Here is a 56,989-nt window from a genome sequence, read left to right on the forward strand (position 1 = left end):
CGACGCCAAGGCCGGGCTCCTGGAGCCCCCGCAGGCGCCGTACGGGGCCTACGGGCCCTACGGGGACGCTCAGGGCGGTTACGGGGCCGCGCCCGGCGCGCCCGGCCACGGACAGCCCCAGCCGGCGGAGGCGCCGCAGCAGAGCTGGTACGCCCCGCCGCCGCCCGGGCAGAACCCGTACGCCACCCCCGGCCACGCGGCCGCACCGCACCCGGCCGCCCCCGAACCCTCCCCCGCCGACGCGGCCGGGACGAAGACCAGCGAGGACCCCCGATGACGACGCCGGCCGCCCCGCGCGCCCACGAGCAGCAGCCTCAGCCGCAGCCGCCGCACGGCCTGCTGGGTTACTACGAGTCGCCCATCCCGATCCGCCGCGCCACCCTCGGCGACGCGATCGCCTCGGAGTGGACGAAGATCCGCTCCGTCCGCTCCACGCTGTGGACCCTGGGCGTGATGATCGTGCTGATGGTGGCGATCGGGCTGATGTCCGCGCTGCTTATCGCCGCCGCCGACACCGACCTGGCCGGCGAGCCGGTCGTGGCCCTCGGCTTCTTCGGGGTGCTGCTGGGCTCGATCTGTGTGATCACCCTCGGCGTGCTGACCATCGGCTCCGAGTACAGCACCGGCATGATCCGTACGACGCTGACGGCCTGCCCGAGCCGGGCCCGGGTGCTGACGGCGAAGGCGATCGTCTTCTTCCTGCTCGCCTTCGTCATCACCACGGTGACCGCCACGGTCGTCGCGGGGTTCCAGACGGCGATCCTGGGCGCAGGTCTCGACTCCGGCTCGGTGTGGCTGCGCGCCACCGTCGGGGTCGGGCTCTACATCGCGGCCCTCGGCCTGGTGTCGCTGGCCGTCGGCGCGATCATCCGGCACTCGGCGGGCGCCATCACGGTCATGATCGCCGTGGTGCTGCTGCCGCTGGTCCTCGCGCTGTTCATGTTCTCCGACAGCCTGCGCGGACTGCAGCGCTTCCTCTTCGAGTACTCGATCCCCAACCAGCTCGGCGCGCTCTACGGCTCGACGGTCACCGAGTCCGGCCCGTCCGGCTGGGAGCCGCTGCTGCTGATGCTGGGCATCGCGGCCGTGGCCCTGGGCGGCGCCTACCTGGCGCTGGACCGGCGCGACGTCTGAGCTGGCACTGCACCGGCGCGACGTCTGAGAGAACGTACGGCGCTCAGTAGCGCGGCGCGTTACGGGACCGCTGCACCCGCGTGGTGCGGCGGTCCTTCGCGTTCCAGCAGGCCTTGTGCCAGTGCCTGCGGTCCTCGATGCCGCCGAACTCGGGCCAGGCGACGAGGTGCGGGACGCCGGAGGGGATCTCCTGGTCGCAGCCGGGGCAGCGGTACCGCTTGCCCTGGGCGCTCGCGCCGCTCACCGGGCGCACCGACCACTCCTCGCCCTGCCAGCTCTCGGTGGCCCCTCCCCCGCCGTACCTCCCCAGCGCCGTACCGGGATGCTCGTCGGGACTCTCGCCGCCACGGGGGCGGTTGCGGCGCGGGGACACAGGACACCTCACGGGGGCTGCTCGGGCACGGTTCGCTTCAAGCCTAGAGGCTGGCACCGGGGGCAGGTGCCGGGTGGGGCGGACGGCACGATCCCGTACGGGATCCGGCGCGATCGGGCACGGGAGTGAGTTAGCGGAAAATCGCAACAACTTCGCCCCGGACCGTGCCTTTGGCACGTGTCAGACGTTGTTGCCAGTGGGGGAGACACGCGTCGGCCGCAAGGAGGCAACACGCGATGCGCATCGGAACGTTCGTTCTGGCAGCTCAGTTCCCGGGCCAGGGGCCGGGCGAGGCCCTGCACCGGGCCGTCCGGTCCGCCGAGGCTGCGGAGGAGTCCGGGCTCGACTCGGTGTGGCTCGCCGAGCACCACTTCGTGCCGTACGGGGTCTGCCCGTCCGCCACCACGCTGGCCGCGCTGCTGCTCGGCCGGACCCGGCGGATCCGGGTGGGCACCGCCGTCAGCGTGCTGCCCAACCACCACCCGGTCGCCCTCGGCGAGCAGGCCGCGCTGCTGCATCTGACCAGCGGCGGACGGTTCTCGCTCGGGGTGGGCCGGGGCGGGCCGTGGGTGGACCTGGAGGTCTTCGGCGGCGGTCTCGACGCGTACGAGAACGGCTTCCCCGAGGCGCTGGAGCTGCTGCTCGACTGGCTGCGGGAGCCACGGGTCGCCGGGCGCGGGGGGCGGTTCGGCTTCCGCGAGGTGGCGGTGGTGCCGCGCGCGGACGACTTGCTGGACGACGGCTCTGCCCCTGGGCCCGAGGTGATCGTGGCGTGCACCTCGCCGAAGACCGTGCGGCTGGCGGCGAGCAGGGCACTGCCGATGCTGCTGGGCATGCACTGCGGGGACGAGGAGAAGGCGGAGATGGTCGCCCTGTGGCGTACGGCGGCCCGGGAGGCCGGTCATCCGCCGGAGGTGGTCGAGGGGGCCGCACATGTGTCCGCGGGGGTGGCCCAGATCGCGGACGGGCCCGGGGACGCCACGGAGACGCTGGTGAAGACGATGCCCGGGTGGCTGCGCCAGGGGCTGGACGCCCATGTCACGGTCGACGACCGGCACCGCGTGATGCGGGACCCCGTCGCGTACACGGAACTGCTGTGCGGGCTGCACCCGGTGGGCCCGCCCCAGCTGGCCGCCGACCGGCTCGCGGCCACGGCCGAGCGGACCGGCATCACCCGCTTCGCCCTCCTGGTAGAGGGGTCGGGCGACCTCGCGGCGACCGAGGAGAACGTACGGCGCCTCGGCGCGGACGTGCTGCCGCTGCTCACCTGACCTGCGCCTGTGCATGGAGGAGACGACCTCGCGGTTGAGCGTGATGCGTGATGCGTTAAGCGGTGGAACGTGGAGCGTGGTGCGGTGGTACGGGAGCTGCCGCCCCGGAGCCAGTTGCACCTCCCGCGGCCCGAAGCGGCAGCAGAAGCGTTCAGCAGTCCCGTAGTTCGGGCGACTGGTTGAGCAACTGGCCCCTCACCGAAGTGAACTTGGCCAGCCGGTCGTCGACCGAGGCGTCCAGCGGGAACACCGCGACGCGGTGGCAGTTCTGGAAAGCGATACGCACTCCGAAGTGCCGCTGGAGCGCGCCGCGTATCGCATCACTCGCGAGCGCACGCAGCAGCTGACCACGTGCCTGCTCGTCCGGCGGCGGCGTCTGGTTGTCGGCGAACTGGCCGCCGTCCACCTTCAGCTGAGCCACCAGAGAGCTGATCATCTCCCACGCGAAAGGCAGGGAGGTCCGGACGCAGTCGACGAAGTCGGCTTCGTCGACCTCGCCTCGCTCGGCCTGTTCCAACAGCGCCGGTGAGACGTCGAGCGACATGGGTTCTCCTCTCGCGACCCCGGACGGTGACCGGGGCCTTACGGGCAGGGAAGAAGGGCGACGACGCAGCGTGCACGGGCGGCGACCTCCTGCATCCACGGTAAGTGTGCGGGAGGAGCCGCACCAGGAGATTGGGAACACAACCGGCCACGATCGAAGGGGCGCAAAGAGGGGCAAGCCCGCTGGGCCGACCGGCGGTGAGGAGCGAGTGACAGGGGTCGACGGATGGGGAAATCGCGCCGGGCCCCCGTCGTCGAGTAGCGTTGCCGACCATGCGTCTCGTCATCGCCCGTTGCTCCGTCGACTACGCGGGCCGGCTCACAGCCCACCTGCCCTCCGCCCCCCGTCTGATCCTGGTGAAGGCGGACGGCAGCGTCTCGATCCACGCCGACGACCGGGCGTACAAACCGCTCAACTGGATGTCCCCGCCGTGCACCCTGAAGGAGGGCACCGGCGAGGAGGCCGGTGTCTGGACCGTGGTGAACAAGGCGGGCGAAAAACTGATCATCACGATGGAGGAAATCCTCCACGACTCCTCGTACGAGCTGGGCGTCGACCCGGGGCTCATCAAGGACGGCGTGGAGGCGCACCTCCAGGAGCTGCTCGCCGACCGGATCGAGATCCTCGGCGAGGGCCACACCCTGATCCGCCGTGAGTACCCCACCGCCATCGGCCCGGTGGACATCCTCTGCCGCGACGCGAACGGCGGGACGGTCGCCGTGGAGCTGAAGCGGCGCGGCGACATCGACGGTGTGGAGCAGCTGACCCGCTATCTGGAGCTGCTCAACCGCGACCCGCATCTCGCGCCGGTCCGGGGCGTCTTCGCGGCCCAGGAGATCAAGCCGCAGGCGCGCGTGCTCGCGACCGACCGGGGCATCGGCTGCCTGGTCCTCGACTACGACGCGATGCGCGGCATCGAGGACGACAAGCTGCGCCTGTTCTGACCGACCGTCCACGGCCGGGTGTCCCCCACAGGGGCACCCGGCTTCCGTGTGTCAGGCCGCCGCCTCGGTGGGGTCGTCGCTCTCGGCCGGGGCTTCGGTGGTGGCCGTGGCGGTGGCGGTGGCCGACTCGGCGGGGCCGCTGGCGGAGGAGGAGGTGTCCGGCGGGGGCGGGGCCGGGGGCTCTTCGGTCGGCGTCTCGGTCGGCGGGGTCGGCTCCGGCTCCGACTCGGTGGGCGTCACGCTCGGGCTGGTGCTCGTGGACGGCGAGGGCGCGGGAGGGGAGCTCTTGGTCGGGGTGGGCGCACCCGACGTGCTGCGGCTCGGCGTGCTCGACGGCTCCCCCGTACCCGGTGAGCTGCCGTCCGGCGACGAGGGGGCCGGGGAGGGCGAGCCGGAGGTGCTGGGCGTGGCGGATCCCGAGGTGCCCGGGGTGGCGGGTACCTCCTCGCCGGGCGCCCCGTCGTCGGGCGCGGGGCCGTCGTCCGGCTCGTCGGCGGGGGACGCGTCGTCGGGGGTGGACTCGGGGGACGACTGCTCGGTGGTGACGTTACGGCTGCCGCCCGGCTCCTCGGGGTCGCCCGCGGTGAGGCCGAGGGTGACGACGGTGCCGAGCACGGCGATCAGCAGCGCTCCCGCCCCGGCGGCGGCCAGGTTGCGCCGGGCGCCGCCCAGGATCGCGCGCCCGCCGCCCGGCTTCGGTGCGGCGGCCGGGAACGGGGCCACCACGGTCGGGTCCTCGTCCACCGTCTGCCGGGCGAAGAGCGGCGCGGCCGGGAGGCCGGTCGGCGGCGTACCGGCGAGGAGGTCGTGGCGTACGGCGGGCACCTCGTCGCCCGTCCGGGGCCGGACCGGGGGCGCGAAGCCGCCGGAGCGGTCCGCGACCAGGGCGAGGGCGCGGCGGCCGGCCACCGCACCGGACTTGTCGGCGAGCGCGCCGCGCATGGAGATCGAGGTCTCCAGCTCCGTACGGGCCCGGTCGAGGTTGCCGGAGCAGAGCGCGAGGACGCCCAACTCGTGGTGGAAGTACGCCTCTTCGGCGACCTCACCGGCGATCCTGGCGGCCTCCTGGCCCGCCCTGAGCGCCTTCTCCCAGGCGCCCCAGCTCAACCCCGCCGCGAGCGCCGGAGCGGCGCTGCGGGCCAGCAGGACGGCCGCGCTGGCCTGGCCCGCCTCGGCGTCGGGGACGAGGCGGCCCATCGCGGCGACGATCGCGTCGGCCTCGGCGACGGCCCGCTGCGGGGTGACCGAGGGGTGGGAGACCCACCAGGCGTAGTGCTGGGCGGCCGTACGGGCGTGGGCGGCGGCCTCCTCCGCGTACCCGCCGGCCTCCAGCTGGGCGAGGACACCGGCGGCGAGCCGGTAGCGGGGGCCGGCCGGGGAGAGCAGTCCGCAGCCCGCGAGTTCGCCGAGGGCGGCGTCCGCGTGGGTGTCGCCCACGAGGGCCGGCAGATGGGCCTGGTGGGGCACCTCGCCGCCGAGCGCGACGGTGAAGCGCAGGGTCTCGCGGGCCGCCTCGCTGAGCCGGGAGGCGAGCAGGACGGCGGGCGCCGCCCCTTCGCCGAGGCTCGGCAGCGGCACGTCCAGGGTCTCGGGGGTGGGCGCTTCGGGGACCGGCGGCGCGTCGTCCGGGCGTGGCTCGAAGTAGTCGTACTCGTCGAAGGCCGCGGGGTCCGTGTTGAGCAGGTCGCGCTGGCGCAGCAGCGATCCGGCCTGGACGAAGCGGAGCGGCAGCCCCTCGGACTCGAACCAGAGGTCGCCCGCCCAGTTCCGCTCGTCCTCGGTGAGGGGGCGCTCGACGACCTTGGCCAGCAGCTCCAGCGAGGCGGCGCGGCCGAGGCCGGCGAGGAGGACCTCCTCCAGGTGGGCGTCGACGCCGGGCGGGGCGAGGTCGGGTGTGGTGCCGAAGAGGAAGGCGCACTCGGGGGTGGCTTCCAGGAGTCCGTCGAGGGCGGCCCCGCCGATCTCCAGGTCGTCGACGATCACGACGGCGCCGATGGAGCGGACGAGGGCGAGCAGTCCCTCGGGTCCCGGGCGGTGGAGCGGGGCGTGGTGGATGGCGTCGAAGAGGCCGTACAGCAGGTCGGCGGCGGTGCGCCGGTGGCCGCTGAGCCGGACGACACCGTCGGGGGCCAGGTCCGTGCAGTCGGCGGCGACGGCGTCGAGGAGCGCGGTGCGGCCGGAGCCGGCCTGGCCGGTGAGGCGGACGCTGCGGCCGCGGGCCAGCAGGCTCACCAGCCTCTCGCGCTCCTCCTGGCGTTCCAGCAGGGGGAGCTGCGGGGCGGGCGGGCCCGCCGGGACGGGCGGTGCGCCGGCGCGCTCGTGGTCGGCGCGTTCGGCGGGGGTGCGGCGGACGGGCGCTTCGGGCTCCGAGCCGGGCGGGCAGGCCTCGACCTCGCTGCCGTCGACGGGGTTGACCGTGAGCAGGAGGTCCCCGACCGTGACCTGGACGACGCGGACCTGCTGCGGCGTCGGCTGGCCGAAATCGGCGGCGTTGGACTCCCGGGACGGCCGGCGACGGCCGTCGGAGCGGTCGGAGTCGTCCGGGCCGTCGGAGCCGCCGGGGGTCCGCCCGTACTTTCCCGGCCCCTGGTGTGTCGGGTCCATCAACAAGTCCCCCAGACGCGTCGCGCTCGGTCAGTCCCTCCGGCCTCGCACGCCCCGCTGTCGCTTCCGGTCCGGTGTCTGCCTCGGGTGGGTGTCATGGGGCAGACGGCCGAACCCTAGACCTTCGCACAGTATCCACGCACGGGCGGGGTGCCATGCCGTCCGGGACGTCACATTCCGGTGAGGATTGCGCGCCTTCTGCCCCGACGGTCCGGGTACGTACTCAGACGCGCGGCAGTGAATCGGCGGCGATCCCGCCCTCGATCGCCAGGATGCGGTGCAGCCGGGTGGCCACCAGGAGGCGCTGCATCTGCGGCGGGACGCCGCGCAGCACGAGACGGCGCCCGGCCCGGCCGGCTCTGCGGTGGGCGCCCATGATGACGCCGAGTCCGGTGGCGTCCCAGGAATTCAGCTCGGTCAGGTCCAGCACCAGATCGCCGGCTCCGTCGTCGACGGCCGAGTGCAGGACCGTACGGGCGTCCGCCGCGCTTCGGACGTCGAGGCGGCCCCCGACGACCAGCTCGGCGTGGTCGCCCCTGATATGCATATGCGCTCCCCTGCTCGCTCGGTGGCGAGGTCGTCTGTCTGCTCTCTGTCTGTTCTTCTCTTCCACAACTGACTGCCGCAACGACAGGGAAGTTGCCGTCTGTAAGCGAACCGATACCGAATTCACTCGGTGGAGTGACGTTGGTTCGCCGGAGGCCGGACACCGCCGGGTACACTCCCCGCCCCGTCGGCGGCAGGCCGAGGGGGCAGGGGTGCGGCTGCGGTCAGTACGTGTAGAAGCCCTGCCCGCTCTTGCGCCCGATGTCACCTGCGTCGACCATCCGGCGCATCAGCTCGGGAGCCGCGAACTTCTCGTCCTGCGACTCGGTGTAGATGTTGCCGGTGGCGTGGAGCAGGATGTCGACGCCCGTCAGGTCGGCGGTGGCGAGCGGCCCCATGGCGTGGCCGAACCCCAGCTTGCAGGCGGTGTCGATGTCCTCGGCCGTGGCGACGCCCGACTCGTACAGCTTCGCGGCCTCGACGACGAGGGCCGAGATGAGCCGGGTGGTGACGAAGCCCGCCACATCTCGGTTGACGACGATGCAGGTCTTGCCGACCGACTCGGCGAACTCCCGGGCGGTGGCGAGGGTTTCGTCGCTGGTCTTGTAGCCGCGTACGAGTTCGCAGAGCTGCATCATCGGGACCGGCGAGAAGAAGTGCACGCCGACGACGCGCTCCGGACGCTCCGTCACGGCCGCGATCTTCGTGATCGGGATGGCGGAGGTGTTGGAGGCCAGCACGGTGTTCTCGCCGACGACCTTGTCCAGGGCGCGGAAGATCTCGTGCTTGACCTCCAGCTTCTCGAAGACGGCCTCCACGACGACGTCCACGTCCGCGACGGCGTCGAGGTCGGTGGTCGTGGTGATGCGGGCGAGGGCGGCCTCGGCGTCGGACGCCTCCAGCTTGCCCTTGGAGACGAACTTGTCGTACGAGGCCTTGATGCCGTCGAGGCCGCGGGTCAGCGCCGCGTCGGTGACATCACGCAGCACGACGTCCCAGCCCGCCTGGGCGGAGACCTGCGCGATCCCGGACCCCATGAGTCCGGCCCCGATGACGGCGAGCTTCCTGGCCACGTTCGCACCCCTTGTTCTCTGTCCGCCTCTGCGGCATCTGTTCACGGCGGTTCACATTGCTCTCCGGCGGAGATTAGTACCCGTCGGGGGCGCTGGGGCCGTGAAGAGATGCGCGTCACGTCTCGAATGACGGACATCACACCGCCCGGTATCACCCGGCGGCGCGCCGCGCGTAGTTGAGGACCTTCTCGCCGAGGAGGTCCTCCATGTCGTCGATCAGGACGAGCGCGTCGCGCGAGACCTCGCCCGTGGCGCGGCCCGCCACCATCTCGCCGCCGATGTACGCCATCAGCGTGCTGTGCACCCAGGCGAGCTGACCGGCCACCAGGACCGGTGCGTGGTCGCCGGGACCCGCCGCGGTCTCCTCCCGCAGGGTGCCCTCCAGGTGGAGCTGGGCCTCCTGCCCGATGTGCCAGAGCCGGGCCTTGAGCGTGTCGGCTCCCTCGATGACCCGCAGGAAGCTCGCGTAGCCGTCGATGAGGCCGACCGTCGGCGAGACGCCCTCCACCTGGATCCGCAGTTCGCGCAGGACGGCCTCCGCGGCGGACTCCCCCGTGTCGCGGCCCCTGACCCAGCGCGAGAGACGGTCGACGATGCCCTGGCCGCGGTCCAGGAAGAGGTCTTCCTTGGCCGGGAAGTAGTTGTAGACCGTGTTCACCGAGACGTCGGCGGCTTCGGCGATCTCCGCGATGGTGACCGCGTCGAAGCCCCTCTCGATGAAGAGCCCGGTGGCCACGTCCGAGAGGTGCTGCCTCGTCCGGCGCTTCTTCCGCTCCCTCAGTCCCTCAGCCATGGGCCCATCGTACGGATGCCGTGGTGCCGCTGAAATTTTGGAGGCATTGCAATTTTTAAGTCGCTCTGTTTTTGTGGTCACCATGCCTGTCATCAGCACGTCCGGCCTCGCCCGGACCTTCACGACCAAGGCGGGGCCGGTCCATGCCGTCCGCTCCGTCGACCTGTCCGTCATGCCCGGCGAGATCGTCGGCCTCCTCGGCCCCAACGGCGCGGGCAAGACCACCACCCTGCGGATGCTCACCACGCTGCTCGCCCCGACCGGCGGCACGGCCACCGTGGCCGGCCACGATCTGCTCACCGACCCCGCGGCCGTCCGCGCGGTCTGCGGGTACGTCGCCCAGTCCGGCGGCGCCGACCCGTATCTGACCGTCCGGGAGGAGCTCGTCACCCAGGGCCGGCTCTACCGGCTGGGCCGGGCGGAGGCGGCCGCCCGCGCCGGGGAGCTGGCCGCCGCGCTGGGGCTCGAAGACCTGCTGGACCGGAAGGCGGCGAGCCTCTCCGGGGGCCAGCGGCGGCGACTCGACATCGCCATGGGCCTCACTCACCGCCCGGCCGTCCTCTTCCTGGACGAGCCCACCACGGGCCTGGACCCCGGCAGCCGCGCCGACCTGTGGGACCTGGTGCGGAGCCTGCGCGACGGGGCGGGCACCACCGTCGTCCTGACCACCCACTACCTGGACGAGGCCGACGCGCTGGCCGACCGGCTGATCCTGATCGACGGCGGCACGGTGGTCGCCGAGGGGACGCCCGCCCAGCTCAGGACCCGGTACGCCGGCTCCCCCGACGCTTCCCTCCAGGACGCGTTCCTGGCCGCCACCGGCCGCCCCGCCAACCCTGCCGACGCCGCCCCCGTAGCCGTATAGGACCCCTCACGTGCTCTTCCACGACACCGCGATCGTCTTCGGGCGCTACGCCCGGCAGACCCTGCGCTCCCGTTTCCAGGTCCTCTTCGGCCTGCTGATGCCGCTCCTCCACCTCTTCTTCTTCGGCCCGCTGCTCCAGGGCCTCCCGCTCGGCTCGTCCGCCGACTCCTGGCAGGTCCTCGTGCCCGGGCTGCTCCTCCAACTCAGCCTGTTCGGAGCCTCGTTCGCCGGATTCGCGATTATCATCGAGAAGTCGACGGGCGTGGTGGAGCGCATGCGGGTGACCCCGGTCAGCCGCCTCGCCCTGCTGCTGGGGCGCGTCCTGCGCGACGCCCTGCTCTTCACGTTCCAGGCGGTCCTGCTGGTGCTCGCCGCACTGCTCATGGGGTTGCGCGCACCGCTGGCCGGCATCCTCATCGGCTTCGCGTTCACGGGTGTGCTGGCGCTCGCGCTGGCCTCGCTGTCGTACGCCCTGGCCATGCGGGTCGCCACCCCGCAGGAGTTCGGGCCGGTGATCAACGCGGTGACGATGCCCGCCATGCTGCTCTCCGGTCTGATGCTGCCCATCACCCTGGGCCCCGCCTGGCTGGACGTGGTCTCGCACTTCACCCCGTTCCGCTATCTGGTGGACGCGGTACGGGACGCCTACACGGGCTCGTACGCCACCGCGCACATGCTGTACGGGGTCCTGGTGGCCGTGGGCTTCGCCCTGCTGGCCGTGACAGTGGGCACACGGGTCTTCCAGCGGGCCGGAGCGTAACTACGCTGGGCCCATGGTCAATCTGACGCGCATCTACACCCGGACCGGCGACCAGGGCACCACCGCCCTCGGCGACATGAGCCGCACCGCCAAGACCGATCTGCGGATCGCGGCGTACGCGGACGCCAACGAGGCCAACGCGGTGATCGGGACCGCCGTCGCGCTGGGGCAGCTCTCCGAGGACGTGGTGAAGGTCCTCGTACGGGTCCAGAACGACCTCTTCGACGTGGGTGCCGACCTGTCCACGCCGGTGGTCGAGGACCCGGAGTACCCGCCGCTGCGGGTCGAGCAGTCCTACATCGACAAGCTGGAGGCGGACTGCGACCGTTTCCTGGAGGAGCTGGAGAAGCTGCGCAGCTTCATCCTTCCGGGGGGTACGCCGGGGGCCGCGCTGCTCCACCAGGCGTGCACGGTGGTCCGGCGCGCCGAGCGGTCGACCTGGGCGGCGCTGGAGGTGCACGGCGACGTGATGAACACGCTGACCGCCACCTACCTCAACCGCCTCTCCGACCTCCTGTTCATCCTGGCGCGCAGCGCCAACAAGGAGGTCGGGGACGTGCTGTGGGTGCCGGGCGGTGAGCGTTAGAACCGGTCGGCCGGCTCGCGTTCCGCCGCCGCGTCCGTGTTCTTGGGGGCCTGCTTCGGGAAGAGCGTGTAGCCGCCGGCGATGATCACGTTGATGCCGATCACCAGGAGCATCTTCTGTTGCCAGCCCTGGAGCGAGCTGACGGCGCCGTCCGGACCGACGTACCAGACCGCCGCCTGGAGCAGGCCCAGCGCGACCGCCGCCGCGAGGATCCAGCGGGCGGCGGTGCGCCACTCGTGGACGGCGCGGGCCGTGCCGTACTTCGGCGGCTTCACCGGCGGCGGGCCGCCGAACCAGCGGTGCGCGACCCAGGCGTCCACCTTCTTGATGGTGTGATGGCCGAGGCCCACGGTGAAGCCGATGTAGACGGCGGCCAGCCCGTGCTTCCAGTCGGGCTCGGCGCCGTTCCTCAGGTCGATCACCGTCACCACGAGCAGCACCACCTCCAGCAGCGGCTCGCAGAGCAGTACGGCCGCGCCGAGCTTCGGCTTCCTCACGACGTACCGCAGCGCGAGCCCGGCGGCCAGCAGCACCCAGAAGGCGACCTCGCAGGCCACCACCAGTAGAGCGATCACAGCTTCTCTCCTCCCGTTCCCCTCCAGCCTCCCGTCCGCCGGGCGGGGATACGTCGTCGGCGGTGACGAAACGGGACTGCATCCTTCGATGTACTCGCGCCTCGGTCTGCGAAGGGAGGCCCGGCGACGGTGGTGCGTGTTGGATGGAAGGGTGTTCACCTCGATCCGCCCCCACCGCGACGACGTGGCCCTCGCCGTCTCCGGGCTGCTCGGGGGGCTGCTCCTGTGGCTGCTCGGCCTGCACACCCAGGGCGGCCGTCCCTTCTCCGCGCCCTGGGTCACCCTCGTACCGCTGGCCGTGACGGCCGCGATGGAGCTGCTGCGCCGGAGCGCTCCGCGCACCGCGCTGACCGTAGCCGTGCTCGCGCTGATCGCCGACCAGTTCACCCGGGGCAGTCTGGCCACCGTCCTGATGTTCACGGACGTCATGTACGCGGCCGTCCTGTACGGGACCCCGGCCGCCGCCCGCCGTCTCCCGGTGGCCACGCTCCTGATCACCGTCGCGTCCACGATCGGGTTCCTGGCCTGGTTCCGCAGGCCCGAGGCGCTGCTGATCGGCGTCGTCATCGGGCTGGTCTCGTTCATCCCCGCCATCACCGGGGTCAGTGTCCGCAACCACCGCACCGCCGCCGAGGCCGCCCGGCTGGCCGCCGCGCAGACCGCGCGGCTGGCCGAGATGGACCGGGTGCAGGCGGTGATCGCCGAGCGGGCCCGGATGGCCCGGGAGCTGCACGACATGGTCGCCAACCACCTTTCCGCCGTGGCGATCCACTCCACGGCGGCCCTCTCCATCGACGACCCGGAGACCTCGCGGAACGCGCTGAAGGTGATCCGGGAGAACAGCGTGGAGGGGCTCGCGGAGATGCGCCGGCTGATCGGGCTGCTGCGCGAGGGCGGTGAGGACAGCGCCCCGGCCGCGGCGCCGACGCTGGCATCGCTGGACGCCCTGATCGCGCAGGCGAACACCAACGGCGCCCCGAGCGGGCTGGTCTGCGCGCTGGAGGACACCCGGGCGGCGGGGTCCGCGGCGCTGCCGACCCCCGTCGAGCTGGCCGCGTACCGGATCGTGCAGGAGTCCCTCACCAACGCCCTCAAGCACGCGGCGCCGGGGCCGGTGACCGTGCGGCTCGACCTCACCGGCGACGTACTGGCGGTCGAGGTGACCAGTGTGTCCGGCAGTCGGCCCGGGCCCACCGCGCCGGGGTCGGGGGCCGGTCTGGTGGGGATGCGGGAGCGGGTGGCGCTGCTGGGTGGGTCGTTCGAAGCGGGTTGCGTGGACGGGAAGTTGTGGCGGGTTCGGGCGGAACTGCCCGTTGGGGAAAGGGAGATGCGGGAATGACGATCCGGGTACTGGTGGCCGAGGACCAGGCAGCCGTACGGGCGGGGCTGGTGCTGATCCTCTCCAGCGCGCCGGACATCGAGGTCGTCGGGGAGGCGGAGGACGGCGAGGCGGCGGTGCGCCTGGCGCGTGAACTCCGGCCGGATCTCGTCCTGATGGATGTGCAGATGCCTCGGCTGGACGGGGTGGCGGCGACCCGGCAGGTGGTGGCGGAGGAGCTGGCGGACGTCCTGGTGCTGACCACGTTCGACCTGGACGAGTACGTCTTCGGGGCGCTGCGGGCGGGGGCCTCGGGTTTCCTGCTGAAGAACACCGACGCCCGCGATCTGCTGGAGGCGGTACGGACGGTGGCGCGCGGCGAGGGGCTGATCGCCCCGGCCGTGACCCGGCGGCTGATCGCGGAGTTCGCGGGGGTGCGGAGCGTACGGGCGGCGGGTGCGGCCGATCCGGCGGTACTGGAGGCGCTGACCCGGCGGGAGCGGGAGGTGCTGGGGTGCCTCGGCGAGGGGCTGCCGAACGCGGAGATCGCGCTGCGGCTCTCGATGGCGGAGGCGACGGTGAAGACGCACGTCAGCAGATTGCTGGCCAAGCTGGGGCTGCGCAGCCGGGTCCAGGCGGCCGTGTTGGCACAGGAGTTGGGGATCTGACGGCGGCGGGGGCCCGGGCGCGGCCCGAGACCGCGAAGGGCCGGATTCCGGTCCGATTCCGGGCCGGTTCCGGCCCTCGATCTTTGGTCCAGACCTCTTGACGATTGGTCCAGACCTTCCTAATGTCACCCATCACACACTGCGGTGAGTACGAGAGCACCCGTACTCAGGGCGGCGCAGGGTTTGCAGTCCACGAATCATCCCCGTTTGCTGGACCTCACCCGAGGAGCACCGTTGAGCACTGATACTCCCCCACGCCGTAGCCGGTTCAGATGGATCCCGCTGCGCAGCAGCCGGTCCAAGGTCATCGCCGGTCTCACCGCTCTGGCCGTGCCGTTCGCCGCGATGGTAGGTCTCGCGACTCCGGCCGCGGCGGCCACGTCGGCCACCGCCACGTACACGAAGAAGTCCGACTGGAGCAGCGGCTTCGAGGGCCAGTGGACGGTGAAGAACACCGGCACCACGGCGCTCTCCTCCTGGACCATCGAGTGGGACTACCCCGCCGGGACCCGGGTCAACTCCGCCTGGGACGCCACCGTCACCAACTCGGGCAACAGCTGGACCGCCAAGAACCTGGGCTGGAACGGCAGCATCGCCCCCGGCGCCAGCGTCAGCTTCGGCTTCAACGGCTCCGGCCCCGGCGCCCCCAGCGGCTGTAAGCTCAACGGCGCCTCCTGCGACGGCTCCACCGTCCCCGGCGACAACCCGCCCTCCGCCCCCGGCACCCCCACGACCAGCGACGTCACCAACACCTCGGTGAAGCTGAGCTGGAGCGCGGCCACCGACGACAAGGGCGTCAAGAACTACGACGTCCTGCGCAACGGCGCCAAGATCGCCACGGTCACCGACACCACGTACACCAACACCGGACTGACCGCCGGCACCGACTACACGTACGCCGTCCAGGCCCGGGACACCATCGACCAGCTCGGCCCGGTCTCCGGCTCCGTCTCGGTCCGCACCACCGGCGGTGGCGGCGGCGAGCAGCCCGGCGGCGACAAGATCAACCTGGGCTACTTCACCAACTGGGGCGTCTACGGGCGCAACTACCACGTCAAGAACCTGGTGACGTCCGGCTCCGCGGCGAAGATCACGCACATCAACTACGCCTTCGGCAACGTGCAGAACGGCAAGTGCACCATCGGTGACTCCTACGCCGACTACGACAAGGCGTACACCGCCGACCAGTCCGTCGACGGCAAGGCCGACACCTGGGACCAGCCCCTGCGCGGCAACTTCAACCAGCTGCGCAAGCTGAAGGCCCAGTACCCGCACATCAAGATCCTCTGGTCGTTCGGCGGCTGGACCTGGTCCGGCGGCTTCCCCCAGGCCGCGCAGAACCCCGCCGCCTTCGCCCAGTCCTGCTACGACCTGGTCGAGGACCCCCGCTGGGCCGATGTCTTCGACGGCATCGACCTCGACTGGGAGTACCCCAACGCCTGCGGTCTGACCTGTGACACCAGCGGTCCGGCCGCGCTCAAGAACCTCGCCTCGGCCGTGAAGACGAAGTTCGGCGCGGGCAACCTGGTCACCGCCGCCATCACCGCGGACGGCTCGGCCGGCGGCAAGATCGACGCCGCCGACTACGCGGGCGCCGCCCAGTCCTTCGACTGGTACAACGTGATGACGTACGACTTCTTCGGCGCCTGGGCGGCCAAGGGCCCGACGGCCCCGCACTCGCCGCTGACCCCGTACACGGGCATCCCGCAGGAGGGCTTCACCTCCGCCGACGCCATCGCCAAGCTGAAGGCCAAGGGCGTCCCGGCCAAGAAGCTGCTCCTCGGCATCGGCTTCTACGGCCGCGGCTGGACCGGCGTCACCCAGTCCGCCCCCGGCGGCACGGCGACCGGCGCGGCCCCGGGCACGTACGAGGCGGGCATCGAGGACTACAAGGTCCTCAAGAACACCTGCCCGGCCACCGGCACCATCGCCGGTACGGCCTACGCCCACTGCGGCACCAACTGGTGGAGCTACGACACCCCGGCCACCATCGGCTCCAAGATGACCTGGGCGAAGAACCAGGGCCTGGGTGGCGCGTTCTTCTGGGAGTTCTCCGGTGACACCACCAACGGCGAACTGGTGAGCGCGATCAACAGCGGCCTCAAGTAGCCCTCACGCCGTAACAACCACCAGCGCCACCCCCCGAAAAGCGCCGGGGAGACGGGTCCGCCCCCCGTCTCCCCGGCTTTTCGCTGTGTACGCAGGTGGCTCTAGGCCACGTTGACCCGCTGGCCGGGCGGCGCCGCCTCCAGCCAGGCGAGGAAGCCGGTCAGGGCGTCCTCGCTCATCGCCAGCTCCAGGCGGGTCCCCCGGTGGAGACAGCCGAGCACGACGGAGTCGGAGAGCAGCGCGAGCTCCTCCTCGCCCTCCGGAAGCCGGCGGGCGATCACCTCGATCGCAGAACGCTCCAGGCCCCGGCGGGGGCGAGGAGCGTAGGAGAAGACACGGAACCAGTCGACGCGGTCACCGCTGTAGCGGGCGACCCCGTAGACCCAGCCTTTGCCGGAGGGGTCCGGCTCCTCGGAGACGTCCCAGCGGAGGGAACAGTCGAAGGTGCCTCCGGACCGCTGGATCAGTCGTCGGCGCAGGCCGAAGACGAACAGTCCCACCAGGACCAGCACGATGACGGACACGCCCACCCACAACGCGAGGACCATCTCCACCGACCTCCTCGCATCGTCGAGTAACGGGTAACGCGTAGCGCGTAACGGATAACGAACCGATTCGAACTGAACTGCACCTGCATCGCCTCAGCCGCGACACGGCTGGATTTCTCCAGCTCGGGCCGCGGCTGAGTAAAAACATCGCTCCGTGGGGGTGCTAGTGCACCGCCACCGCGCGCAGACGGATCTCGGCGCGCCGCTCAGCGGCGGCGTCCGCGTCCGACTTCGCGCGCTCCAGCGCGCGCTCGGCGCGCTGGACATCGATCTCGTCCGCCAGCTCGACGATCTCGGCCAGCAGCGACAGCTTGTTGTCCGCGAACGAGATGAAACCACCGTGCACAGCGGCGATGACGGTACCGCCCTCGCTCGTGCGGATCGTCACCGGGCCCGATTCCAGCACACCGAGAAGCGGCTGGTGACCGGGCATGATGCCGATGTCGCCGGACGTGGTACGCGCGACGACCAGGGTGGCCTCGCCGGACCAGACACTGCGGTCCGCGGCGACCAGCTCCACATGCAGCTCAGCAGCCAAGGAGACTCCTCGGGTCACCACCCGGCCGCGCGGCCGGGTGTCGGTTCAATTCTACGGGGCGTGGTGAGGGGGGCGGGACCAGCCCCACCCCCCTCGGTGAGCCGGAGGCTCAGGAGACGCCGAGCTCCTTGGCCTTCGCCTTGAGGTCGTCCAGGCCACCGCACATGAAGAACGCCTGCTCGGGGAAGTGGTCGTAGTGCCCGTCGCAGATCGCGTTGAACGCGGCGATCGACTCGTCGAGCGGGACGTCCGAACCGTCCAGGCCGGTGAACTGCTTGGCGGCGTGGGTGTTCTGCGACAGGAAGCGCTCGACGCGACGGGCACGGTGGACGACGAGCTTGTCCTCCTCGCCCAGCTCGTCGATACCGAGGATCGCGATGATGTCCTGGAGGTCCTTGTACTTCTGCAGGATCCCCTTGACGCGGCTGGCCGCGGCGTAGTGGTCCTGGGAGATGTAACGCGGGTCCAGGATGCGGGACGTGGAGTCCAGCGGGTCCACGGCCGGGTAGATGCCCTTCTCGGAGATCGGACGGGAGAGAACCGTCGTCGCGTCGAGGTGGGCGAACGTGGTGGCCGGGGCCGGGTCGGTCAGGTCGTCCGCGGGGACGTAGATCGCCTGCATCGAGGTGATCGAGTGACCACGCGTCGAGGTGATGCGCTCCTGGAGCACACCCATCTCGTCGGCCAGGGTCGGCTGGTAACCCACCGCGGACGGCATGCGGCCGAGCAGCGTGGAGACCTCGGAACCGGCCTGCGTGAAGCGGAAGATGTTGTCGATGAAGAGCAGCACGTCCTGCTTCTGCACATCGCGGAAGTACTCCGCCATGGTCAGGGCGGACAGGGCCACGCGCAGACGCGTCCCCGGCGGCTCGTCCATCTGGCCGAAGACGAGCGCGGTCTTCTCCAGAACGCCCGACTCGGTCATCTCGTCGATGAGGTCGTTGCCCTCACGGGTGCGCTCACCGACACCGGCGAACACCGACACACCGTCGTGCAGCTTCGCCACACGCATGATCATTTCCTGGATGAGGACCGTCTTGCCGACGCCCGCACCACCGAACAGACCGATCTTGCCGCCCTTGACGTACGGGGTCAGCAGGTCGACGACCTTCAGGCCGGTCTCGAACATCTCGGTCTTGGACTCGAGCTGGTCGAAGGCCGGGGCCTTGCGGTGGATCGGCCAGCGCTCGGTGATCTGCGCCTCGGCCTCCGGCTCGTTCAGGATCTGACCGAGGGTGTTGAACACCTTGCCCTTGGTGATGTCGCCGACGGGGACGGTGATGCCCGTGCCCGTGTCGGTCACCGGGGCCTGGCGGACCAGGCCGTCGGTGGGCTGCATCGAGATCGCGCGGACCACGCCGTCACCCAGGTGCTGGGCGACCTCGAGGGTCAGCGTCTTGCGGGCGCCGGCCTCGGCCGGGTCGTCCACCTCGACGTGAAGGGCGTTGTAGATCTCCGGCATCGCGTCGACGGGGAACTCCACGTCGACGACCGGGCCGATGACCCGGGCGACGCGGCCCGTGGCAGCGGCCGTCTCAACAGTGGTCGTCATTACTTGTCACTCCCCGCGGTCGCGTCGGCCAGAGCACTGGCACCGCCGACGATCTCGCTGATTTCCTGGGTGATTTCGGCCTGGCGGGCCGCGTTGGCAAGCCGGGAGAGGCTCTTGATGAGGTCCCCGGCGTTGTCGGTGGCCGACTTCATCGCGCGGCGGCGGGCAGCGTGCTCGGAAGCGGCTGCCTGCAGCAGTGCGTTGTAGATACGGCTCTCGACGTAGCGCGGCAGAAGGGCGTCGAGGACGTCCTCGGCCGACGGCTCGAACTCGAACAGCGGAAGGATCTCGCCCTTGCGGGTGCTCTCCTCCGCGACCTCGTCGAGCGAAAGCGGCAGCATCCGGTCGTCGACCGCGTTCTGCGTCATCATCGACACGAATTCCGTGAAGACGATGTGCAGCTCGTCGACGCCGCCCTCGGCCGTCTCCTTCTGGATGGCCTCGATCAACGGGGCGGCGATGCGCTTGGCATCGGAGTACGCCGGGTTGTCGGTGAAGCCCGTCCAGAATTCCTCGACCTTGCGCTCGCGGAAGCCGTAGTACGCGACACCCTTGCGGCCGACGATGTACGTGTCGACCTCCTTGCCCTCACCGGCAAGGCGCTCCCGCAGCCGCTCCGCGGCCTTGATGGCGTTGGAGGAGTAGCCGCCGGCCAGACCGCGGTCGCTCGTGACGAGCAGGACCGCGGCGCGGGTCGGCGCTTCGGCTTCGGTGGTGAGCGGGTGCTTGGCGTTGGAGCCGGTCGCCACCGCGGTCACCGCACGGGTGAGCTCGGTCGCGTACGGCATCGACGCCGCCACCTTGCGCTGCGCCTTGACGATGCGCGAGGCGGCGATCATCTCCATCGCCTTGGTGATCTTCTTGGTCGCGGTGACGGCTTGGATGCGGCGCTTGTAAACGCGAAGCTGAGCGCCCATCGATCAGCCCTCGCCCAGGAGCTTGCCGTCCGAGGTCTCGAACTGCTGCTTGAAGGCGGCGATCGCGTCGGCGATCGACTGCAGCGTGTCGTCGGACATCTTGCCGCCCTCGGCGATGCTGGTCAGGAGGTCCTTGCGCTCGCGGCGCAGGTACTCCAGCAGCTCGGCCTCGAAGCGACGGATGTCCTCGACCGGGACGTCGTCCATCTTGCCCGTGGTACCGGCCCAGACGGAGACGACCTGCTCCTCCATCGGGAACGGGGCGTACTGGGGCTGCTTCAGCAGCTCGACCATGCGCTTACCGCGCTCCAGCGAGGCCTTCGAGGCCGCGTCCAGGTCGGAACCGAAGGCGGCGAACGCCTCCAGCTCGCGGTACTGGGCGAGGTCCACGCGGAGCCGGCCGGAGACCTGCTTCATGGCCTTGTGCTGGGCGGAGCCGCCGACTCGGGAGACCGAGATACCGACGTTGAGCGCCGGACGCTGACCCGCGTTGAACAGGTCGGACTCCAGGAAGCACTGGCCGTCGGTGATGGAGATGACGTTGGTCGGGATGAACGCCGACACGTCGTTCGCCTTGGTCTCGACGATCGGGAGGCCCGTCATCGAACCGGCACCCATCTCGTCGGAGAGCTTGGCGCAGCGCTCCAGCAGACGCGAGTGCAGGTAGAAGACGTCACCCGGGTAGGCCTCACGGCCCGGCGGGCGGCGCAGCAGCAGGGACACGGCGCGGTAGGCGTCGGCCTGCTTCGAGAGGTCGTCGAAGATGATCAGGACGTGCTTGCCCTGGTACATCCAGTGCTGGCCGATGGCCGAACCGGTGTACGGCGCCAGGTACTTGAAGCCGGCCGGGTCGGACGCCGGAGCGGCGACGATGGTCGTGTACTCCAGCGCGCCGGCCTCTTCGAGCGCACCACGCACGGAGGCGATGGTGGAGCCCTTCTGACCGATGGCGACGTAGATGCAGCGCACCTGCTTGTTCACGTCGCCGGAGCGCCAGTTGTCGCGCTGGTTGATGATCGTGTCGACGGCCAGAGCGGTCTTACCCGTCTGACGGTCGCCGATGATCAGCTGACGCTGGCCGCGGCCGATCGGCACCATGGCGTCGACGGCCTTGTAGCCGGTCTGCATCGGCTCGTGCACCGACTTGCGGACCATGACGCCAGGGGCCTGCAGCTCGAGGGCGCGGCGGCCGTCGGTCGCGATCTCGCCGAGACCGTCGATCGGCTGGCCGAGCGGGTCGACGACGCGGCCGAGGTAGCCCTCGCCGACGCCGACGGAGAGCACCTCACCGGTGCGCTGCACCGGCTGGCCCTCCTCGATACCGCTGAACTCGCCGAGAACGATCGCACCGATCTCGCGCTCCTCGAGGTTGAGGGCGAGACCGAGGGTTCCGTCCTCGAACTTCAGCAGCTCGTTCGCCATGGCGGAGGGCAGGCCCTCCACCTTCGCGATGCCGTCGCCGGCAACGCTGACCGTACCGACCTCCTCGCGCGAGGCCGCGTCCGGCTGGTACGACTGGACAAAGTTCTCCAGTGCGTCCCGGATCTCCTCCGGCCGGATCGTGAGCTCCGCCATCTGGGTTCCCTGCTCTCCTTGTTGGGCCCGAAGTTTCTTAAGGGGGTCTGGGGGCCGACCCCCAGGAATCTTCTGCAATTTCTGCACGGCCCAACCGGGCCGCTGGTCTTGCTTGTTCTGCTGCCTTGCTCTGCTGCGCTGTGTCAGCCGGCCATGCGACGGGTCGCCTCTTCGAGGCGCTCCGCGACGGTGCCGTTGATGATCTCGTCACCGACGCGCACCGAGATCCCGCCGAGGACCGCGGGGTCCACGTCCAGGTTCAGGTGCATCTCGCGGCCGTACAGCTTGGCGAGAGCGGCGCCGAGGCGCTGCTTCTGCCGGTCGCTGAGCGGCACCGCCGAGGTGACGACGGCGACCGCGCGGTCGCGGCGCTCCGCGGCGAGCTTGGACAGGGATTCGATCCCTGCCTCCAGGCTACGTCCCCGCGGCTGCGTCACCAGGCGGACGATGATCCGCTCGGTGACCGGCTGTGCCTTTCCGCCGAGCAGGCTGCGGAGCAGCTCGCTCTTGGCGGCGGCGGTGGCCGTACGGCTGGTGAGCGCGGCACGCAGCTCCTGGTCGGAGCCGACGATCCGGCCGAACCGGAACAGCTCGTCCTCGACGTCGTCGAGGCCGCCCGCGCGCTGAGCCGCGGTGAGGTCTGCGGTGTTCGCCAGCTCCTCGACCGAGTCCACCAGGTCACGCGACTGCGACCAGCGGGAGCGGACCAGCCCGGAGACCAGGTCGACGGCTTCGCCGCTGACCTGACCGCTGAGCAGGCGCGCGGCCAGCTCGGCCTTGCTCTCGCCGCTCTGGGCCGGGTCCGTGAGGACCCGGCGCAGCGAAACCTCGCGGTGGAGCAGCGCGGTGACCGAAGCCAGATCGTCGGCGAGGGCCGCCGCGTCGACCGACGTGTTGTCGGTCAGCGCGTCGAGCCGCTCACGTGCGGCGGCCAGTGCCTCGCGGCTCGCGCCGTTCATCGGGCGGCCTCGGCCTTCGCCTCGAGCTCGTCGAGGAAACGGTCGACGGTGCCGCTCTGCCGGGCGTGGTCCTGGAGGGACTCACCGACGAGCTTGCCGGCCAGGTCGGTGGCGAGCTTGCCCACGTCCTGGCGCAGCGCGGAGGACGCGGCCTTGCGGTCGGCCTCGATCTGGGCGTGGCCGGCGGCGATGATCTCTTCGCGCTGCCGCTGACCTTCCGCCTTCATCTCCTGGATGATGACGGCACCCTGCTCCTGCGCCTCCTGGCGCAGACGAGCGGCCTCGTGGCGGGCCTCGGCGAGCTGAGCCTTGTACTGCTCAAGAACGCTCTGAGCCTCGGTCTGAGCCGCTTCAGCCTTCTCGATGCCACCTTCGATCGCCTCGCGACGCTCGTCCAGGGCCTTGTTGATGGCCGGGAGGAGCTTCTTGTAGAAGACGAAGAAGACAATGCTGAAGCAGATGAGGCCGATAACGATCTCGGGCCAGACCGGAAACAGCGGTGACTGCGGCTCCTCAGCTGCCAGATGCAACATGGTGGACCTTTCGTCGAAAACGTATCGTCAGGTCGCCTGGACTACTTCGGGTAGATGAAGGGCGCGACGAAACCGATGAGCGCCAGGGCCTCGATGACCGCGAAGCCGAGCAGCATGTTCTGGCGGATGATGCCGGCCGCCTCGGGCTGGCGGGCGATGGCCTGCACACCGTTACCGAAGATGATGCCGATGCCGACGCCGGGGCCGATCGCCGCGAGGCCGTAACCGATGGTGCCGATGTTGCCCGTGACGGCTGCGAGAGTCTCAGACATGGATCTGTGATTCCTTCTCTTGAGTGGCCGGTGGAGATTGCATCCACCGGACGTCTAGGGGGTGTCCGGGTGGTGGCCCGGGTGTCCTCAGTGCGCTTCTTCGAGCGCCTGGGACAAGTACGTGGCGGTCAGCACGGTGAACACGTAGGCCTGCAGCGCCTGGATGAACATCTCGAAGACGGTCAGGGCCAGCGTGACGGCGAACGACGCGGTGGCGTACACGGTGCCGAGCACGGTGCCGAGCATGTACCAGGTCGCGATCGTGAAGACCAGAATGAGGATGTGACCCGCGAACATGTTCGCGAAGAGCCGGACCGCCAGCGTGAAGGGGCGCACGAAGATGTTCGAGACGAACTCGATCGGCGTCAAGATCACGTAGATCGGCTTGGGCAGGCCGCTCGGCACGCACAGGTTGCGGATACCGCCGACGAAGCCGTTGTTCCGGAAGGTCACGGACATGTAGACGACCCAAACCAGCAGGGCCAGTCCGACCGGGTAGGCGATGAGCGAGGTCACCGGGAACTGTGCGAGCGGGATGATCGCCCACAGGTTCATCACCCAGATGAAGAAGAAGAGCGACACCAGCAGCGGGACAAAGGGCTCGCCCTTCTTGCCGATGATCTCCTTGGCGATGCCTCGGTGCACGAAGTCGTAGAGGATCTCGGCGATCGACTGCAGCTTGCCGGGAACGACCTTGGGCTTGGAGAAGCCGGCCCAGAACAGGCTCACGATGACGATCGTTCCGATGATCGCCAGCAGCATCGGCTTGTTGAAGTCGACCGGACCGATACTGAAGATCGGGTCGAAGATGAACGACCACGCGCTCGGGGCTGGGAATCCGCACGAGCCCTGGAACAGGTGGCAGTCAACCTCGAAGGCGAGCGTCTGGGCGTCAGCAGTCACCAGGAGCTCCTTCTGCATGGCGCATGGATACGGCTACCTCGTTGTATCGGAGCGGCTGGCAGCCGCAGGTCGGCACCGGACTGGTTCTTACGGTGAGGAGGCGGCGGCCGGGCCCGAAGCCTCGCGATGAATCAGGCGACAGCCGTGTTGTCCGCGCCCGCAGTACCGCAACCGAGACCGGACGATAGCAGCATGTCGAACAGGGCTTTATCCCGGCCCTACTGGTCATGCTTCCCCTTGGTTCCACCCGGGGCGTTCCGGCTCTCCGCCTCCGGATCGACGTACAGGGTCTTGCTCCTGGCGTGCAGCACGGTCTGCGTGATGATCCAGGTGATCACCGAGGCGACCAGCGTGAGGGCGAAGACCTGGAGATCGAAGAGAGTGGTGTTCCTGATAGCCATGATCAGGCCGAGCAGGAGCACCAGTTGGACCGAGTAGACCAGCAGCCCCATGCCCTGGAAAAGGTGCGGCATCGACTTGGCGACCCACTGCAACGCCAACTGTCCGAGGGCCATGAAGAGAATGACCACCACGCAGCCCACGACAGCGCCGATCGCTCCCTTGCCGCCGGCGACGAGCCCGCCGACAAGCGTGGCGATGGCTCCCACCGCGGCGGTGGGGGTGGCGATGCGCAGTACTTCGCGCATGTCGGACTGCATGGCGGCAGCTCCACTGGTCTGAGGGAGGAATGGGGCGTCGTCATGGACGAGCTTAGGCCCGGTCCGCGAGGCGGTTTTACGGGTACGAGGACCGTCTCACCAGGATCCTTCGGCTCCGCCACCGGGTCTCGTGAACGGTATCACAAACTATTTGATGAGGTCTTTACCTGGAAAGTGTGCCAACTGTCACACGTGAGAGTTAGTCCGCGCGCCTGAGCGCGAAAGGGGGCGACTTGTCTGCTATTGGGATACTTCCAACCTGGCGCGAAGACCATCAGGACGAGTGAGCGGCTGCAGAGCACCGCCGACGCCGGACACGACGATCGGCGGCTGCCGAAGCAGCCGCCGATCAACCCGTTGCGTTCAGTCTCGGGTGAAGGTCAGGAGAACTTGACCTTCCCCTCGATCGTGGAGGCCCCTCCGGCCCAACTGCGGCCGGCCTGCACGCGGAAGCACGTCCCCTTCTTCACCGACTTGTCGAAGGTGTAGTACTCCCCTTTCTTCTTCTTGAAGTCCTTCCACCCCGTCAGCGACTTCCAGTCCTTGCCGCACGTGATCAGACGAACGCCGATCGCGTGGTTGAACGTCTTCTTGGTGATGGTGTACTTGACCTTTCCGGTCTTCTTCCCCTTCTTGAACTTCTCCGGGGATTCCTTCTTCTCCAGCGGACTGGTGGCAACGGTGAACTTCTTCGTCGCCTTGGCCTCGATCGACTGCGCAGCGGGAGACTCCGCAGCCTGGGCGACCCCCGCCCCGAGCAGACCGCTCACCATCACAGCCGATACGGCTATACCCATGAATTTACGCACTGCTTCCCCCTCAATAGCTTTGCTGATTGACAGCCCTGCCCTGGTCACGGGCACGACAGGAAGGGACGCTAGTTGGCACGGCCGGACAGCTGCAAACAAGATTCCGGGAAATCCTCCAGGCGCGCGCAGAGGAATGTCCTATTCCTCAATTGCGTCGAGCCTCTACCAAGAGGCCCGCGCAAACGAGATCGACATACGTGCTGATCAAGGACGTGATCACAGAGGTGCGAGGAGTTGCGGTACGCAAATCAGCCAATCCTCAGACGATCCGAATCGTCAGCGCGAGGAGTCGATCGAGCGGCGCTCAGGGAAACGCGAACGGGCGCCGATCGCGGTCGCCCCGTTGACGCCGGACACCCCGACCGCCACAGGAGCCCGTTCGGGGCTCTCCTCGCCCATCTGAGCGTCTTCCGGGGCCTGTTGGGCCCCGGAGGTCACGAGCTCCGGCTTCTCCTCGTACGCGGGGGAGGAAGCCTGCTCCGGGGCGGGGCGGCGGTAGCGCGGCGGGACGAAGCGGTTGGCCCAGTGCGGGGTGCGGGGGGTGAAGCGCGGCATCAGCAGGAGGACCAGGCCCACCGCGCTCGCCGCAATGATCACGAAGACGATCCACATCGAGGCCGAGTGCACCGAGTAGCCGACGGCGCCGAAGGCGATCAGGGCCGACCAGAAGTACATGATCAGCACGGCCCGGCTGTGCGAGTGGCCGATCTCCAGCAGGCGGTGGTGCAGGTGGCCCCGGTCGGCGGCGAACGGCGACTGGCCGTTCCAGGTGCGCCGGACGATGGCCAGGATCAGGTCCGCGGCCGGGATGGCGATGATCGTCAGCGGCAGCACCAGCGGGATGAAGACCGGGAGCATCGCGTGGGTGGCCCCGCGCTCGCTGCCCTGGAAGAAGATCTGCATGCTGTCCGGGTCGACCTGGCCGGTGATCGAGATCGCGCCCGCCGCCAGCACCAGGCCGATCAGCATCGAGCCCGAGTCCCCCATGAAGATCCGCGCCGGATGCATGTTGTGCGGCAGGAAGCCGATGCACATGCCCATCAGGATCGCCGCGAACAGCGTCGCGGGGGCCGCCGCCTCGATCCCGTACCCCATCCAGAGGCGGTAGGCGTAGAGGAAGAACGCCGTCGAGGCGATGCACACCATGCCCGCCGCGAGCCCGTCCAGGCCGTCGACGAAGTTGACCGCGTTGATCGTGATGACGACCAGCGCCACCGTGAGGAGCGTGCCCTGCCACTGGGTGAGGGCGACCGTGCCGATGCCGGGGATCGGCAGCCACAGGATCGTGAGGCCCTGGATGACCATCACGGCGGCGGCGATCATCTGGCCGCCGAGCTTGATCAGGGCGTCGATCTCGAACTTGTCGTCGAGCACGCCGATCAGCCAGATCAGGGCGGCGCCGGAGAGCAACGCCCTTGGCTCGTTGGAGAGTTCGAAGACACCCTTCAGGTTGAAGAGGTGGTCGGCGACGATCAGTCCCGCACACAGTCCACCGAACATGGCGATCCCACCGAGCCGGGGTGTCGGCTCCCGGTGGACGTCGCGCGCACGGATCGCGGGCATCGCCCCGACCGCGATGGCGAACTTACGCACCGGTCCGGTCAGCAGATAGGTCACCGCTGCCGTGACACAGAGCGTCAGCAGGTAATCACGCACGGGCTGCCCCACAGAATTCGCCGGCCATCCAAAACCCACACCCTAGTCTCAGGAACAAGGACTCCACGGTACGGGTGATGGTTGCACAGGGTTCGTCTGCCCCGGATACGCCGGAGCCCCACTCCGGAAACGGTCCGGGCGACTACACCGGGTACGGCGGATCGCAGCTACTGCGGGTACGGCGGATTGCGCGCGGCCAGTTCCCGGACCTCCGCCGCGACCGGGCTCACATCGCCCGGCTCCCGGACCGCCGCCCCGAACAGCGCCGCGATCCGCGCCATGTCCCCCTCGTCCATGCCCTGCGTGGTGACGGCGGCCGTCCCCAGCCGGATGCCCCGGGCCTCCCCGTACGGCAGCGCACAGGTGTCCAGGACCATGCCGGCCGCCGACAGCCGCTCGCGGGCGGTACGGCCGTCGACGCCCAGCGGGGCCGGGTCCGCCACGATGATGTGGGTGTCCGTGCCGCCCGTCGTCACCTCGAAGCCCTCGGCCTCAAGACCCGCCGCCAGCACCCGGGCGTGCGCGACCACCTGGTGCGCGTACAGCGTGTACGCCGGTGTCTCCGCCTCCCCGAACGCGACCGCCTTCGCCGCCACCGTGTGCATCTGCGCGCCGCCCTGGGTGAAGGGGAACACCGCGCGGTCGATCCGCTCGGCCAGCTCCGCGCCGCACAGGATCATCCCGCCGCGCGGTCCACGCAGCACCTTGTGCGTGGTGGCGCAGACCACGTCCGCGTACGGGACCGGGCTCGGCGCCGCTCCCCCGGCGATCAGCCCCATCGGGTGGGCGGCATCGGCGATCAGATACGCGCCCACCTCGTCGGCGATCTCCCGGAACAGCTCGTAGTCAGGGTGGCGGGGGTAGGAGATCGAGCCGCAGACGATCGCCTTGGGGCGGCGGGCGCGGGCCAGGGCGCGGAGCCGGGGGTAGTCGATGAGCCCGGTCGTCGGGTCCACCCCGTAGCCGACGAAGTCGAACCAGCGGCCGGAGAAGTTGCCGGGTGCCCCGTGGGTGAGGTGTCCCCCGTACGGGAGTCCCATCGCGAGCACAGTGTCCCCCGGGCGCAGCAGTGCGGCGTAGGCGGCGAGGACGGCCGATGAGCCGGAGTGCGGCTGGACGTTGGCGTGTTCGGCGCCGAAGAGGGCGGTGGCGCGGCGCACCGCGATGCGCTCGGCGGCGTCCGCGTGTTCGCAGCCGCCGTGGTGGCGGGCGCCCGGGTACCCCTCGGCGTACTTGTTGGCGAGCGGGGAGCCGAGGGCGGCCAGGACCGCGGGCGAGGTGAAGTTCTCGGCGGCGATCAGCTGGAGGGTTGAAGCCTGCCGGTTCCGCTCGGAGAGCAGGACCCCGGCGATCTCCGGGTCCTGGCGGAGCAGGGCACCGAAGTCCTGGGGCAGGGCCTCGGACGCGGCCGGCACGGCTGCGGGGACGGGTGCGGGAGCTGCGGGAGAGGTGACCGGCATGGGACGGCTCCGGGCCTGGAGGAGGGTGTGCCGGCGAGGGGGCCGGTGTCAGCTCCAATGTAGGCCGGGGCGGGGCGGTGTGCCCGCTGTCGCGGCGCCCCGTACGCCGGTCGGCGCACCGGGCGTACCGGTCGCACCGGCGCTCGGTACGGAGCGCGTACGGGCATCGGCGCACCGTACGGCGCGCGCGAGGCCGTCAGTGCGGCGCGCGTACGCCCGTGAGCGCCGTGACCACCGGGTCGAGCGCCTGGTTGATCTCGTCGCCGATGGAGCGGAAGAAGGTAATGGGCGCGCCGTACGGGTCGTAGACCTCGTCCGCCTCGGCGGTCGGGGCCAGCAGCCAGCCGCGCAGGGCGGCGGCGGCGCGGACCAGGGCGCGGGCGCGCTCGACGACGCCCTCGTCGAGCGGGTCGGGCAGGGTGGCGGGGTCTATCGCCCGCACCAGCCGGGTGAACTCCTTGAGCGTGAAGGTGCGCAGGCCCGCGGAGTGGCCCATGGAGATGACCTGGGCGCGGTGGTCGCGGGTGGCGGTGAGGACGAGGTCGGCGCGGATCACGTGCTCGTCGAGCAGCTCGCGGCCGACGAAGCCGGTGGCGTCCGCGCCGAAGTCGGCCAGGACGACCTCGGCGTTGGCCTCCATGGGGGCACCCTCATGGCCCCAGGTGCCCGCGCTCTCCACGATCAGGCCGCCGCTGAGCGGGTCGCCGAGGCGGCCCACCAGGGCATGGCGGGTCAGCCGCTCGGTGATCGGTGAGCGGCAGACGTTGCCGGTGCTGACGTGGAGGATGCGGAAGGTGTCGGTCCGCCCCGCTATGCCACGCCCCTCGGGCGCGGTCAATTGGCCACCTCGAGGTCGGGGACCACCTTGCGCAGCTCCTCGACGGAGAGCGCACCGGCCCGCAGGAGGACCGGGACTGCGCCGGTGACGTCGACGATGGAGGACGGCACGATGCCGGGGGTCGGGCCGCCGTCGAGGTAGACGGAGACGGAGTCGCCGAGCATGCCCTGGGCGGCGTCGCAGTCCTCGGGCGAGGGGTGTCCGGTGAGGTTGGCGCTGGAGACGGCCATCGGGCCGACCTCGGTCAGCAGCTCGATGGCGACGGGGTGCAGCGGCATCCGGATGGCGACGGTGCCCCGGGTGTCGCCGAGGTCCCACTGGAGCGAGGGCTGGTGCCTGGCGACCAGGGTGAGGGCGCCGGGCCAGAAGGCGTCGACCAGCTCCCAGGCCTGCTCGGAGAAGTCGGTGACCAGGCCGTGCAGGGTGTTCGGGGAGCCGATGAGGACGGGGGTGGGCATGTTGCGGCCGCGCCCCTTGGCGTCCAGCAGGTCGGCGACGCCCTCGGCGCTGAAGGCGTCCGCACCGATCCCGTACACGGTGTCGGTGGGCAGCACGACCAGTTCGCCTCGGCGGATCGCGGAGGCGGCCTCGCGCAGCCCCGTGGTCCGGTCGGTGGCGTCGTTGCAGTCGTATCGCCGTGCCATCAGCCGGCCTCCTCGAGCGTGTACGGGTACGGGGTGTGGCGTCGGGGGCCGGTCACGGCATGGCCTTACGGGCGGTGGCGAACCGGGGCCGCTTGTTCAGGTCGGGGTGGTCGGCCGCATCGGCCCAGCCCCGCTCCTCGGTGAAGATCCACGGCACCTGGCCGCCCTGGGTGTCGGCGTGCTCGATGACGACGAGGCCGCCGGGGCGGAGCAGACGGTGGGCGGTGCGTTCGATGCCGCGGATGGTGTCGAGGCCGTCCTCGCCGGAGAAGAGGGCCATCTCCGGGTCGTGGTCGCGGGCCTCGGGGGCGACGTACTCCCATTCGGTGAGCGGGATGTACGGCGGGTTGGAGATCACCAGGTCGACCTGGCCGTCGAGCTCGGGAAGGGCGCTCAGGGCGTCTCCCTTGTGGACGGTGACCCTGGACCCCTCGGCGTTCTTCCGGGTCCACCTGAGGGCGTCCTCGGAGAGCTCCACGGCGTGTACGCGGGAGCGCGGGACCTCCTGCGCCATGGCGAGCGCGATGGCGCCCGATCCGGTGCACAGGTCGACGACGACGGGCTCCACGACGTCCATCGCGCGGACGGCGTCTATGGCCCAGCCGACGACCGACTCGGTCTCCGGCCGGGGCACGAAGACGCCGGGCCCCACCTGGAGCTCCAGGTAGCGGAAGAAGGCGCGGCCGGTGATGTGCTGGAGCGGTTCGCGGGCCTCACGACGGGCGATGGTCTCCCAGTACCGGGCGTCGAAGTCGGTGTCGGGCACCTGGTGCAGCTCGCCCCGCTTCACGCCGTGCACGAAGGCCGCGAGTTCCTCGGCGTCGAATCGCGGTGAGGGGACACCGGCGTCGGCCAGCCGCTGGGTGGCCTGGGCCACCTCGGCGAGCAGCAGGTTCATCGCGGTTCTCCGTACGGTTCACGGGTGTGCGGGGCGGGCGGTGCGCTTACGCGTTGGCGAGCTTGGCGGCGGAGTCTGCGTCGACGCACGCCTGGATGACGGCGTCGAGCTCTCCGTCGAGCACCTGGTCCAAGTTGTACGCCTTGAAGCCGACGCGGTGGTCCGAGATGCGGTTTTCCGGGAAGTTGTACGTGCGGATCTTCTCGGAGCGGTCGACCGTACGGACCTGGCTGCGGCGCACGTCGGAGGCCTCCTGCTCGGCGGCCTCCTGGGCGGCGGCCAGCAGCCGGGAGCGCAGGATGCGCATGGCCTGCTCCTTGTTCTGGAGCTGGCTCTTCTCGTTCTGGCAGGAGGCGACGACGCCGGTCGGCAGGTGCGTGATGCGGACGGCGGAGTCGGTCGTGTTGACGGACTGGCCGCCGGGGCCGGAGGAGCGGTAGACGTCGATGCGCAGGTCGTTGGCGTGGATCTCGACCTCGACCTCCTCGGCCTCGGGGGTGACGAGCACGCCCGCGGCGGAGGTGTGGATACGGCCCTGGGACTCGGTGGAGGGCACGCGCTGCACCCGGTGCACCCCGCCCTCGTACTTCATCCGGGCCCAGACGCCCTGGCCGGGCTCGGTGGCGCCGTTGCCGCCCTTGGTCTTGACGGCGACCTGGACGTCCTTGTAGCCGCCGAGCTCGGACTCGGTGGAGTCGATGATCTCGGTCTTCCAGCCGATGCGCTCGGCGTACCGCAGGTACATGCGCAGCAGGTCACCGGCGAACAGGGCGGACTCGTCGCCGCCGGCGCCCGCCTTGATCTCCAGGAGGACATCCTTGTCATCGCTGGGGTCGCGCGGGACGAGGAGGAGGCGGAGCTTCTCGGTGAGCTCTTCGCGCTCCTTCTCCAGGTCCTTGACCTCGGCAGCGAAGTCGGGGTCGTCCGCGGCGTACTCGCGGGCGGTCTCGATGTCCTCGCCGGTCTGCTTCCAGGCCCGGTACGTGGAGACGATCGGGGTCAGCTCCGCGTAGCGCTTGTTCAGCTTGCGCGCGTTGGCCTGGTCGGCGTGGACCGACGGGTCGGCGAGCTTCTTCTCAAGACCGGCGTGTTCACCGATCAGTTCCTCGACCGCCTCGAACATTCGGGGGCTCCTGGTTGGTCTGAATTCTGCGGGCCTGCTGGAGGGCGTACTGCCCGGTGAGGTGTCCGGAGGGCTCCCCCGGACGACGGAGGGGCTCCCCCGGACACCTGACCGGAAAAAACGCCGGTTCCGACGCCCCCGGGAAGAGGGCGCCAGGAACCGGCGCAGTGGCTCGCTACTTGCTGGCGGAGCCGGCAGCCTTGCCGAAGCGGGCCTCGAAGCGGGCCACGCGGCCGCCGGTGTCGAGGATCTTCTGCTTGCCCGTGTAGAACGGGTGGCACTCGGAGCAGACGTCGGCACGGATGGTGCCGTTGTCGATGGTGCTCCGGGTGGTGAACGACGCACCGCAGGTGCAGCTGACCTGCGTCTCGACGTACTCGGGGTGGATGTCGCGCTTCAAGGTGTCTCCTAGTTTCGGGAGGGCGCCGGGTCGTCCGCGCGGATTGCGCGGCCGTGAACCGGGGCCGACGCACCAGTCTGCCAGGACCGGCCGTATCTCCCAAAACCGGGGGCGGGCCGCAGGTATTCCCGGGCCCCTTCCGCCCGGTGCGCCTCAGCGCACCACCTGTCCGGCGTCTCCCTTGTCCCCCGCGGACTTCTCGGTGGCGGAGGCGGGGATGGGCCGGTCCTGCTTCAGCGCGGCCCACACCTGCTTGCCGGCCTTCTCCTGCGGGAGGACCCGGTTCGGGTCGGCGGGGTCGTACTCCACCGGCAGGGTCACCATGTGCACGTTGTCCGCGCCGAGCCCCTTGAGGCCGTTCGCGAACCCGGTGAGCTTCTTGACCGAGCCGAGGCCGGAGTCGGTGGTGACGGCCTTGGTCGCGGCGTCCGCGAGGCCGAACAGCTTCTTCGGGCTGGAGAAGACGCCGACGCTCTTCGCCTGCTCCATCAGCGCCTTGATGAACGCCTGCTGGAGCTGGATACGGCCGAGGTCGCTGCCGTCCCCGACGCTCTTGCGGGTACGGACGAGGCCGAGGGACTCCTCCCCGTCCAGGGTGTGGGTGCCCGGCTCCAGGTCGAGATGGCTCTTGGAGTCGTTGATGGCGGTCTTCGTGGTGATCTCGACGCCGCCCAGCTCGTCGATGAGCTTCTCGAAGCCGGTGAAGTCGACCTCGACGTAGTGGTCCATGCGGATACCGGACATCGATTCGACGGTCTTCACCGCGCAGGCCGGGCCGCCGACCTCGTACGCCGTGTTGAACATGGCCCGGTGTTCGGCCGGGACCGTCTCGTCCGTCGTGTCACTCGCGCAGGAGGGGCGTTCGATGAGGGTGTCGCGCGGTATCGAGACGACGCTCGCCGACTTGTGGCCCTTGTCGACGTGCAGGACCATCGCCGTGTCGGAGCGGGCCGCGCCCTCGTCGGCGCCGTACTTGCCGTTGTCACCGGAGCGCGAGTCGGAGCCCAGCACCAGGATGTCCTGCGAGCCGTCGTCCACGTCGTCGGGGCGGTCGGTGCCGAGCTTGGCGTCGATGTCGATGCTGGAGAGGTTGCCGTCGAGCGTGACGTACGCGTATCCGAGCCCGGCCCCGCCGACGACCACCACGCCCGCCACCGTCCAGGCCGTGACGGCCTTGGCGCGCTGACGGCGGGTGGGCTTCCTCCGGCGGGCGCCGGTGCCGCGTATCCGCCCCGGGGTCTTCTTCTGCTCGCTCACGCGTCTCCCTCGTACGGCGTTCCGCTGCTCCTCGCCCCCGGCCGTGACGGTTCCGGGAGGGTTTGTCATCTCTTGATCAAACGGCGAAGCAGCAAGAAGGGTTGCACAGGGCCCTGTGAGTGCCGTGTGAGCGGCGACGGGTGCGAGCGGGTCGGCGGGCGGGCCGCGATTCCGCTTTCACCTGCGGTTTCGTGCCCCTGACACGTATCGGCGGAGGTGCCGTGCGGCGGGCCGGCGTGTGGCAAAGGTCTCGGGGCGGGGGCCGGGAACGCCGAGGGCCCCCGGCACCGTGGTGCTGGGGGCCCTCGGCGTCAACTGCCGTGGATACGTCAGTCGTTGCCGTTTCCGCTGCCCGGTGTCGTCTTCTGGATCTGGAGCAGGAACTCCGCGTTGGACTGGGTCTTCTTCATCCGGTCCAGGAGGAGCTCGATCGCCTGCTGCTGGTCGAGCGCGTGCAGCACCCGGCGCAGCTTCCAGACGACCGCCAGCTCGTCGGTGCCGAGCAGGATCTCTTCCTTACGGGTGGAGGACGCGTCGACGTCCACCGCCGGGAAGATGCGCTTGTCCGAGAGCTTCCGGTCGAGCTTGAGCTCCATGTTGCCGGTGCCCTTGAACTCCTCGAAGATCACCTCGTCCATGCGCGAGCCGGTCTCGACGAGCGCGGTGGCCAGGATGGTCAGCGAGCCGCCGTCCTCGATGTTGCGCGCGGCACCGAAGAAGCGCTTCGGCGGGTACAGCGCGGTCGAGTCGACACCACCGGAGAGGATGCGGCCGGAGGCGGGCGCCGCGAGGTTGTACGCGCGGCCCAGACGGGTGATCGAGTCGAGCAGGACGACCACGTCGTGACCCAGCTCCACGAGACGCTTGGCGCGCTCGATGGCCAGCTCGGCGACGGTGGTGTGGTCCTCGGCGGGGCGGTCGAAGGTCGAGGAGATGACCTCGCCCTTCACCGACCGCTGCATGTCGGTGACCTCTTCCGGACGCTCGTCGACCAGGACGACCATCAGGTGGCACTCGGGGCTGTTGACCGTGATCGCGTTGGCGATGGCCTGCAGGATCATGGTCTTACCGGTCTTCGGCGGGGCCACGATGAGGCCACGCTGACCCTTGCCGATCGGGGCCACCAGGTCGATGATCCGCGTCGTCAGGATGTTGGAGTCGGTCTCCAGACGGAGCCGGTCCTGCGGGTAGAGCGGGGTGAGCTTCTGGAACTCGGGGCGGCCCCGGCCGGACTCGGGGGCCATGCCGTTGACCGAGTCGAGGCGGACCAGCGCGTTGAACTTCTCGCGCCGCTCGCCGTCCTTGGGCTGGCGCACCGCACCGGTGACGTGGTCACCCTTGCGCAGGCCGTTCTTGCGGACCTGGGCGAGCGAGACGTACACGTCGTTCGGGCCCGGCAGGTAGCCGGAGGTCCGGATGAACGCGTAGTTGTCGAGGATGTCCAGGATGCCCGCGACGGGGATCAGGACGTCGTCGTCGGCCACCTGCACATCGCTGGCGAAGTCGTCGCGGCCACGACGGCCACGGCGGTCGCGGTAGCGGCCACGACGGCCGCGGCGGCCGCCCGCCTCGTCGTCGAAGTCGTCCTGCGGACCGTTGTCACGGTTCTGCTGGCCCTGACCGCCCTGGCCCTGGCTCTGACCCTGGCCCTGGCGCTGCGGGCGCTGCCCGCCGCCCTGCTGGCCCTGGTCGTCGCCCTTGCCCCGGCGGTCGCGCCGGCCCTCACGGCCCTCACGGCGCTCCCCGCGCTCGCCCCGGTCACCGCGCTCGCGGTCACCACGGCCCTGGCGGTCGCCGCGGCGGCCCTCGGCGGTGTCGGCGGCGGCCTCGGCCTTGGCGTCGCCCTTGGGCTCGCCGCGGTCCTCGGTCTTCTGCTCGGCCTGGGGCTCCGCCTTGACCTCGGTCTTCGCCTCGGTCTTGGTCTCGGGGCTGCCCGCCTGCGCGGTGGCGCGGCGGCGACGGCGCTCGCCCGTGGGCTGCTCGTCGCTGGCCGGCTGGCCGGGGATGTCGATCTGCTGCTGGGCCGCCTTCTCGGCGGCGGCCTCGTCCCCGGTGCGCGCCTTGGAGGTGGCACGCCGCTTGGGCTTGCTCTCCGCCTCGGCGGCGGGTGCCTCAGCGGCCTTGGAGGAGGCCTTGGGGGCGGCGGATCCGCCGCTGGCCTGCGCCTCCTTGATGACCTCGATCAGCTGGCTCTTGCGCATCCGCGCAGTACCCCTGATGCCGAGGCCGGACGCGACCTGCTGCAGCTCGGCCAGGACCATGCCCTCGAGGCCGGTGCCGGAGCGGCGGCGCCGTGCGGTGGTGCCAGTGGCAGCACCTTCGGCGGGCGCGGCGCTGTCGACGTTCTTGTCGGCAGTGACGCCCATCAGATCGGTGGTGTCGCTCACGAAGGGTCCTTCCCTGGAGCGGACGTCGGCCTTCTGGCTCGGCGACCGGTTGTGCTGTCCGACTGGTCTGTTGATCTTGCTGGATCGCGGACCTTGCCGGGGCGGTGGTCCGCCGGGTACGGCGGAGAGATGAACGTGCGGGGTCCGGCGCGAGATCCCCCTGCTCGGCCCACTCCTGGACGAGCGAGGGGTGTCGTGCCGGTTCCGGAGCGTGCTCGAAACTGCTCAGGCAGGCTGCTCAGGCAGTTGGGGAGGCTCCCGGAAGAATGGCGGTCCCGGAGGGGGACACGAAGCAACGCGCCTCAAAGACGTCGGTTGCAGACTTGAGGTTAACACTACCGGCTCCAACAAACATTCCCCCTCTCGGCCACCGGTAATCACATGCGGTTACGCGGCCAGCGGCAGCACGGTGGCGCCCGCGGCGTCGAGCGCGAGCCGGTTCGCGGCCCACCCCTCACCCGCCAGTCGGGCAACCTTGTCGGCGGATCCCTCCTCCGCCAGCGCGAGCACCGTGGGGCCCGCGCCGGAGATGACCGCGGGCACGCCGTCGGCGCGCAGGCGGTGCACCAGCTCGACGCTCTCGGGCATCGCGGGGCCCCGGTACTCCTGGTGGATCCGGTCCTCGGTGGCGGCGAGCAGCAGCTCGGGGCGCCTGGTCAGCGCCTCGACGAGCAGGGCCGCGCGACCGGCGTTGAGGGCGGCGTCGACGTGCGGGACGGTGCGCGGGAGCAGTCCGCGCGCCGTCTCGGTGAGCACGGGCCGGCCGGGCACGAAGACCACCGGAACGACGGACTCCGCAGGGTCCATCCGGATCGCCCGGGCCGCTCCGCCGTCCATCCACGCGAGGGTGAACCCGCCGAGCAGACAGGCCGCGACGTTGTCGGGGTGGCCCTCGATCTCGGTGGCGAGCTCCAGCAGGGCCTCGTCGTCGAGCCGGGCGTCGCCGCCGGTCGTCACGGCGCGGGCGGCGACGATTCCGGCGCAGATCGCGGCGGAGGAGGAGCCGAGGCCGCGGCCGTGCGGGATGCGGTTGGCGCAGACGATCTCCAGGCCGCGGGGCTGGCCGCCGAGCAGGTCGAAGGCGGTGCGCATCGAGCGGACGAGCAGGTGGCTCTCGTCGCGGGGCAGCGTCTCGCCGCCCTCACCCGCGATGTCGATGTGGAGCCCGGAGTCGGCGACCCGGACGACGACGTCGTCGTACAGCCCCAGCGAGAGGCCGAGGGCGTCGAAACCCGGGCCCAGATTGGCACTGGTGGCGGGGACGCGCACCCTGACGGCGGCGGCTCGGAACGCGGGACCGGCCATCGGCTGGATGACTCCTTGTAAGGCGGCGGGGATTGCGGTGCGGTGGCTCTGCGGCGGCGGGGGCCTGCGGTAGGGATGTGCGGTGGGTGTCTGCGTGGGGGTTCTGCGGGGCGGGGATGGGGCCGGTGGCCCGGCCCGTGGGCGCCGTCACGACGGCGATCGCACCGCGGCAGACCCGTCGGGCGGATGTCCGGGGGATGTCGGGCGGATGGGGTACAGCTTATCGAAGGAAGGTTCCCTCGCGACATAGGGCGCACAGGAGGCGCACGATGCGTGTCGCCCGCCTCCTATGCGCTCTCCGCCCCGAAAAGAGGGCGGTTGAGCTGGGTTGTCTCGTGTTGACCGGACGTGTCGCCGGACGGATCAGACGAGGCCGAGCTTCTGGGCCGCGGTGGCCGCGTCGACCGGGACGGTGACCGGCTGCGGGGCGCCCGCGACGGCCCAGTCGGGGTCCTTGAGGCCGTTGCCGGTGACCGTGCAGACGATGCGCTGGCCCGGGTCGACCTTGCCCTCCTCGGCGGCCTTGAGCAGACCGGCGACGGACGCGGCCGACGCGGGCTCCACGAAGACGCCCTCCTGGGAGGCCAACAGCCGGTAGGCGGACAGGATCTGCCGGTCCGTCACCTCGTCGATGAAACCGCCCGATTCGTCCCGGGCGGCCAGGGCGAAGTCCCAGGAGGCCGGGTTGCCGATGCGGATCGCGGTGGCGATGGTGGACGGGTCCTTGACGACCTCGCCGCGCACGATGGGCGCGGAGCCGGAGGCCTGGAAGCCCCACATGCGCGGGGCGTGGGTGGAGACGCCGTCACCGGCGTACTCGGTGTACCCCTTCCAGTACGCGGTGATGTTGCCCGCGTTGCCGACCGGCAGGACGTGGATGTCGGGGGCGTCGCCGAGCGCGTCGACGATCTCGAACGCGGCGGTCTTCTGGCCCTCGATACGGACCGGGTTGACCGAATTGACCAGCGCCACCGGGTAGTTGTCCGAGAGCGAGCGGGCCAGGGTGAGGCAGTCGTCGAAGTTGCCGTCGACCTGGAGGATCTTGGCGCCGTGCACGAGCGCCTGGCCCATCTTGCCGAGCGCGATCTTGCCCTGCGGTACGAGGACGGCGCAGACCATGCCCGCGCGCACGGCGTACGCGGCGGCGGAGGCCGAGGTGTTGCCGGTGGAGGCGCAGATGACGGCCTTCGCCCCCTCCTCCTTGGCCCGGGTGATGGCCATGGTCATGCCGCGGTCCTTGAACGAACCGGTGGGGTTGGCGCCCTCGACCTTGAGGTGCACCTCGCAGCCCGTGCGCTCGGAGAGGACCTGCGCCGGAACGAGCGGCGTACCGCCCTCACGAAGCGTGACGACCGGCGTCGTGGCCGTGACCGGAAGCCGGTCCCGGTACTCCTCGATGATGCCGCGCCACTGGTGGGTGCCCTTGCTGGTCATGGGTCCTTTACTCCCCTTCAACACGCATGATGCTGGCGACACCGCGCACGGTGTCGAGCTTGCGCAGCGCTTCGACGGTCCCGGAGAGGGCGGCGTCGGGCGCGCGGTGGGTGACGACGACGAGGGATGCCTCGCCGCCTCCGTCTGGACGTCCTTGCTGGCGGACGGTGTCGATCGATACGCCCTGCTCGGCGAAGACCGTTGCCACCTGGGCGAGTACACCCGGCTTGTCGGCCACGTCGAGGCTGATGTGGTAGCGCGTGACGACCTCGCCCATGGGGCTGACCGGCAGGCGCGTGTAGGCGGACTCACCGGGTCCGGTGGCCTCGCCCAGTTTGTTGCGGCAGACCGCGACGAGGTCGCCGAGGACGGCCGAGGCGGTCGGGGAGCCGCCGGCGCCGGGACCGTAGAACATGAGCTGTCCGGCGGCCTCGGCCTCCACGAACACCGCGTTGTACGCCTCGCGGACCGACGCCAGCGGGTGGCTGAGCGGGATCATCGCGGGGTGGACGCGGGCGGTGACGGAGGCCCCGTCGGCGGCGCGCTCGCAGATGGCGAGGAGCTTGACCGTGCAGCCCATGCGGCGGGCGGAGGCGATGTCGGCGGCGGTGACCTCGGTGATGCCCTCGCGGTGGACGTCGCCGATCTTCACCCGGGTGTGGAAGGCGATGCCGGCGAGGATCGCGGCCTTCGCGGCGGCGTCGAAGCCCTCGACGTCGGCGGTCGGGTCGGCCTCGGCGTACCCGAGGGCGGTGGCCTCGTCGAGCGCCTCGGAGTAGCCGGCGCCGCTGGTGTCCATCTTGTCGAGGATGAAGTTGGTCGTGCCGTTGACGATGCCGAGCACCCGGTTGACCTTGTCGCCGGCGAGCGACTCGCGCAGCGGCCGTACGAGCGGGATGGCACCCGCGACGGCGGCCTCGTAATAGAGATCGCGGCCGTACTTCTCGGCGGCGGCGTGCAGGGCCGCGCCGTCCTCGGCGAGCAGTGCCTTGTTGGCGGAGACGACGCTCGCGCCGTTCTCGAAAGCGGTGGTGATGAGCGTACGGGCCGGCTCGATGCCCCCGATGACCTCGATCACGACGTCGATGTCGCCGCGCTGCACGAGCGCGGTGGCGTCGGTGGTGATCAGTGCGGGGTCGATGCCCTCACGCACCTTCGAGGGGCGGCGGACGGCGACGCCGACGAGCTCCACGGGTGCGCCGATGCGCGCCGCGAGGTCGTCGGCGTGCGTCGTCATGATGCGCGCCACCTCTGAGCCGACCACACCACAGCCCAGCAGCGCCACCTTCAGCGGACGCGTACGCATCATCCGACCTCGTTTCTCATACATGCTCATGTGTGGACCAGTCTCACTCACCGGACGGGCGTTTCTGACCCCCGTCCGGATCCTGAGACGACTATTTCATCAGCCGACATCGAGACGCAGGAGATCTTCCTCCGTCTCGCGCCGGACGATGACGCGTGCCTCGCCGTCCCGGACGGCGACGACCGGGGGGCGCAGGGCGTGGTTGTAGTTGCTCGCCATCGAGCGGCAGTACGCGCCGGTGGCGGGGACGGCGATCAGGTCCCCGGGCGCCAGGTCGGCGGGGAGGAACGCGTCCTTGACCACGATGTCCCCGCTCTCGCAGTGCTTGCCGACGACCCGGACGAGCATCGGCTCGGCGTCCGAGGTGCGCGAGACGAGCGCCACGCTGTACTCGGCGTCGTACAGCGCGGTACGAATATTGTCCGACATTCCGCCGTCGACGCTGACATACGTCCGCAGCCCTTCGAGGGGCTTGATCGTGCCGACCTCGTACAGCGTGAACGCGGTGGGGCCGACGATGGCGCGCCCCGGCTCGACGGAGATGCGGGGGGTGCGCAGCCCCGCGGACTCGCACTCGCGGGTGACGATGTCGCTGAGCGCCTTGGCGATCTCGTGCGGCTCGCGGGGGTCGTCGTCCGAGGTGTACGCGATGCCGAGGCCGCCGCCGAGGTCGATCTCGGGCAGCTCGACGCCGTGCTCGTCCCGGACCTCGGCGAGCAGCTGCACCACGCGCCGGGCGGAGACCTCGAAGCCGGCCATGTCGAAGATCTGCGAGCCGATGTGCGAGTGGATGCCGATGAGTTCGAGGCTGTCGAGCCCGAGCGCCCGGCGTACGGCTTCGGCGGCCTGCCCGTCGGCCAGCGCGATGCCGAACTTCTGGTCCTCGTGCGCGGTGGCGATGAACTCGTGGGTGTGCGCCTCGACGCCGACGGTGACCCGGATCTGGACGCGCTGGCGGACGCCGTGGCTGCGGGCGATGTGGGCGACGCGGACGATCTCCTGGAAGGAGTCGAGCACGATCCGCCCGACACCGGCCTCGACGGCCCGCTCGATCTCGGCGACGGTCTTGTTGTTGCCGTGGAAGGCGATGCGCTCGGCGGGCATCCCGGCGTCGAGCGCGGTGGTCAGCTCGCCCCCGGAGCAGACATCGAGATGCAGCCCCTCCTCTTGGAGCCAGCGCACGACGGCGCGGGAGAGGAAGGCCTTCCCGGCGTAGAAGACGTCGGCGTCCGGCCCGAAGGCCTCGGACCAGGCCCGGCAGCGGGCGCGGAAGTCGCTCTCGTCGAGGAAGTAGGCGGGGGTGCCGAACTCCTCGGCGAGCCGGGCGACCCCGATCCCGCCGACGGTGAGGGCGCCGTCCGCGTCGCGGGTGACGGTACGCGACCAGACCTTCTCGTCCAGGACGTTGAGGTCGGCGGCGGGGGCGGAGTAGTGCCCCTCGGTGAGGACGTCGGCGTGACGGGGACCGGCGGGGTGTGCGGAGCGGCTCATGGTGAGGTCTCTCGGATTCTTCGGAGTCGTCAGAGGTGTGCGGGCGCACTGATACCGAGCAGGGACAGGCCGCCTGCCAGCACCGTCCCGGCGGCTTCGGCGAGGGCCAGCCGGGAGCGGTGGGCGGCCGAGGGTTTCTCGTCGCCGGAGGGCAGCGGCGGACAACTGTCGTGGAAGTCGAAGAACGCGTGGGCGACGGCTTCCAGCTGCCGGGCGACCCGGTCGGGCGCGCGGTGACGGGCTGCGGCGAGGAGGACGCGGGGGTGGTCGGCGAGGAGATCGAGGAGGGGGCGGGCGGGGCCTTCGTACGGCGCCGGAGCCGCATCGGACTCTGCCGTGAACCCGAGGGCCGCGGCGCCCCGGGTGAGCGCGCGGGTCCTGGCGTAGGCGTACCGGACCAGGAAGAGCGGGTTGGTCTCCCCCTGGACGAGCAGGTCGTCGCCGAGCGGGGCGCGGTCGTGCGAGGCGGGCCGCAGCAGCCCCCAGCGCGTGGCGTCGGGGCCGAGCCGCTCCAGCAGCTCCCCCGCGGTGGCGCCGGCGGGCACCGGGCGTATGGGGGTGAACGGGGCGGACGGGGTGGCGCACGGCGTCCCGTACGCGTCGACGGTGACGCCGAGCAGGCCCCATTCCGCCTCACCGGCCTCCTCACAGCTGACCCGGACCCGGGCGCCCTGGGAGACGACGAGCCGGCGCACCGCATCGGCGGTGACCGCGGCGCGCACCTCGCGCGCGTGATGGAACTGGAGGACCTCGCCCCGGAGCGCGCCCCCGTGTCCGTACGCGCTCCCCTGCTCCCGTACGGCGTCGAGCACGGCCCGGTCGCCGTCGCCGGGGGCGTCGAGGGTGAAGCTCAGAAACCCGGGCCCGGTGATCTCGACCCGCCCGATCCCGGGCTCGGCGGCGACCCGCTCGCTCAGGATCCGCGCGACCTCCAGGGCCGGCAGCCCGGCGTCCCCGGCGAGCTGGAGCGCGACCGCACAGGCGTAGTCACCGCTGCCTCCGGGCCGCGTCCTCTCCACCCGCACGCGCGCGGGCACGGGTGCGCGCAGCGCATTCTCGGCGACCGCGCGGTGCACGGCGTGCAGCACGGTCCGGGAGAGATCGGCGGGGGTCACGGGACAAGCGTAGGGGAGGAGGAGGGGCACTCCGCGACCCGGTTTCGCGATGCGGTCAGGTGGTGGAGGCCATCGTGGATCAGCCGGTGGTGGAACCCGCCCGCCCGGCACCGCTCCGTCCGTCGACCGACGGCCGCTCCTCCCCCGTCGCCAGCCGGTGCACCATCCGCACGAGCTCGCTCGGCTCGAACGGCTTCGCCAGGAACGCGTCGACCCCGGCGGACACGCCCGCGTCCACCTCGTAGGGCGTGCAGGCGCTGATGACGGCGATGGGCACATGGCGGGTGCGGGGGTCCGAGCGCAGCACGGACGCCGTCTCCAGGCCGCCGAGGCGGGGCATCACGACATCGAGGGTGATCACATCGGGGCGGATCCGGTGGACCAGCTCCAGGCACTCGACACCATCGGCCGCGGTCACGACCTCGAAGCCCTCCAGCTCGAGGTTGACCCTGATCAGCTGCCGGATGACCTTGTTGTCGTCGACAACAAGCACGCGGCCGTACGCCCCTGACACCCTTCGAGAGTAGGTCGGCCCCGGCGACCGCGTCCGGCGTTTGGCCACTTCCGCCCCGGACGGGGGACGGTCTGACGCGACGGAATACCTGTTCACGGAGACCCCTCGGGAGCTGGTAGTGTTTCACCCGTCGCAGAGCAACACCGCGATACGCCCCCGTAGCTCAGGGGATAGAGCATCGGCCTCCGGAGCCGGGTGCGCAGGTTCGAATCCTGCCGGGGGCACTTCTCAGGAAGTGCCGACAAGACCCCGCCACCAGCGTTCACGCCGGCAGCGGGGTCTTCGCGTATCCGGAGGCGGCCACAGCCGTCAGCGGTGGCCGCACAACGCCCGGTGATAGCGGATGTGGTCCTGCTCGATGACGTGGTCGGCATGGAGCTTGAGCTCGTACTCCACGACCCCCGTCGAATTCCTCCGCACCGTCCAGTCCTCCTCGATGTAGATGGCGAACCTGTCGAACTCGATGTGATGGTTGGGGCACAGGCACAGCAGGTTGGACAGCTGGTCGGGGCCGAGGTGGGGCCCGCCGAGCCCGCGGATGTGAGCCGCCTCGCTGTAGTGGCTGTCCATCGTCTCGACGCGGGCTCCACACACCTGGCACGCGTCGTCGTACATCTCCTTTATGTGCCGGACGAGCCGCGCGTCCCGGTCGGGCCGGAACGAGGTGTGCCTGCGGCGGGGCACGCTCCCTTCGCGGTCGGGAAGCTCACCGCTCGCGCTGGCGTATCCCGCGAGACCGACGCGCTCCAGCAAGGCCGCCCGATCGACATCGGGGAGGTGCCGGGAACAGATCAGGCCGATGGCCTCGGCACGTGCCAGCGAGCGGCGGAGGGCCTTCGCCGCGTCCTTGCCGAAGCCGGCCCTCGCCCCGGCGGCGGCCAGCTGGGACGGGGTCGGCGTGCCCTCATGCGTATCGATTCCCTCCACGTACCAGAGGCCGCTGCTGCGCAGGTGCCAGAAGGGGTACCGGGGCGTGACCCGCGAGTTCGGGAGCCCGAAGTCCCGGAGCAGCGGCCCGACCTCCTCGCGGAACGTCCGCCACTCGACCATGTGGTCTCCCGTGCGTTCCTGCTCGGCGGCCAGGAGGCCGATGGCCCAGAGGAGGGTGATGGGCTTATGGCGTGACGGTCGCCGGTCGTTGATGTGGGTCTTCAGATTCCTCAACCTGCCGAGCACGTCTTCTTCGCCGCTGTTCGTCGTCGCGCCGAACAGGCTAGCCAGCGGCACTGACAGCCGGCACAGGCCCTCGTCCGTCACACGAACGAGTGGCACGCCTCTCTGGCATATGCCAGAGAGGAGGAGCCCGAGGCAGAATTCGGGCCACCGGCCGCAGTCGGCCCCCGCAGGCCCGGGTGATCGAGCGCCTGTACGGAAAGGATGTCTGCAGAAGCTGGTACTCGGCTGTCCGGAGGGGGACGCATGCGGGGGCACGAGCACAGCAACAACGACCTGAGCGGTACGGTGCACGGCTTCGTGGTGCAGGCGGGGAGCGTGCAGGGGGGCATTCATGTGTCGGGAGGCCCGGCGCGGGAGGAGGTGCCGCCGCCCTGGCAGTTACCGCCCTCTGTTCGGATCACCGACCGCACGGAGGAGCTCCGTGCCCTGGAAGTGCACCGGTGCCGGGCCACGGAGGACGGGCATCCCACGCTGGCGGCGGTGAGCGGGCTCGGCGGGGTGGGGAAGACCGCGGTGGCGCTGGCCTGGCTGCACACGCTGCGGCCGGAGTTTCCCGGTGGTCAGCTGTACGCCGATCTGGGGGCCCAGGCCCCGGATGGTCCCGCCGATCCCGCCGAGGTGGTGGGGCGGTTCCTGCGGGCGCTCGGGGTCCCGGCCGGCCAGGTGCCCCCGGCGCTGGGTGAACGGGTCGCGCTCTACCGGTCCTTGACGGCCGAACGGCGGCTGGTGGTACTGCTGGACGACGCGGCGACCGCCGCCCAGGTGCGGCCCCTGCTGCCGGCCGGGCGGTGTGTGACGGCGGTGACCAGCCGGCGGCGGATGCCGGGGCTGAGCCTCGACGGGGGCCATGTGCTCCATCTGGACCCCCTCTCCCCCGAGGCAGCGGTGGAGTTGCTCGACTCGACGCTCGCCGACGGCCGGGTCGCCGCCCAGCCCGAGGAGGCGCGGGCCCTGGTGCTGCTCTGCGCGGGGCTGCCGCTCGCGGTGCGTATCGCGGGGGCGCGGCTGGCGGCCCGCCCCCGGCAGGGGATCACCGCGATGGTGCGGGCCCTGTCCGAGGAGCACGAGCGGCTGGAGGCGCTGGCCATAGAGGGCGACCATGACGTACGGGCGGCGCTGGACCTGTCGTACCAAGGGCTGCCGCCCGCCGCCGCCCGGCTCTACCGGCTGCTGGGGCTCCATCCGGGCCGGGAGTTCGGCGGGCCGGTGGCGCGGGCGCTCCTGGGCGAGGAGGCAGTCGACGCACTCGACGCGCTGTACGACGCGAATCTGCTCGTCGATGTCGCCGAGGTCTCGGGCGGTGAGCGCTACCGGTTCCACGATCTGGTGCGGCTGCACGCCGCCGCGCGGGCCGCGCAGGACGAGAGCGGCGAGGAGCGGGCCGCCGCACTGCTGCGGATCGGCCACCACTATCTCGCCAACGCCCGCCGCGCCGAGGAGATCGTCGAGCCCGAACGGGACTCCTTGGAGCGGGAGTTCGAGCCGGAGTGTGTCGTGGAGGAGGACTTCGGGCAGCGCGGGGCGGAGGCGGCGCTGGACTGGCTGGAGGGGGAGCTGCCCAACCTGATGGCGGTGGTCCGCATCGCCCGTCCGGTGGGCGCCCCGGAGCTCGCCTGGCAGCTCACGGACGCGCTGTGGCCCCTGTTCCCGCGCCGCAAGCGGTACCGGGAGTGGCACGAGGCGCACCAGGAGGGGCTGCTGGCCGCCGAGGAGGCGGGGAACGAGGAGGCCGTCTGCCGGATGCTGACCTCCGGGGCGCTCGGGAAGCTCGCGTCCGGCGCCCCTGCGGAGGGGCTGGAGATGTTCGAGCGGGCCGCCGCCTCCTTCCTGGAGCGCGGGGACGCCCTCGGGCATGCCCGGACGCTGAACTACCGGGGGCTGGCCCATCAGCGGCTCGGCCGGCCGGACCGTGCGGCCGAGCTGTTCGCCCGCGCGGCCGGCACCTTGCCCGCCTGCGGCGATCTCCGGGCCGGTGCGCTGGCACGGTTCAATCTGGCCGATGTCGCCTTCTCCCAGGGGCGGTACGAGGAGGCCGTCGTCGACGCCGAAGCCGCCCGCCTCACCCTGGAGGCGGCCGGCGACCCGTACAACGCGGCACGGGCCGCCGGCCTGACCGGGCGCGCCTGTGTGGGGCTCGGCCGGCTCGGTCACGCGGAGGCCGAGCTGTCGGCGGCGCTGTCGGCGTTACGGGCGCAGGCCGCCGAGTTCGAGGCGGCCCGCGTCCTCGGAGGCCTGGCGCAGCTCTCCGAGCGACGCGGGCAGCCCCATCAGGCCCGGCAGTTCTACCGGGAGGCGCTGTCCCTGTACTCCTCCGTCGGCCGGTCGGGGTCGGCCGACGCGGAGGAGGCGCGGGCCCGGCTCGCGGCCCTGGAGCCGGCACCGCCGACGCCACCGGACACTGAGGCCCCGGAGCCGAGCCCGTCGGGGGAAGCCCAGGGCGATGCCGGTGAGTAGCCTCGTACGGTCCTGACGACGCGTACGGCGGCCGGGTCCCAGGCGGCCGGCTCCAGGCCGGCCACCAGCCAGACGTGGGCGACCGAGGCCCAGACCGCCCAGGAGTGTGCCGGCCACTGCGGCTCACGGACCAGCGTCCTGGCCCGGCCGCCGAACCGCAGCCAGCAGCGGGGGCCCCGGTACACGGCCACCACCAGGGCACCGGGGTGGCAGTCGGCGAGTCCGGCCGCGTACCGGACGGGGTCCTCGTGCGGCGGGAGCCCGACGAGCGGGAACTCCGCCACCAGCACATCCGCCAGCAGCGGCAGCGGATGCGGCGCGGAGAGCCGTACGCGCAGGTGCTCGTCGGTGATCCGCGCCGCGCGGTCCGGGTGGAGCAGGGTGGCCAGGGTGCGGCGGACGCCCCGCTGCGGGACGGCCTCGGTCAGGCGTACGGCCGGTGTGGTCATCGGGCGGGCCCCCGTTCGTCGTGACGTACCGTCACCGGCAGCGCCGCGTGGTCCGTCCGGGGCCGGACGGCGGGGGCGCGCAGCCGGAGCTTGCGGTAGATCAGCGCGCGCATCCGGGTGGCGAACTTCCCCGGCTCCGAGGTGATCCGGGCCGCCACCTGCTCGTACCGCTCCGTGCGGTAGGCCGTGGCGGCGCGGGCGAGCTGGCGGTGCAGAGGGCGGTCGGGGTGCAGCCGAGGGGCGATGGAGGCCAGTTCGGCCGCGGGCGAGCCGGGGTCCAGGTCGGCCTCCGGGACGTTGCCCATGAGGACCGGGACCCCGGTCATCGCCCCGTAGAGCGAGACGGATCCGTGGTCCCCCACGATGTAGTCGGCGGCGACCAGCGCCCCGACCCAGTCGGCGTACTGGCTGACCACCAGGAGTCCCGAGCGCCCGAGGTCGGCGAGCCAGCTGCGGATCTGCCATTCGCCGTGGGCGTTCCAGACGTGCGGGTGGAGCAGGAGCGCGACCCGGAAGTCCTCCCGGGGCAGCTCGTCGACCAGCCTTTCCAGCAGCTCCCACCGCCGGCCCAGGAGGGAGCCCGGTCCCCAGGTGGAGCAGCCCAGCACCAGCTGCTGCCGGGCCCCGACGCCCAGGGCGTCGCGGTAGAGAGCCCGTTGGGGCAGGCTCGCGGTGATCCGGTCGAAGCAGGGGTCGCCGACCACCTCGGCGGCGGGCAGCGCCTCGGGGCATTCGCGGCCCAGGCGGGTCAGCTCCTCGTGGTGGGCGAGCACGATCGATTCGGGCACCACCCGGCCGTCCTGGACGATCCACTGCCGGTTGAGTCCGTAGACCGCCCGCCCGGCGACGCGGCGGCCGCGCTGCCCGGCGGGGACCAGCTTGTTGTGCCCGGCGCCGTGCGGCAGCACGATCACCGGGGCGTGTAACTCCTGCAGTCCTCCGTGGGCCGCCGCGAGCGCCAGGTCGAAGGGCATCTGCACCGCCTGGTGCCAGGGCAGGACGAGACCGCCCAGCCGCTCCAGGAAGGCCGCGACCCCGTGGCTGAACACATCGGGTGCCGGGGTGAAGAACACCTGCACCCGGGCGTCGCCCTCCAGCAGCCGCACGGCTTCGAGCAGCCGCTGGCCCGCGGTGACGGTGTGCACCACGGCCAGTACCTTCTTGCGGGTCCGCCGGGTGGCCCAGCGGTCGACGTCCAGGCGCACCGGTACAAGGGGCCGGTGCGGGTCCGGCATGGTCAGGCTCATCTGATCAGTCCCCGTTTCCGTCGCCGCGGACCGGAAGGCCCGCGGGGGCCGTGGCGAATCGCGGCCCGGGACGCATCTGCCCACCGACGTGGACGGACGGCTTGCAGGAATCCTGCGTTCCAGCTGTAGGGAGAAAACCGCTGCGCCGTGCGCCCCGCTCACGCCCCCTGTGCGCTCTGGTCCGGGCCGGTGGCTCAGGGAACAGTGGACTGTTCCGCACAGACGTGCGGACGCTGCCGACGGCGGCAGGAAGTGGCGCACCCATCGGGGGGCGGGATGAACCTTCTTGCTCTGGGACCCCTGGAACTATGGCACGGGGACCAGCAGCACATGCTCGGTTCAGTGAAACAGCGCTGCGTGCTCGCGGTTCTGGTACACGCGCGCGGTGAACCCGTCGCCATGGACACGTTGATGGAGCGGGTCTGGGGCGATGAGCCGCCCCGTACGGCCCCGGACACCCTGCAGACCTACCTCTCCCGGCTGCGCGGCCATCTGCGCGACGCCGTGGGCCCGCTCGTCCGGCTGGACCGGGTGCCGCCCCGGCTGTACCAGCTCCGGATGAGCGACCAGAACGATCTGGACCTGGTCCGCTTCCAGCGGTTCCGGACCGAGGCCGCCGAGGCGGCGGAGCAGGGCCGGACGGACTGGGCGATCGGGCTGCTGCGGACCGCCGAGAACCTGTGGCGGGGCGAGCCGCTGACGGAGAGCTCCAGCGAGTGGGCGGCCTCGGTGCGTGCGCGGCTGGTGGAGGACCACCGCCATGTCCGGGAGGAGCGCATCCGGCTGGAGCTGGAGCTCGGGCGCCATGCCGATCTCATCGGTGAGCTGCGCGAGCTGGTGGCGGAGAGCCCGCTGGCGGAGGGGGTGGTCGGCTCCCTGATGCTGGCGCTCCACCGCAGCGGGCGGCACAGCGAGGCGCTGGAGCTGTACCGCAGGACGCACACCCGGCTGCGCGAGCTGGGCATGGACCCGGGTGCCGACCTGCGAGCGCTGCACCAGAGGATCCTGGAGCAGGACCGGGCGCTGACGGAGCCGCGGCCGTCCGCCGTCGCCGTCACCTCCCGTGGCGCGCCACCGCCGCCTCTCCCGGCACCCGCCGCCGGACCGCCCGTCGCGGTCCCGACCGCCGCCCCTCCGGCCGTACAGCCCCCGCCCCTCCCCTCGGCCCGCAACAACCTCCCCCGCGACACCAGGGACTTCACCGGCCGGGCGCGGGAGCTGAAGCTGCTGCGCGACGGGCTCACCGGCGACGGGTACGCGCTGCCGCTCGCCGTGCTCCACGGGATGCCCGGCATCGGCAAGACCGCGCTGGCGGTGCATGCCGCGCACCGGCTGGCCGACGCCTATCCGGCCGGTCAGCTGTACGTCGATCTCCACGGGTTCAGCGGACGGCGGCCCGTCGACCCGGCCGAGGCCCTGGCCTTCCTCCTGCACGCGGCCGGGGCCCCCGGCGAGCTGCCGGAGACCCTGGACGAACGGGCGGCGGAGTGGCGGGAGTGGACCGCGCGCAACCGGGTGCTCGTGGTGCTCGACAATGCGCGGGACGCCGCCCAGGTCCGGCCGCTGCTGCCCGGCTCGGCCGGCTGCCTGGCGCTCGTGACGAGCCGCAACCGGCTCTCCGGGCTGGACGGGGCCACCTCCCTGCTGGTGGACGCGCTGCCCGGCCAGGAGGCGGCAGCCCTGTTCACGCGGATCGCGGGCACCGCCCGCACCTCCCGCGATCCGGACGCGCTGACGCTGCTGGTGGAGGCCTGCGGCCGCCACCCGCTGGCCACGACGCTGCTCGCGGGCCGCTTCCGGCACCGGCAGATCTGGGACCTGCGCCACCTCCTGGAGCGGCTGGCGCAGTCGCTCGATCCGCTGGACGAGCTGGACGAGGAGGTGTTCGTCTCGGCGTTCCGGTTCTCCTACGCCGAGCTGGCGCCCGGGACGCGCCGGCTGCTGCGCCTGCTCGCCCTGCACCCGGGGCCCGACGTCACGGCCGCGGCCGCCGCCGCCCTTTCCGGAACGGGGTCCGGGCCCGGGGGCGCGGAAGGTGTGCGGCGCAGCATCGAGGAGCTGCTGGACTGCCATCTGCTGGCGGAGCCGGTGCTCGGCCGCTACCAACTGCACGACCTCACCAGGGCGTTCGCGCTGCGCATGTGCTCCGCCGAGGAGTCGGAGAGCGCTCGCGGCGAGGCCGTCGGCAGGCTCCTCGGGTACTACCTCACCTCCGCGCACCGGGCCCACCGCCTCACCCATCCGCGCCGCAGAGCCTTGGAGCCCGGACAACTCTCCTTTTACGCAGCCGAGTTCGGCGAGGAGCAGGAGGCGGCGGCCTGGCTGGAGGCCGAGCGGACCAACCTGCTGGCCGCCGCCCGTACGGCCGCCGCGGAGGACCTGGGCCATGCGGCGCTCTTCCCGCACGCACTCGCCCCTTCCCTCCGTATCTGGGGCAGTTGGGCCGTCACCAACGAGCTGTACGGCGCGGCCGTGGCGGCGCTGCGCTCGCGGGGCGACCCGCTGCTGCTGGCACAGACACTGGTGGAGGGGGCGGCCGTGCTGGCCCAGACGGGGCACGGGGAGGCGCTCAGCTGCGCGGGCGAGGCGCTGACCCTGTTCCAGGACCTCGACGATCCGGCCGGGTGCGCCGACGCCTCGTTGCAGGCGAGCCGCGCCCACCTGGCCGCCGGCCACACCGGCCCGTCTCTGCGGATGGCGGCGCGGGCCCTGGACCTCTACCGGCAACGGGGCGACCTGCACGGCGAGGCGGAGTGCCTCAATGTGGAGGGGGCGGCGCTCCACCACGAAGGCCGGTACGACGAGGCGCTCGGCCGGGCGCGCCTCACGCTCCGGATGCACGAGGGGACGGGGGACCTCCTGGGACAGATCCGCGCGCTCAACAACATCGGCGAGATCCACCGCCTCCAGGGGCGCATCGAGCACGCCCACGACCACTTCGAACGGTCGCGGGTGCTGGCCCAACTGCACAGCGGGGCCCAGGAGCTCGCCATATTGGACATGAATCTCGGTGCGGTGTCGCAGGCCATGGGCGACACCCCCCGGGCACTGGCCGGTTTCCGGCGGGCACTGGAGAGCCATCGCGGCCGGGGAGACACGCTGGGCGAGGCGAACGCGCTGATCAGCATGGGGTCCGCCCACGCCGAGAACGGGGACGGCGGCGAGGCCCTGCTCCACTTCACCCTCGCGGAAGAGGTCGCGCGGAGCATCGACAGCGCCTACGAACGGACCCGGGCCCTGCTCGGCGTGGCCGACGTCCACGAGTCGGCGGACCGCCCGGACGTGGCGTTCGAGGTCTACGGCCAGGCGCTCGACCTGGCCGAACGCACCGGCTCCCGCCCGGCCGCGGCCCGCGCGCTGGCGGGACTCGCCCGTACGGCGCGGAGCCTGGGGCGCGACGAACCGGCCCGGGAGTACGGCAGGAGGGCGGTGGAGGTGTACCGGAGTCTGGGCTCCGAGGCCGAGGCGGAGAGCCTGCGGCGTCTGTTGCTGGGGGGAACGAGAAGGACCGGCGCCTGAGCCTTGCCCGGGTGCCGGTCCGTTCGGCCGTGGTGCGGATCAACCGCCGGCAACGTGGCCCGTCGGGCCGGACGGTTTCACCACATCCACTGAAGGAGCTTGTAGAACATGTGCCTGACAACTTTCTTAATTCTGGGCCTAGTTGGCCACTCTCGGGGCGTCGATGATCCGACAACGCGATCATGGCACAGGCGGTAGGCGTACAAATACCGAACAAGGATCCCCGTTCGAGTGAATCGCTTGCGACCCACTTGGCCACCACTTGTCACTCCGGGCGCATTTCGCCACATAGGCCGTTGGCCGATACGGCAATCCGCGCGAAATGCCGATGCGGTCACGCGTGAACCGAGGTGGCCCCGGGCATGTTTTCGGCGACTTGTCGGGCTCGGCGGTGGGGGGACCGTTATGGAGTCAACTGACCGGAACGGGATGGTGGGACAGGGCGCGGACGGCCCTGGGTTCGGCGGAGCCGTGCCACCGCCTCCGTCCGCTCCGCCGACCATCGGTCCACCGCCGCCCGGGGCGGGGTTACGGGCGGTGGCGGCCGGGCTGCTCAATCTGACCGGGCTGGGGCTCGGTTACGCGCTGTTGGGGCGGTGGGGGCGGGCCGTCGGGTGCTGGGTCGCCACCGGGCTGCTGTTGTTCGTGGCGCTGCCCGCCGATCCGGACGGGGTGCCCGCGCGGGTGCTCGTCGTCTATCTGTTCCTGCTCGTCCTCGCCGCCGCCGACGCGGCGCGGATCGCGGTGCGGTCGGCGCTCGGTGGGTCGTGGCGGCCTGTGGTGGCCGTCGGGCTGGGGGTCGTGCTGTTGGCCGTGCCGGTCGGTGGGGCCGTGGCGTACGGGGCCGCTCGGGACGAGGCGCGGGAGGAGATGCTGCTCGACCGGCTGGAGGGCGGGGACCGGAAAGTCGCGGCCGCGGCCACGCAGCCGTTCGGGACGGTGAAGGGTGAGTACGAAGGGGCGCTCGGGGTCTATCGCGCGCTCGACCGGGACCATCCCGGCTCCCGGGCGGCGAAGCTCGTGCCGGACCGGCTGAAGGACTTCTACGACGCCGTCTCCTCGCCGTACACCGGGAAGCAGCACTGCGACGCGGTCGAGCCGCTGACCTATCTGCGGACATTGCCGGGGTCGGTGGGGAAGGAGTTGCTGGGCGAGCTCGCCGGGTGGCCCGACGAGCCGCTCGCGGAGTCGCTGTACGGGTGCGGTGTCTCGCGACTGGGCGGGGCTGCCGCCGGGGGTTCGGCGGAGTTCGGTGAGCTGTTGCGTACGTTCCCCGAGTCCGCGTCCGCGCGGCAGGTGGCCCCGGCCATCGGCGGGCGGATCGACGGGCGCGTCACCGAGGTCAAGGGCGGCGATCCGTGTGCGGCCACCGAGGCGTTGCGGGGCCTGAGTTCCACGGTCGCCGCCCTGCCTGCCGAGAGCGTTCCGGGGCTGGGTGCCAAGGCGGGCAAGGGGATCCAGGACGGGGTGTACGCCTGCGGGGTGGACCAGTTCAAGGAGAAGAAGTTCGGCGAGGCCCGCACGACACTGGCCGAATTCGCGCGTTCCTACAAGGGTGACGGGCGGGCGGCGCAAGCGCGGAAGATCGCCATCGCCGCGGAGATAGCCGACGACCGGGCGGCGGCGGGCAGGCGGCTGCCGCCGTCGAAGGCGCCCGGCGGACCCCGGATGGAGCTCGTCATCAGCAATGACGCGCCCAACGCCGTCGAGGTCCTCTACACCGGGCCGGTCACCGGCACCGTCATGCTGAAGCCCTGCGGCGACTGCAAGCGCTACAGCGCCTCGGCCGGCCCACGCCTCGCCTGCAAGGCCAGTGGCCGGAGCTACCCGAAGGCCCGGCTCCAACTGCCCGCGGGCGACTACCACTTCCTCTACAAGCACGGTACGGGCGCCACGTCCCGGGTGGACAGCTACGCAGCGGGGTCGAAGGTCCAGCCCGGGTACACGTACACCAGCTGCACGTATGTCATCGAGCGCAGCCCGCTCGGGCTCGACCTGCCCACGCTGCCCGACTACATCAAGCCGGCGTCGGCTCCGCCGCTCAGCCCTTCTCGCGCGGGTTCTTCTCGATGACCCGGCCGTCCAGTTCGGCGGTGAGGTAGGCGCCGCCGTACGAGTCTGAGACGTACACGCGCTGCACCGGGCGGTCGTCGTGGAAGGGCGACGACGGGTCCACGATCACGTAACTGCTCTCCGGTTCCGGGATGTTGAGGCTGGTCCTGGCCGTCCGCAGCAGGGCGGGCAGGGCGTCCCAGTCGACGGCGTTCAGGTCGACCGCCTTGTCCCCGGACATGAGCGTGCCGCCCATGTCGTCGTTCTTCGCCTGGCCGTCCCGGTAGCTGAACCGGTCGTAGAGACGGGAGTTGGACTTCAGCGGTGCCTGGGCGGAGGCGTGCTCGCCGTAGAGGGTGAAGTCGGTGACCTTCGTCCCGCCCATCAGCGGCTTCAGCGCGGCGATGGCCTGCCGCGCCCCTTGCGGGGTGAGCAGGTCGGCGGGGGCCTCCGGTTCGTCGTCGTCCGCCCCGGCCCCGTCGTCGTCCGCGACCGGTTGACCGGCGGCGGTGGGCGGGGCGGCGCTCCGGTCGTTCGCCGGGGCGCTCGCCGTGGTGTGGGGGCGGTTGCCGCTCCCCTTCGCGCTGTCGTCGGCGTCTCCCCCGAAGAGCGTCGGGTCGACCATCCACAGGATCACGCCCGCCAGCACCGCCGTCGAGACGACGGAGGAGGCCGTGGTGATCGTCCAGGCCCGGCGCCGGATGCGGCGTCCGCGCTCGTCGTCACCGGTGACTGTCGGGAGCGTGGCCGGAGGCGAAAGCGGTGTCGGAGGCGGTGTCCGAGACGTTGACGGGTCGGCGTACGGGTTGTTCGCGTACGGGTGGTGCGGTGCGTCCACCGGGATGGGGAAGGGCGTCGGGTGGCCGAAACCGGTCGGTGGCTGCGGCGGCTGCGTGGCCGACGGCGGCGATCCGTACGCGCTCCTGGGGTCCGGGGCCGGCTGGGGCCGCGCCGCCTCCGCCAGCATCCGGTCCAGGGTTCCCGCGTCCGGGCGGGCCGGGATGTCCCGGGTCAGCAGCGCCGTCAGTACGGGGGTGAGCGCACCGGCCCGTACCGGCGGGGGCACCTCCTCGTCGAGGACCGCGGCCAGGGTGGCGAGCGTGGTGGCCTTGCGCAGCGGGTGGTGGCCCTCGACGGCGACGTACAGCATCATGCCGAGCGACCAGAGGTCCGAGGACGGGTCGCCCTCGGTGCCCCGGATGCGCTCGGGGGCTATGTAGTCGGGCGAGCCGATCAGGGCGCCCGTCATCGTGAGGCTCGTCGACTCGCGGATCGCGGCGATACCGAAGTCCGTGAGGACCGGGCGGCCGTCGGTGCGCAGCAGCACGTTGGCGGGCTTGACGTCGCGGTGCTGGATGCCGGAGGCGTGGGCGGCGTTCAGGGCGGAGAGGATGCCGCGGCCCAGTTCGGCGGCCTCGGCGGGGTCCATGGGCCCTTCGGCCAGCCGGTCGTGGAGGGAGGAGCCGGCCACCAGCTCCATCACGATCCAGGGGTAGCCGTCCTCGCCGGGGTCGACGATGTGGTGGACGGTGACCACGTTGGGGTGGTCGAGGCGGGCCAGGGCGCGGGCCTCGCGCAGGACCCGGGCGCGCAGGGTGCGGGCGCCCTCGGGGTCGTACTCCGCGAGCGCCGGGTCCGGGGGCCGGACCTCCTTCAGGGCCACGTCACGGTGGAGCGCCTCGTCGTGGGCCCGCCACACCATGCCCATGCCGCCGCTGCCGAGCCGCTCCACCAGGGTGAAGCGGCCGTCGATCACCCGTCCCGAGGGGGCCTCTGCGCTCATGCGCCGTAGCGTACGGGTGCCGTACGACAGGGGGGAGCCGGGGCCGGGGATCGATGCGGGGCCGGTACGCGGCGGGGTCAGGCGGAGGCGCGTTTGCGGGGCGCGGCCGTCTTCTTCTTCGTGGTGCTCCGAGAGCCGGACGACGTCTGCTTCTTCGCCGAGTTCGCCGAGGACGTGCCCTTGGACGAGGAGGCGGACGAGGTCGACTTGGATGTCGTCTTCTTCTGCGTCGTCTTCTTGGCTGTGGAGGCCGTCGACTTCTTGCCGCCCGTGGACTTGGGCGAGGACTTCTGAGGCGCGGTCTTCCGAGGTGTCGCCTTCTTCTTGATGGGGTGGACGTCCGCCATGTCCTCCTCGCTCTCGGCCTCCCCCTCCCCCTCGCCCCGGGACTTCTTCGCCGCGCGGACACTGCTCTCCAGGGCCGCGATCAGGTCGATGACCTTGCCGCCGCCGCTGTCCTCCGACTCCGACGGCTGCACCGCCTCCCCGGACGCCTTCGCCGCGATGAGCTCCTCCACCGCCTCCCGGTAGTCGTCGTGGAGGCTGTCCATGTCGACCTCGCCGAGGGTGTCCATCAGCGCGTCGGCCAGGTCGAGTTCGGCGTCGCGGACCGTGACGTCGCTGTCCGGGGCGACCCCCTCGGGCGCCCGGATCTCGTCGGGCCAGAGCAGGCCGTGCATCGCGATCACGTCATCGACGACCCGCAGCATCCCCAGCCGTTCGCGGCCGCGCAGGGCGTACTTCGCGACGGCGACCTTGTTGCTGCGCTTGAGCGCCTCGCGCAGCAGGGTGTACGGCTTGGCGGCCGGGACCCCGTTGGCGGAGAGGTAGTACGCCGCGTCCATCTGGAGCGGGTCGATCTCGTCGGCGGGCACGAAGGCGACGATCTCGATGGTCTTGGCCGTGGGCAGCGGGAGCTGGGCGAGATCCTCGTCGGTGATCGGGATCATCGTGCCGTCGGCGTCCTCGTAGGCCTTGCCGATCTCGCCGCCCGACACCTCCTCCTCGTCCAGCTCACAGACCTTGCGGTACCGGATCCGGCCACCGTCGGCG

The 56,989-nt window shown here is 71.2% G+C and carries 50 protein-coding genes and 1 tRNA gene (2 of these 51 only partly in view); 14 read left to right on the forward strand and 37 right to left on the reverse strand.

Annotated elements, in window-relative coordinates:
* On the forward strand, window positions 1–277 hold the 3' portion of the coding sequence (locus tag IF17_RS0123325) for an ABC transporter ATP-binding protein (RefSeq protein WP_030569083.1). 917 nt of this gene lie to the left of the window's left edge; the window shows 277 of its 1,194 coding nt (coding positions 918–1,194); its start codon lies off the left edge, out of view; it ends in the stop codon at window positions 275–277.
* Entirely contained in the window at window positions 274–1,134 is an 861-nt protein-coding gene (locus IF17_RS0123330) for an ABC transporter permease (RefSeq protein WP_030569086.1), read from the forward strand. The genes IF17_RS0123325 and IF17_RS0123330 overlap by 4 nt, the downstream gene beginning before the upstream one ends.
* A gap of 43 nt (window positions 1,135–1,177) precedes the next feature.
* Here IF17_RS0123330 and IF17_RS0123335 read toward each other — a convergent pair whose 3' ends face one another.
* Entirely contained in the window at window positions 1,178–1,507 is a 330-nt protein-coding gene (locus IF17_RS0123335; protein ID WP_030569090.1) for a hypothetical protein, read from the reverse strand.
* A gap of 236 nt (window positions 1,508–1,743) precedes the next feature.
* Here IF17_RS0123335 and IF17_RS0123340 point away from each other — a divergent pair, with 236 nt between their 5' ends.
* Entirely contained in the window at window positions 1,744–2,778 is a 1,035-nt protein-coding gene (locus IF17_RS0123340) for an LLM class flavin-dependent oxidoreductase (RefSeq protein ID WP_030569093.1), read from the forward strand.
* Window positions 2,779–2,929: 151 nt separating this feature from the next.
* Here the strand turns inward: IF17_RS0123340 and IF17_RS0123345 are convergent, their stop codons facing one another.
* Window positions 2,930–3,322, reverse strand: a complete 393-nt coding sequence (locus IF17_RS0123345; RefSeq protein WP_003966234.1) for an SCO5389 family protein — start codon at window positions 3,320–3,322, stop codon at window positions 2,930–2,932.
* A 272-nt stretch (window positions 3,323–3,594) separates the two neighbouring features.
* Between IF17_RS0123345 and nucS the strand changes: the two genes are divergently transcribed.
* On the forward strand, window positions 3,595–4,266 hold the full coding sequence (gene nucS, locus IF17_RS0123350) for an endonuclease NucS (protein WP_026241073.1): 672 nt from the start codon (window positions 3,595–3,597) through the stop codon (window positions 4,264–4,266).
* A 51-nt stretch (window positions 4,267–4,317) separates the two neighbouring features.
* On the opposite strand, the gene IF17_RS0123355 is transcribed toward nucS, so the two are convergent.
* The 4 genes from IF17_RS0123355 to IF17_RS0123370 all read right to left on the reverse strand — a co-directional run bounded on the left by IF17_RS0123355 (window position 4,318) and on the right by IF17_RS0123370 (window position 9,282).
* On the reverse strand, window positions 4,318–6,870 hold the full coding sequence (locus IF17_RS0123355) for an ATP-binding protein (RefSeq protein WP_030569096.1): 2,553 nt from the start codon (window positions 6,868–6,870) through the stop codon (window positions 4,318–4,320).
* 223 nt (window positions 6,871–7,093) lie between these two features.
* Window positions 7,094–7,417, reverse strand: a complete 324-nt coding sequence (locus IF17_RS0123360; RefSeq protein ID WP_018492200.1) for an STAS domain-containing protein — start codon at window positions 7,415–7,417, stop codon at window positions 7,094–7,096.
* 223 nt (window positions 7,418–7,640) lie between these two features.
* Complete coding sequence (locus IF17_RS0123365) at window positions 7,641–8,489, reverse strand: 3-hydroxyacyl-CoA dehydrogenase family protein (protein WP_030569100.1); 849 nt, start codon at window positions 8,487–8,489, stop codon at window positions 7,641–7,643.
* 151 nt (window positions 8,490–8,640) lie between these two features.
* On the reverse strand, window positions 8,641–9,282 hold the full coding sequence (locus tag IF17_RS0123370; protein ID WP_030569103.1) for a TetR/AcrR family transcriptional regulator: 642 nt from the start codon (window positions 9,280–9,282) through the stop codon (window positions 8,641–8,643).
* Window positions 9,283–9,364: 82 nt separating this feature from the next.
* Here IF17_RS0123370 and IF17_RS0123375 point away from each other — a divergent pair, with 82 nt between their 5' ends.
* The 3 genes from IF17_RS0123375 to IF17_RS0123385 are packed head-to-tail and all read left to right on the forward strand — an operon-like array spanning window position 9,365 to window position 11,493.
* Window positions 9,365–10,147 carry an ABC transporter ATP-binding protein gene (locus IF17_RS0123375; RefSeq protein ID WP_030569106.1) on the forward strand — a complete coding sequence of 261 codons (783 nt, stop codon included), beginning with the start codon at window positions 9,365–9,367 and terminating at the stop codon, window positions 10,145–10,147.
* 10 nt (window positions 10,148–10,157) lie between these two features.
* On the forward strand, window positions 10,158–10,907 hold the full coding sequence (locus IF17_RS0123380; RefSeq protein WP_030569108.1) for an ABC transporter permease: 750 nt from the start codon (window positions 10,158–10,160) through the stop codon (window positions 10,905–10,907).
* A gap of 13 nt (window positions 10,908–10,920) precedes the next feature.
* Window positions 10,921–11,493, forward strand: a complete 573-nt coding sequence (locus IF17_RS0123385) for a cob(I)yrinic acid a,c-diamide adenosyltransferase (protein WP_030569111.1) — start codon at window positions 10,921–10,923, stop codon at window positions 11,491–11,493.
* Here IF17_RS0123385 and IF17_RS0123390 read toward each other — a convergent pair.
* Complete coding sequence (locus tag IF17_RS0123390) at window positions 11,490–12,068, reverse strand: hypothetical protein (protein WP_030569114.1); 579 nt, start codon at window positions 12,066–12,068, stop codon at window positions 11,490–11,492. The two genes, IF17_RS0123385 and IF17_RS0123390, sit on opposite strands and share 4 nt — an antisense overlap.
* Window positions 12,069–12,219: 151 nt before the next feature.
* On the opposite strand from IF17_RS0123390, the gene IF17_RS0123395 reads away from it, so the two are divergent.
* The 3 genes from IF17_RS0123395 (at window position 12,220) to IF17_RS0123405 (ending at window position 16,163) form a co-directional block, all read left to right on the forward strand.
* Window positions 12,220–13,407, forward strand: a complete 1,188-nt coding sequence (locus IF17_RS0123395) for a sensor histidine kinase (RefSeq protein WP_030569117.1) — start codon at window positions 12,220–12,222, stop codon at window positions 13,405–13,407.
* Window positions 13,404–14,054, forward strand: coding sequence for a response regulator (locus tag IF17_RS0123400; RefSeq protein ID WP_030569120.1), 651 nt, complete (start codon window positions 13,404–13,406; stop codon window positions 14,052–14,054). The genes IF17_RS0123395 and IF17_RS0123400 overlap by 4 nt, the downstream gene beginning before the upstream one ends.
* 234 nt (window positions 14,055–14,288) lie before the next feature.
* Entirely contained in the window at window positions 14,289–16,163 is a 1,875-nt protein-coding gene (locus IF17_RS0123405) for a glycoside hydrolase family 18 chitinase (protein ID WP_030569123.1), read from the forward strand.
* A gap of 101 nt (window positions 16,164–16,264) precedes the next feature.
* On the opposite strand, the gene IF17_RS0123410 is transcribed toward IF17_RS0123405, so the two are convergent.
* From IF17_RS0123410 to IF17_RS0123535, 26 genes are all read right to left on the reverse strand, one after another.
* Window positions 16,265–16,711 carry a DUF2550 domain-containing protein gene (locus IF17_RS0123410; protein ID WP_030569125.1) on the reverse strand — a complete coding sequence of 149 codons (447 nt, stop codon included), beginning with the start codon at window positions 16,709–16,711 and terminating at the stop codon, window positions 16,265–16,267.
* A gap of 163 nt (window positions 16,712–16,874) precedes the next feature.
* Window positions 16,875–17,249: a F0F1 ATP synthase subunit epsilon gene (locus IF17_RS0123415; protein ID WP_015611381.1), complete on the reverse strand. Its 375-nt coding sequence runs from the start codon at window positions 17,247–17,249 to the stop codon at window positions 16,875–16,877.
* A 109-nt stretch (window positions 17,250–17,358) separates the two neighbouring features.
* On the reverse strand, window positions 17,359–18,801 hold the full coding sequence (gene atpD / locus IF17_RS0123420; protein WP_030569128.1) for a F0F1 ATP synthase subunit beta: 1,443 nt from the start codon (window positions 18,799–18,801) through the stop codon (window positions 17,359–17,361).
* The gene (locus tag IF17_RS0123425; protein ID WP_030569131.1) at window positions 18,801–19,718 is read right to left on the reverse strand and encodes a F0F1 ATP synthase subunit gamma; all 918 of its coding nucleotides are present in this window, start codon (window positions 19,716–19,718) and stop codon (window positions 18,801–18,803) included. Before IF17_RS0123425 ends, atpD begins: the two co-directional genes overlap by 1 nt.
* Before the next feature lie 3 nt (window positions 19,719–19,721).
* Complete coding sequence (gene atpA / locus IF17_RS0123430) at window positions 19,722–21,293, reverse strand: F0F1 ATP synthase subunit alpha (protein WP_018509908.1); 1,572 nt, start codon at window positions 21,291–21,293, stop codon at window positions 19,722–19,724.
* 143 nt (window positions 21,294–21,436) lie between these two features.
* Entirely contained in the window at window positions 21,437–22,252 is an 816-nt protein-coding gene (locus IF17_RS0123435; RefSeq protein WP_030569136.1) for a F0F1 ATP synthase subunit delta, read from the reverse strand.
* Window positions 22,249–22,785: a F0F1 ATP synthase subunit B gene (locus IF17_RS0123440; RefSeq protein WP_030569139.1), complete on the reverse strand. Its 537-nt coding sequence runs from the start codon at window positions 22,783–22,785 to the stop codon at window positions 22,249–22,251. The genes IF17_RS0123435 and IF17_RS0123440 overlap by 4 nt, the downstream gene beginning before the upstream one ends.
* A gap of 41 nt (window positions 22,786–22,826) precedes the next feature.
* Window positions 22,827–23,057, reverse strand: a complete 231-nt coding sequence (gene atpE / locus IF17_RS0123445; protein ID WP_015611375.1) for an ATP synthase F0 subunit C — start codon at window positions 23,055–23,057, stop codon at window positions 22,827–22,829.
* Window positions 23,058–23,144: 87 nt separating this feature from the next.
* Window positions 23,145–23,978, reverse strand: a complete 834-nt coding sequence (gene atpB / locus IF17_RS0123450) for a F0F1 ATP synthase subunit A (RefSeq protein ID WP_030569142.1) — start codon at window positions 23,976–23,978, stop codon at window positions 23,145–23,147.
* A gap of 200 nt (window positions 23,979–24,178) precedes the next feature.
* Window positions 24,179–24,619 carry a Cg1360 family ATP-synthase-associated protein gene (locus IF17_RS0123455; RefSeq protein WP_030569145.1) on the reverse strand — a complete coding sequence of 147 codons (441 nt, stop codon included), beginning with the start codon at window positions 24,617–24,619 and terminating at the stop codon, window positions 24,179–24,181.
* Between the two features lie 380 nt (window positions 24,620–24,999).
* A complete protein-coding gene (locus IF17_RS0123460; protein WP_157851170.1) occupies window positions 25,000–25,416 on the reverse strand; it encodes a hypothetical protein in 417 nt (138 codons plus the stop codon).
* A 288-nt stretch (window positions 25,417–25,704) separates the two neighbouring features.
* Window positions 25,705–27,096, reverse strand: coding sequence for an MraY family glycosyltransferase (locus tag IF17_RS0123465; RefSeq protein WP_030569151.1), 1,392 nt, complete (start codon window positions 27,094–27,096; stop codon window positions 25,705–25,707).
* A gap of 155 nt (window positions 27,097–27,251) precedes the next feature.
* A complete protein-coding gene (locus tag IF17_RS0123470) occupies window positions 27,252–28,544 on the reverse strand; it encodes a serine hydroxymethyltransferase (protein WP_030569154.1) in 1,293 nt (430 codons plus the stop codon).
* A 196-nt stretch (window positions 28,545–28,740) separates the two neighbouring features.
* Window positions 28,741–29,382 carry an arsenate reductase/protein-tyrosine-phosphatase family protein gene (locus tag IF17_RS0123475; RefSeq protein ID WP_030569157.1) on the reverse strand — a complete coding sequence of 214 codons (642 nt, stop codon included), beginning with the start codon at window positions 29,380–29,382 and terminating at the stop codon, window positions 28,741–28,743.
* The gene (locus IF17_RS0123480) at window positions 29,379–30,026 is read right to left on the reverse strand and encodes an L-threonylcarbamoyladenylate synthase (protein WP_030569160.1); all 648 of its coding nucleotides are present in this window, start codon (window positions 30,024–30,026) and stop codon (window positions 29,379–29,381) included. Before IF17_RS0123480 ends, IF17_RS0123475 begins: the two co-directional genes overlap by 4 nt.
* Window positions 30,027–30,078: 52 nt before the next feature.
* Window positions 30,079–30,924, reverse strand: a complete 846-nt coding sequence (gene prmC / locus IF17_RS0123485) for a peptide chain release factor N(5)-glutamine methyltransferase (RefSeq protein ID WP_030569164.1) — start codon at window positions 30,922–30,924, stop codon at window positions 30,079–30,081.
* A 46-nt stretch (window positions 30,925–30,970) separates the two neighbouring features.
* Complete coding sequence (prfA, locus tag IF17_RS0123490; protein WP_030569167.1) at window positions 30,971–32,047, reverse strand: peptide chain release factor 1; 1,077 nt, start codon at window positions 32,045–32,047, stop codon at window positions 30,971–30,973.
* Window positions 32,048–32,222: 175 nt separating this feature from the next.
* Window positions 32,223–32,447: a 50S ribosomal protein L31 gene (gene rpmE / locus IF17_RS0123495; protein WP_003966263.1), complete on the reverse strand. Its 225-nt coding sequence runs from the start codon at window positions 32,445–32,447 to the stop codon at window positions 32,223–32,225.
* Between the two features lie 153 nt (window positions 32,448–32,600).
* Window positions 32,601–33,704, reverse strand: coding sequence for an LCP family protein (locus IF17_RS0123500; protein WP_030569170.1), 1,104 nt, complete (start codon window positions 33,702–33,704; stop codon window positions 32,601–32,603).
* Window positions 33,705–34,033: 329 nt separating this feature from the next.
* Complete coding sequence (gene rho / locus IF17_RS0123505; RefSeq protein WP_030569172.1) at window positions 34,034–36,091, reverse strand: transcription termination factor Rho; 2,058 nt, start codon at window positions 36,089–36,091, stop codon at window positions 34,034–34,036.
* A 387-nt stretch (window positions 36,092–36,478) separates the two neighbouring features.
* Window positions 36,479–37,396, reverse strand: a complete 918-nt coding sequence (gene thrB / locus IF17_RS0123510) for a homoserine kinase (RefSeq protein ID WP_030569174.1) — start codon at window positions 37,394–37,396, stop codon at window positions 36,479–36,481.
* A 363-nt stretch (window positions 37,397–37,759) separates the two neighbouring features.
* A complete protein-coding gene (gene thrC / locus IF17_RS0123515; protein WP_030569176.1) occupies window positions 37,760–38,830 on the reverse strand; it encodes a threonine synthase in 1,071 nt (356 codons plus the stop codon).
* Between the two features lie 7 nt (window positions 38,831–38,837).
* The gene (locus IF17_RS0123520) at window positions 38,838–40,139 is read right to left on the reverse strand and encodes a homoserine dehydrogenase (RefSeq protein WP_030569180.1); all 1,302 of its coding nucleotides are present in this window, start codon (window positions 40,137–40,139) and stop codon (window positions 38,838–38,840) included.
* Between the two features lie 96 nt (window positions 40,140–40,235).
* Window positions 40,236–41,627 carry a diaminopimelate decarboxylase gene (lysA, locus tag IF17_RS0123525; protein ID WP_030569183.1) on the reverse strand — a complete coding sequence of 464 codons (1,392 nt, stop codon included), beginning with the start codon at window positions 41,625–41,627 and terminating at the stop codon, window positions 40,236–40,238.
* Window positions 41,628–41,656: 29 nt separating this feature from the next.
* Window positions 41,657–42,742 (reverse strand): ArgS-related anticodon-binding protein NrtL, encoded by a 1,086-nt coding sequence (gene nrtL, locus IF17_RS0123530; RefSeq protein WP_030569186.1) that lies wholly within the window; start codon window positions 42,740–42,742, stop codon window positions 41,657–41,659.
* Between the two features lie 79 nt (window positions 42,743–42,821).
* A complete protein-coding gene (locus IF17_RS0123535; protein ID WP_030569191.1) occupies window positions 42,822–43,235 on the reverse strand; it encodes a response regulator in 414 nt (137 codons plus the stop codon).
* A gap of 173 nt (window positions 43,236–43,408) precedes the next feature.
* Between IF17_RS0123535 and IF17_RS0123540 the strand changes: the two genes are divergently transcribed.
* Window positions 43,409–43,480, forward strand: a tRNA-Arg gene (locus IF17_RS0123540).
* 85 nt (window positions 43,481–43,565) lie between these two features.
* On the opposite strand, the gene IF17_RS1000000139905 is transcribed toward IF17_RS0123540, so the two are convergent.
* Window positions 43,566–44,528: an HNH endonuclease gene (locus IF17_RS1000000139905; protein ID WP_244890539.1), complete on the reverse strand. Its 963-nt coding sequence runs from the start codon at window positions 44,526–44,528 to the stop codon at window positions 43,566–43,568.
* Window positions 44,529–44,675: 147 nt separating this feature from the next.
* On the opposite strand from IF17_RS1000000139905, the gene IF17_RS0123550 reads away from it, so the two are divergent.
* A complete protein-coding gene (locus IF17_RS0123550) occupies window positions 44,676–46,886 on the forward strand; it encodes an ATP-binding protein (RefSeq protein ID WP_030569197.1) in 2,211 nt (736 codons plus the stop codon).
* A 445-nt stretch (window positions 46,887–47,331) separates the two neighbouring features.
* Here IF17_RS0123550 and IF17_RS0123560 read toward each other — a convergent pair whose 3' ends face one another.
* The gene (locus tag IF17_RS0123560; RefSeq protein WP_030569203.1) at window positions 47,332–48,582 is read right to left on the reverse strand and encodes a hypothetical protein; all 1,251 of its coding nucleotides are present in this window, start codon (window positions 48,580–48,582) and stop codon (window positions 47,332–47,334) included.
* A 330-nt stretch (window positions 48,583–48,912) separates the two neighbouring features.
* Between IF17_RS0123560 and IF17_RS0123565 the strand changes: the two genes are divergently transcribed.
* Together IF17_RS0123565 and IF17_RS0123570 are read left to right on the forward strand one after the other, a co-directional pair.
* Window positions 48,913–52,101, forward strand: a complete 3,189-nt coding sequence (locus IF17_RS0123565) for an AfsR/SARP family transcriptional regulator (protein ID WP_342342169.1) — start codon at window positions 48,913–48,915, stop codon at window positions 52,099–52,101.
* Between the two features lie 405 nt (window positions 52,102–52,506).
* Window positions 52,507–54,174 (forward strand): hypothetical protein, encoded by a 1,668-nt coding sequence (locus IF17_RS0123570; protein ID WP_030569209.1) that lies wholly within the window; start codon window positions 52,507–52,509, stop codon window positions 54,172–54,174.
* Here the strand turns inward: IF17_RS0123570 and IF17_RS0123575 are convergent.
* Both IF17_RS0123575 and ku read right to left on the reverse strand, forming a co-directional pair.
* Window positions 54,143–55,936: a serine/threonine-protein kinase gene (locus IF17_RS0123575; RefSeq protein ID WP_244890540.1), complete on the reverse strand. Its 1,794-nt coding sequence runs from the start codon at window positions 55,934–55,936 to the stop codon at window positions 54,143–54,145. The genes IF17_RS0123570 and IF17_RS0123575 overlap by 32 nt on opposite strands.
* A gap of 77 nt (window positions 55,937–56,013) precedes the next feature.
* Window positions 56,014–56,989 carry the 3' portion of a non-homologous end joining protein Ku gene (gene ku / locus IF17_RS0123580; RefSeq protein WP_030569215.1) on the reverse strand. It continues 107 nt past the right edge of the window, so only the last 976 of its 1,083 coding nucleotides appear in the window; its start codon lies off the right edge, out of view; its stop codon occupies window positions 56,014–56,016.

It is taken from the genome of Streptomyces cyaneofuscatus (assembly GCF_000718135.1).
Classification (GTDB): domain Bacteria; phylum Actinomycetota; class Actinomycetes; order Streptomycetales; family Streptomycetaceae; genus Streptomyces; species Streptomyces cyaneofuscatus.

Excerpts from the sequence above, each read along its gene's own strand:
- IF17_RS0123330 (WP_030569086.1), top strand. The coding sequence starts at position 274 with ATGACGACGCCGGCCGCCCCGCGCGCCCACGAGCAGCAGCCTCAGCCG.
- IF17_RS0123340 (WP_030569093.1), top strand. The coding sequence starts at position 1,744 with ATGCGCATCGGAACGTTCGTTCTGGCAGCTCAGTTCCCGGGCCAGGGG.
- IF17_RS0123345 (WP_003966234.1), bottom strand. The coding sequence starts at position 3,322 with ATGTCGCTCGACGTCTCACCGGCGCTGTTGGAACAGGCCGAGCGAGGC.
- nucS (WP_026241073.1), top strand. The coding sequence starts at position 3,595 with ATGCGTCTCGTCATCGCCCGTTGCTCCGTCGACTACGCGGGCCGGCTC.
- IF17_RS0123355 (WP_030569096.1), bottom strand. The coding sequence starts at position 6,870 with ATGGACCCGACACACCAGGGGCCGGGAAAGTACGGGCGGACCCCCGGC.
- IF17_RS0123360 (WP_018492200.1), bottom strand. The coding sequence starts at position 7,417 with ATGCATATCAGGGGCGACCACGCCGAGCTGGTCGTCGGGGGCCGCCTC.
- IF17_RS0123370 (WP_030569103.1), bottom strand. The coding sequence starts at position 9,282 with ATGGCTGAGGGACTGAGGGAGCGGAAGAAGCGCCGGACGAGGCAGCAC.
- IF17_RS0123375 (WP_030569106.1), top strand. The coding sequence starts at position 9,365 with ATGCCTGTCATCAGCACGTCCGGCCTCGCCCGGACCTTCACGACCAAG.
- IF17_RS0123385 (WP_030569111.1), top strand. The coding sequence starts at position 10,921 with ATGGTCAATCTGACGCGCATCTACACCCGGACCGGCGACCAGGGCACC.
- IF17_RS0123400 (WP_030569120.1), top strand. The coding sequence starts at position 13,404 with ATGACGATCCGGGTACTGGTGGCCGAGGACCAGGCAGCCGTACGGGCG.
- IF17_RS0123410 (WP_030569125.1), bottom strand. The coding sequence starts at position 16,711 with ATGGTCCTCGCGTTGTGGGTGGGCGTGTCCGTCATCGTGCTGGTCCTG.
- atpD (WP_030569128.1), bottom strand. The coding sequence starts at position 18,801 with ATGACGACCACTGTTGAGACGGCCGCTGCCACGGGCCGCGTCGCCCGG.
- IF17_RS0123425 (WP_030569131.1), bottom strand. The coding sequence starts at position 19,718 with ATGGGCGCTCAGCTTCGCGTTTACAAGCGCCGCATCCAAGCCGTCACC.
- atpA (WP_018509908.1), bottom strand. The coding sequence starts at position 21,293 with ATGGCGGAGCTCACGATCCGGCCGGAGGAGATCCGGGACGCACTGGAG.
- IF17_RS0123435 (WP_030569136.1), bottom strand. The coding sequence starts at position 22,252 with ATGAACGGCGCGAGCCGCGAGGCACTGGCCGCCGCACGTGAGCGGCTC.
- IF17_RS0123440 (WP_030569139.1), bottom strand. The coding sequence starts at position 22,785 with ATGTTGCATCTGGCAGCTGAGGAGCCGCAGTCACCGCTGTTTCCGGTC.
- atpE (WP_015611375.1), bottom strand. The coding sequence starts at position 23,057 with ATGTCTGAGACTCTCGCAGCCGTCACGGGCAACATCGGCACCATCGGT.
- atpB (WP_030569142.1), bottom strand. The coding sequence starts at position 23,978 with ATGCAGAAGGAGCTCCTGGTGACTGCTGACGCCCAGACGCTCGCCTTC.
- IF17_RS0123455 (WP_030569145.1), bottom strand. The coding sequence starts at position 24,619 with ATGCAGTCCGACATGCGCGAAGTACTGCGCATCGCCACCCCCACCGCC.
- IF17_RS0123460 (WP_157851170.1), bottom strand. The coding sequence starts at position 25,416 with ATGGGTATAGCCGTATCGGCTGTGATGGTGAGCGGTCTGCTCGGGGCG.
- IF17_RS0123470 (WP_030569154.1), bottom strand. The coding sequence starts at position 28,544 with ATGCCGGTCACCTCTCCCGCAGCTCCCGCACCCGTCCCCGCAGCCGTG.
- IF17_RS0123480 (WP_030569160.1), bottom strand. The coding sequence starts at position 30,026 with ATGGCACGGCGATACGACTGCAACGACGCCACCGACCGGACCACGGGG.
- prmC (WP_030569164.1), bottom strand. The coding sequence starts at position 30,924 with ATGAACCTGCTGCTCGCCGAGGTGGCCCAGGCCACCCAGCGGCTGGCC.
- prfA (WP_030569167.1), bottom strand. The coding sequence starts at position 32,047 with ATGTTCGAGGCGGTCGAGGAACTGATCGGTGAACACGCCGGTCTTGAG.
- thrB (WP_030569174.1), bottom strand. The coding sequence starts at position 37,396 with ATGGCCGGTCCCGCGTTCCGAGCCGCCGCCGTCAGGGTGCGCGTCCCC.
- thrC (WP_030569176.1), bottom strand. The coding sequence starts at position 38,830 with ATGACCAGCAAGGGCACCCACCAGTGGCGCGGCATCATCGAGGAGTAC.
- IF17_RS0123520 (WP_030569180.1), bottom strand. The coding sequence starts at position 40,139 with ATGATGCGTACGCGTCCGCTGAAGGTGGCGCTGCTGGGCTGTGGTGTG.
- lysA (WP_030569183.1), bottom strand. The coding sequence starts at position 41,627 with ATGAGCCGCTCCGCACACCCCGCCGGTCCCCGTCACGCCGACGTCCTC.
- IF17_RS0123550 (WP_030569197.1), top strand. The coding sequence starts at position 44,676 with ATGCGGGGGCACGAGCACAGCAACAACGACCTGAGCGGTACGGTGCAC.
- IF17_RS0123560 (WP_030569203.1), bottom strand. The coding sequence starts at position 48,582 with ATGAGCCTGACCATGCCGGACCCGCACCGGCCCCTTGTACCGGTGCGC.
- IF17_RS0123565 (WP_342342169.1), top strand. The coding sequence starts at position 48,913 with ATGCTCGGTTCAGTGAAACAGCGCTGCGTGCTCGCGGTTCTGGTACAC.
- IF17_RS0123570 (WP_030569209.1), top strand. The coding sequence starts at position 52,507 with ATGGAGTCAACTGACCGGAACGGGATGGTGGGACAGGGCGCGGACGGC.
- IF17_RS0123575 (WP_244890540.1), bottom strand. The coding sequence starts at position 55,936 with ATGAGCGCAGAGGCCCCCTCGGGACGGGTGATCGACGGCCGCTTCACC.